The organism is Streptomyces sp. bgisy130 (genome assembly GCF_057708345.1).
The window spans coordinates 56,238-113,015 of sequence record NZ_JBYISA010000005.1; the positions used below are offsets into that span (position 1 = coordinate 56,238).

General features: G+C 73.3%; 49 protein-coding genes and 3 pseudogenes (1 of these 52 cut by a window edge). 32 read left to right on the forward strand and 20 right to left on the reverse strand.

Going from position 1 to position 56,778, the window contains the following annotated elements; genetic code table 11:
* Positions 1-28: 28 nt before the first annotated feature.
* From AC3EUV_RS09170 to AC3EUV_RS09195, 6 genes are all read left to right on the forward strand, one after another.
* Positions 29-682, forward strand: coding sequence for a TetR/AcrR family transcriptional regulator (locus tag AC3EUV_RS09170; protein WP_432141733.1), 654 nt, complete (start codon positions 29-31; stop codon positions 680-682).
* A gap of 278 nt (positions 683-960) precedes the next feature.
* Positions 961-2,175: an alpha/beta hydrolase gene (locus AC3EUV_RS09175; RefSeq protein WP_432141732.1), complete on the forward strand. Its 1,215-nt coding sequence runs from the start codon at positions 961-963 to the stop codon at positions 2,173-2,175.
* Positions 2,176-2,382: 207 nt separating this feature from the next.
* Positions 2,383-3,264 (forward strand): DUF4429 domain-containing protein, encoded by an 882-nt coding sequence (locus AC3EUV_RS09180; RefSeq protein ID WP_432141731.1) that lies wholly within the window; start codon positions 2,383-2,385, stop codon positions 3,262-3,264.
* Between the two features lie 134 nt (positions 3,265-3,398).
* Complete coding sequence (locus tag AC3EUV_RS09185; RefSeq protein ID WP_435602613.1) at positions 3,399-4,793, forward strand: sensor histidine kinase; 1,395 nt, start codon at positions 3,399-3,401, stop codon at positions 4,791-4,793.
* A complete protein-coding gene (locus tag AC3EUV_RS09190) occupies positions 4,790-5,470 on the forward strand; it encodes a response regulator (protein WP_042154348.1) in 681 nt (226 codons plus the stop codon). Before AC3EUV_RS09185 ends, AC3EUV_RS09190 begins: the two co-directional genes overlap by 4 nt.
* Before the next feature lie 159 nt (positions 5,471-5,629).
* The gene (locus tag AC3EUV_RS09195) at positions 5,630-6,880 is read left to right on the forward strand and encodes an acyltransferase family protein (protein ID WP_435602614.1); all 1,251 of its coding nucleotides are present in this window, start codon (positions 5,630-5,632) and stop codon (positions 6,878-6,880) included.
* Positions 6,881-6,989: 109 nt separating this feature from the next.
* Here AC3EUV_RS09195 and AC3EUV_RS09200 read toward each other — a convergent pair whose 3' ends face one another.
* Both AC3EUV_RS09200 and AC3EUV_RS09205 read right to left on the reverse strand, forming a co-directional pair.
* Positions 6,990-8,006, reverse strand: coding sequence for an aldo/keto reductase (locus AC3EUV_RS09200; protein ID WP_435602615.1), 1,017 nt, complete (start codon positions 8,004-8,006; stop codon positions 6,990-6,992).
* A gap of 6 nt (positions 8,007-8,012) precedes the next feature.
* A complete protein-coding gene (locus AC3EUV_RS09205) occupies positions 8,013-8,501 on the reverse strand; it encodes a MerR family transcriptional regulator (protein WP_432141727.1) in 489 nt (162 codons plus the stop codon).
* 147 nt (positions 8,502-8,648) lie between these two features.
* On the opposite strand from AC3EUV_RS09205, the gene AC3EUV_RS09210 reads away from it, so the two are divergent.
* The gene (locus AC3EUV_RS09210) at positions 8,649-9,470 is read left to right on the forward strand and encodes a serine hydrolase domain-containing protein (protein WP_432141726.1); all 822 of its coding nucleotides are present in this window, start codon (positions 8,649-8,651) and stop codon (positions 9,468-9,470) included.
* Between the two features lie 48 nt (positions 9,471-9,518).
* Here the strand turns inward: AC3EUV_RS09210 and AC3EUV_RS09215 are convergent, their stop codons facing one another.
* Positions 9,519-10,190: a pirin family protein gene (locus tag AC3EUV_RS09215; RefSeq protein ID WP_435602616.1), complete on the reverse strand. Its 672-nt coding sequence runs from the start codon at positions 10,188-10,190 to the stop codon at positions 9,519-9,521.
* A gap of 57 nt (positions 10,191-10,247) precedes the next feature.
* Between AC3EUV_RS09215 and AC3EUV_RS09220 the strand changes: the two genes are divergently transcribed.
* The 5 genes from AC3EUV_RS09220 to fabF all read left to right on the forward strand — a co-directional run bounded on the left by AC3EUV_RS09220 (position 10,248) and on the right by fabF (position 15,219).
* Positions 10,248-11,432, forward strand: a complete 1,185-nt coding sequence (locus AC3EUV_RS09220; protein ID WP_018088053.1) for a PucR family transcriptional regulator — start codon at positions 10,248-10,250, stop codon at positions 11,430-11,432.
* 89 nt (positions 11,433-11,521) lie between these two features.
* A complete protein-coding gene (locus AC3EUV_RS09225) occupies positions 11,522-12,463 on the forward strand; it encodes an ACP S-malonyltransferase (RefSeq protein ID WP_435602617.1) in 942 nt (313 codons plus the stop codon).
* A 13-nt stretch (positions 12,464-12,476) separates the two neighbouring features.
* Positions 12,477-13,523 (forward strand): ketoacyl-ACP synthase III, encoded by a 1,047-nt coding sequence (locus AC3EUV_RS09230; RefSeq protein ID WP_432141723.1) that lies wholly within the window; start codon positions 12,477-12,479, stop codon positions 13,521-13,523.
* Positions 13,524-13,628: 105 nt separating this feature from the next.
* Positions 13,629-13,877 carry an acyl carrier protein gene (locus AC3EUV_RS09235; protein WP_018088056.1) on the forward strand — a complete coding sequence of 83 codons (249 nt, stop codon included), beginning with the start codon at positions 13,629-13,631 and terminating at the stop codon, positions 13,875-13,877.
* A gap of 76 nt (positions 13,878-13,953) precedes the next feature.
* Positions 13,954-15,219, forward strand: a complete 1,266-nt coding sequence (fabF, locus tag AC3EUV_RS09240; RefSeq protein ID WP_432141722.1) for a beta-ketoacyl-ACP synthase II — start codon at positions 13,954-13,956, stop codon at positions 15,217-15,219.
* Positions 15,220-15,284: 65 nt separating this feature from the next.
* On the opposite strand, the pseudogene AC3EUV_RS09245 reads toward fabF, so the two are convergent.
* Together AC3EUV_RS09245 and AC3EUV_RS09250 are read right to left on the reverse strand one after the other, a co-directional pair.
* Positions 15,285-15,650, reverse strand: a pseudogene (locus AC3EUV_RS09245) (NAD-binding protein); the annotation flags it as partial.
* 63 nt (positions 15,651-15,713) lie between these two features.
* Positions 15,714-16,208, reverse strand: coding sequence for a DUF3145 domain-containing protein (locus AC3EUV_RS09250; protein ID WP_435602618.1), 495 nt, complete (start codon positions 16,206-16,208; stop codon positions 15,714-15,716).
* A gap of 323 nt (positions 16,209-16,531) precedes the next feature.
* On the opposite strand from AC3EUV_RS09250, the gene AC3EUV_RS09255 reads away from it, so the two are divergent.
* The 3 genes from AC3EUV_RS09255 to AC3EUV_RS09265 all read left to right on the forward strand — a co-directional run bounded on the left by AC3EUV_RS09255 (position 16,532) and on the right by AC3EUV_RS09265 (position 19,373).
* Positions 16,532-17,446 (forward strand): SGNH/GDSL hydrolase family protein, encoded by a 915-nt coding sequence (locus AC3EUV_RS09255; protein WP_432141720.1) that lies wholly within the window; start codon positions 16,532-16,534, stop codon positions 17,444-17,446.
* A gap of 50 nt (positions 17,447-17,496) precedes the next feature.
* The gene (locus AC3EUV_RS09260; RefSeq protein WP_432141719.1) at positions 17,497-18,543 is read left to right on the forward strand and encodes an aldose epimerase family protein; all 1,047 of its coding nucleotides are present in this window, start codon (positions 17,497-17,499) and stop codon (positions 18,541-18,543) included.
* Positions 18,544-18,671: 128 nt separating this feature from the next.
* Positions 18,672-19,373: a DUF4097 family beta strand repeat-containing protein gene (locus AC3EUV_RS09265; RefSeq protein WP_435602620.1), complete on the forward strand. Its 702-nt coding sequence runs from the start codon at positions 18,672-18,674 to the stop codon at positions 19,371-19,373.
* Between the two features lie 130 nt (positions 19,374-19,503).
* Here AC3EUV_RS09265 and AC3EUV_RS09270 read toward each other — a convergent pair whose 3' ends face one another.
* Positions 19,504-22,032, reverse strand: a complete 2,529-nt coding sequence (locus tag AC3EUV_RS09270; protein ID WP_435602622.1) for a glycoside hydrolase family 3 protein — start codon at positions 22,030-22,032, stop codon at positions 19,504-19,506.
* A gap of 140 nt (positions 22,033-22,172) precedes the next feature.
* Between AC3EUV_RS09270 and AC3EUV_RS09275 the strand changes: the two are divergent.
* Positions 22,173-22,793, forward strand: a pseudogene (locus AC3EUV_RS09275) (TetR/AcrR family transcriptional regulator); the annotation flags it as partial.
* A 261-nt stretch (positions 22,794-23,054) separates the two neighbouring features.
* On the opposite strand, the gene AC3EUV_RS09280 reads toward AC3EUV_RS09275, so the two are convergent.
* Positions 23,055-23,270, reverse strand: coding sequence for an LppU/SCO3897 family protein (locus AC3EUV_RS09280; protein ID WP_435602623.1), 216 nt, complete (start codon positions 23,268-23,270; stop codon positions 23,055-23,057).
* 529 nt (positions 23,271-23,799) lie between these two features.
* Here AC3EUV_RS09280 and AC3EUV_RS09285 point away from each other — a divergent pair.
* Both AC3EUV_RS09285 and AC3EUV_RS09290 read left to right on the forward strand, forming a co-directional pair.
* Positions 23,800-25,092, forward strand: a complete 1,293-nt coding sequence (locus AC3EUV_RS09285) for a pyroglutamyl peptidase (protein WP_435602624.1) — start codon at positions 23,800-23,802, stop codon at positions 25,090-25,092.
* Between the two features lie 153 nt (positions 25,093-25,245).
* Complete coding sequence (locus tag AC3EUV_RS09290) at positions 25,246-26,640, forward strand: nitrilase-related carbon-nitrogen hydrolase (protein WP_435602625.1); 1,395 nt, start codon at positions 25,246-25,248, stop codon at positions 26,638-26,640.
* 61 nt (positions 26,641-26,701) lie between these two features.
* Here the strand turns inward: AC3EUV_RS09290 and AC3EUV_RS09295 are convergent, their stop codons facing one another.
* From AC3EUV_RS09295 to AC3EUV_RS09325, 7 genes and pseudogenes are all read right to left on the reverse strand, one after another.
* Positions 26,702-27,625 carry a ribokinase gene (locus AC3EUV_RS09295; protein WP_435602626.1) on the reverse strand — a complete coding sequence of 308 codons (924 nt, stop codon included), beginning with the start codon at positions 27,623-27,625 and terminating at the stop codon, positions 26,702-26,704.
* Positions 27,626-27,692: 67 nt separating this feature from the next.
* Positions 27,693-29,704, reverse strand: a pseudogene (locus tag AC3EUV_RS09300) (ABC transporter permease/substrate-binding protein).
* Positions 29,694-31,307, reverse strand: coding sequence for a sugar ABC transporter ATP-binding protein (locus tag AC3EUV_RS09305; protein WP_435602627.1), 1,614 nt, complete (start codon positions 31,305-31,307; stop codon positions 29,694-29,696). The pseudogene AC3EUV_RS09300 and the gene AC3EUV_RS09305 overlap by 11 nt, the downstream one beginning before the upstream one ends.
* Positions 31,308-31,495: 188 nt before the next feature.
* Positions 31,496-32,497, reverse strand: coding sequence for a LacI family DNA-binding transcriptional regulator (locus tag AC3EUV_RS09310; protein ID WP_432141711.1), 1,002 nt, complete (start codon positions 32,495-32,497; stop codon positions 31,496-31,498).
* A 350-nt stretch (positions 32,498-32,847) separates the two neighbouring features.
* A complete protein-coding gene (locus AC3EUV_RS09315; protein WP_018088072.1) occupies positions 32,848-32,973 on the reverse strand; it encodes a hypothetical protein in 126 nt (41 codons plus the stop codon).
* A gap of 436 nt (positions 32,974-33,409) precedes the next feature.
* Positions 33,410-33,838 (reverse strand): organic hydroperoxide resistance protein, encoded by a 429-nt coding sequence (locus AC3EUV_RS09320; protein ID WP_168478972.1) that lies wholly within the window; start codon positions 33,836-33,838, stop codon positions 33,410-33,412.
* A 155-nt stretch (positions 33,839-33,993) separates the two neighbouring features.
* Positions 33,994-35,013, reverse strand: coding sequence for an NADP-dependent oxidoreductase (locus tag AC3EUV_RS09325; RefSeq protein WP_432141709.1), 1,020 nt, complete (start codon positions 35,011-35,013; stop codon positions 33,994-33,996).
* An 88-nt stretch (positions 35,014-35,101) separates the two neighbouring features.
* Between AC3EUV_RS09325 and AC3EUV_RS09330 the strand changes: the two genes are divergently transcribed.
* Positions 35,102-35,533, forward strand: a complete 432-nt coding sequence (locus tag AC3EUV_RS09330; RefSeq protein ID WP_432141708.1) for a MarR family winged helix-turn-helix transcriptional regulator — start codon at positions 35,102-35,104, stop codon at positions 35,531-35,533.
* A gap of 16 nt (positions 35,534-35,549) precedes the next feature.
* Here the strand turns inward: AC3EUV_RS09330 and AC3EUV_RS09335 are convergent, their stop codons facing one another.
* On the reverse strand, positions 35,550-37,199 hold the full coding sequence (locus AC3EUV_RS09335; protein ID WP_435602628.1) for an MFS transporter: 1,650 nt from the start codon (positions 37,197-37,199) through the stop codon (positions 35,550-35,552).
* 169 nt (positions 37,200-37,368) lie between these two features.
* Between AC3EUV_RS09335 and AC3EUV_RS09340 the strand changes: the two genes are divergently transcribed.
* Entirely contained in the window at positions 37,369-38,325 is a 957-nt protein-coding gene (locus tag AC3EUV_RS09340; protein ID WP_435602629.1) for a TetR/AcrR family transcriptional regulator C-terminal domain-containing protein, read from the forward strand.
* Here AC3EUV_RS09340 and AC3EUV_RS09345 read toward each other — a convergent pair.
* Together AC3EUV_RS09345 and AC3EUV_RS09350 are read right to left on the reverse strand one after the other, a co-directional pair.
* Positions 38,318-39,550, reverse strand: a complete 1,233-nt coding sequence (locus AC3EUV_RS09345) for a PucR family transcriptional regulator (RefSeq protein WP_435602630.1) — start codon at positions 39,548-39,550, stop codon at positions 38,318-38,320. The two genes, AC3EUV_RS09340 and AC3EUV_RS09345, sit on opposite strands and share 8 nt — an antisense overlap.
* Positions 39,551-39,593: 43 nt before the next feature.
* Positions 39,594-39,740, reverse strand: a complete 147-nt coding sequence (locus AC3EUV_RS09350) for a hypothetical protein (protein WP_168478977.1) — start codon at positions 39,738-39,740, stop codon at positions 39,594-39,596.
* A gap of 247 nt (positions 39,741-39,987) precedes the next feature.
* Here AC3EUV_RS09350 and pgfA point away from each other — a divergent pair, with 247 nt between their 5' ends.
* The 11 genes from pgfA (at position 39,988) to AC3EUV_RS09405 (ending at position 53,925) form a co-directional block, all read left to right on the forward strand.
* Positions 39,988-40,977, forward strand: coding sequence for a cell envelope lipid trafficking protein PgfA (gene pgfA, locus AC3EUV_RS09355; RefSeq protein WP_435602631.1), 990 nt, complete (start codon positions 39,988-39,990; stop codon positions 40,975-40,977).
* Positions 40,978-41,294: 317 nt separating this feature from the next.
* Positions 41,295-42,458, forward strand: a complete 1,164-nt coding sequence (locus tag AC3EUV_RS09360; protein WP_432141703.1) for a glycosyltransferase family 4 protein — start codon at positions 41,295-41,297, stop codon at positions 42,456-42,458.
* Between the two features lie 7 nt (positions 42,459-42,465).
* On the forward strand, positions 42,466-43,191 hold the full coding sequence (locus tag AC3EUV_RS09365; protein ID WP_432141702.1) for a class I SAM-dependent methyltransferase: 726 nt from the start codon (positions 42,466-42,468) through the stop codon (positions 43,189-43,191).
* Positions 43,188-47,822 carry an alpha-(1->3)-arabinofuranosyltransferase domain-containing protein gene (locus tag AC3EUV_RS09370; RefSeq protein ID WP_435602632.1) on the forward strand — a complete coding sequence of 1,545 codons (4,635 nt, stop codon included), beginning with the start codon at positions 43,188-43,190 and terminating at the stop codon, positions 47,820-47,822. The genes AC3EUV_RS09365 and AC3EUV_RS09370 overlap by 4 nt, the downstream gene beginning before the upstream one ends.
* Complete coding sequence (locus AC3EUV_RS09375; protein ID WP_435602633.1) at positions 47,819-49,423, forward strand: condensation protein; 1,605 nt, start codon at positions 47,819-47,821, stop codon at positions 49,421-49,423. Before AC3EUV_RS09370 ends, AC3EUV_RS09375 begins: the two co-directional genes overlap by 4 nt.
* Positions 49,420-50,157: a class I SAM-dependent methyltransferase gene (locus AC3EUV_RS09380; RefSeq protein ID WP_432141699.1), complete on the forward strand. Its 738-nt coding sequence runs from the start codon at positions 49,420-49,422 to the stop codon at positions 50,155-50,157. Before AC3EUV_RS09375 ends, AC3EUV_RS09380 begins: the two co-directional genes overlap by 4 nt.
* A gap of 4 nt (positions 50,158-50,161) precedes the next feature.
* Positions 50,162-51,094 (forward strand): DMT family transporter, encoded by a 933-nt coding sequence (locus tag AC3EUV_RS09385; RefSeq protein WP_432141698.1) that lies wholly within the window; start codon positions 50,162-50,164, stop codon positions 51,092-51,094.
* Entirely contained in the window at positions 51,081-51,305 is a 225-nt protein-coding gene (locus tag AC3EUV_RS09390; protein ID WP_432141697.1) for a Trm112 family protein, read from the forward strand. The genes AC3EUV_RS09385 and AC3EUV_RS09390 overlap by 14 nt, the downstream gene beginning before the upstream one ends.
* On the forward strand, positions 51,302-52,117 hold the full coding sequence (locus AC3EUV_RS09395) for an FkbM family methyltransferase (protein ID WP_432141696.1): 816 nt from the start codon (positions 51,302-51,304) through the stop codon (positions 52,115-52,117). Before AC3EUV_RS09390 ends, AC3EUV_RS09395 begins: the two co-directional genes overlap by 4 nt.
* Positions 52,095-52,706, forward strand: a complete 612-nt coding sequence (locus tag AC3EUV_RS09400; protein ID WP_432141695.1) for a hypothetical protein — start codon at positions 52,095-52,097, stop codon at positions 52,704-52,706. The genes AC3EUV_RS09395 and AC3EUV_RS09400 overlap by 23 nt, the downstream gene beginning before the upstream one ends.
* Positions 52,707-52,893: 187 nt before the next feature.
* Positions 52,894-53,925, forward strand: a complete 1,032-nt coding sequence (locus AC3EUV_RS09405) for a rod shape-determining protein (protein WP_432141694.1) — start codon at positions 52,894-52,896, stop codon at positions 53,923-53,925.
* A gap of 78 nt (positions 53,926-54,003) precedes the next feature.
* On the opposite strand, the gene AC3EUV_RS09410 is transcribed toward AC3EUV_RS09405, so the two are convergent.
* The 3 genes from AC3EUV_RS09410 to AC3EUV_RS09420 form a co-directional block, all read right to left on the reverse strand.
* Entirely contained in the window at positions 54,004-54,600 is a 597-nt protein-coding gene (locus tag AC3EUV_RS09410; protein WP_435602634.1) for a histidine phosphatase family protein, read from the reverse strand.
* A complete protein-coding gene (gene trxA, locus AC3EUV_RS09415; RefSeq protein WP_432141692.1) occupies positions 54,597-55,004 on the reverse strand; it encodes a thioredoxin in 408 nt (135 codons plus the stop codon). The genes AC3EUV_RS09410 and trxA overlap by 4 nt, the downstream gene beginning before the upstream one ends.
* A gap of 334 nt (positions 55,005-55,338) precedes the next feature.
* On the reverse strand, positions 55,339-55,695 hold the full coding sequence (locus AC3EUV_RS09420; RefSeq protein ID WP_387246453.1) for a cupin domain-containing protein: 357 nt from the start codon (positions 55,693-55,695) through the stop codon (positions 55,339-55,341).
* A gap of 219 nt (positions 55,696-55,914) precedes the next feature.
* Here AC3EUV_RS09420 and AC3EUV_RS09425 point away from each other — a divergent pair, with 219 nt between their 5' ends.
* On the forward strand, positions 55,915-56,778 hold the 5' portion of the coding sequence (locus tag AC3EUV_RS09425; RefSeq protein WP_432141691.1) for a glycosyltransferase family 2 protein. 12 nt of this gene lie beyond the right edge of the window; 864 of the gene's 876 nt are visible here — the first part of the coding sequence; its start codon is at positions 55,915-55,917; its stop codon lies beyond the right edge, outside the window.

Genomic DNA, 56,778 nt, shown 5'->3' on the forward strand with positions numbered 1-56,778 from the left:
CGAGAACTCCACGGAAGGGCGGCTCAGGATGGCGACCCCGACGCCGCATTCGGCACCCGCGGGCCTGCGGGCACGCAAAAAGCAGCGCACCCGCGACGCCCTGATCCGCGCGGCGCTCGAACTGTTCACGGAGCAGGGGTACGAGACGACGACGATCGACGAGATCGCGGAGGCGGTGGACGTCTCCCAGCGGACCTACTTCCGCTACTTCGCAAACAAGGAGGAGGTCGCCTTCGCCGTCCAGGAGATGGTCGAGGCGCGCTTCCTCGAAGAGCTGGCCGCGCGGCCCGCGACGGAGGCACCGCTGGCCGCCCTGCGCAGCGCCGTGATGGTGGCCTGGGACGACATCGGCGGCGCCATCGAGTCGGTGATCCCGGTGGAGCTGCACATGCGCGCGTTCCGGATGATCGAGTCGACGCCCGCCCTGGTTGCCGTGCATCTGCGGCGCTCCTCCGAAATGGAGGAGCAGATAGCACGGTTGATCGCCCGGCGCGAGGGACTGGATGTGGACACCGATCCGCGGCCGCGGGTGCTGGTCGCCGCGTTCGGCGGGGTGATGCGGGTGGCGGGCCAGGTGTGGGGCGAGGGTCAGGAGTGCAGCGTGGCATCGATCCGCGAGCTGACCAAGTCGTATCTGGACCACATCGGGCCGGCGATGGAGGACGACTGGCGGGCGCGCTGAGCGCACCGGCGATCGGGCCGGCGTCCGCCGGGCCGGGCGGGGAAGGCACGCTGGGCCGGGCGGAACCCATGGCTCCACCGATGGCGATTTCCGCCACTCTCCGTGACGAATACCCTTCGCTAAGCGATCATGACGGGCAACCCTTGAGACCACCTCTGCACGGCTGAGCACCGGAAATCGGTGGATCGTGTCCGTTTTGGTCGAAATACCCACCGTGAAACGTGATATCACTCACGGTCACAGCGAGCGCCCTCTCGCGTCTCCTAGGGTGGCTCGCGGTGAATTCCTTCTCGGGCCTCGGCCCCTCCTCCGGTTTCCTTCAGTCCACGGCCTGGCGTGCCGCCCTCGCTCTGGCGGTGGTCTTCGTCATGCTCGCCATAACGGGCTGGACGGCAGTCAGAGGCACCACGGAGGACGCCAACCCGCTGGCCACCGCGAGAACCTCCTGGCAGCACGCCACCTTCCTCGGACGCCCGCTGCCCGACCCCCAGGGTCCGCCGGCCGCGCTCCGGGCCTTCTTCGCCACCCTCAGCCGGGCCGAGAAGCAGCAGCTCTCCGACCGTTATCCGCTGGTCGTGGGCAATATGGGCGGCGCACCCGTGAAGCTGCGCTACCGCGCCAACCGGACGGCGATCGACGACGCCCGGCGCGTCGAGAAGCGCCGGATGAACGACCAGCGGCTCACCCCCGTCGGCCGCCAGGAGGCGGGCCGGCTGATGCACCGTCTCGCCTCGATGATGAGTCCCGGCCGGCAGATCCTGGCCTTCGATCCGGCCGGCGGGGGCCGGGCCGCCGAGGTCTTCGGCAATCTCCCGGCGGCGGACCGGGTGTCCGTAGTGGTGCCCGGCGTGGACACCAATCTGTCGACCTTCGAGCGCACCGCGCGGGCGACCACCGCCCCGGTCGGTATGGGGCGCGCCCTCTACGGCGCCGAGCGGGAGGCCCGGCCGAGCGCCCGTACGGCCGTGATCGCCTGGGCCGACTTCACCTCGCCGTCCGGTGTGGGCGTCGAGGCCGCCACCGGGAAGCTCGCCGCGGACGGTGCGATCCGGCTGCGCGCCCTGGTGAACTCGCTGCCCTCGTCCGACGCCGTCTCGCTCTTCTGCCACAGCTACGGCTCCGTGGTGTGCGGGGTCGCGGCCCGGGACCTGCCGTCCAACGTCGGGGACATCGCGGTGGCCGGCAGCCCCGGTATGCGGGCCGAGAACCGCGCCAGGCTGGGCACCCAGGCCCGGGTCTGGGCAATGCGGGACGCCGACGACTGGATCCAGGACATCCCGAACCTGGAGGTCGGCGGGCTCGGCCACGGCGCCGACCCGGTCGACCCGTCCTTCGGCTCCCGGATCCTGTCGGCCGACGGCGCCGTCGGACACGCCGGGTACTTCGCGCCGGGCACCCGCAGCCTGCGTAACTTCGCGCTGGTCGGGGTCGGCGCGACGAACACCGTCGATTGTGCGTCCGACGACCCGCAGTGCCGCACCAAGCTGGTCTGAGGACCGCGCAGACACCGTACGGGGACCGCGGGCACGGCCCGGCGCCCGGGGACGGGCCGTGCCCGCGGGAACCGCGCCGGGCGGCCGCGGCGTCCACGGGGCGGGAGACGGCGCGGGTGACCGGAGTGATACGCGCCGCTTCGCCGGCGCCCCCCGACGCGTCAGGAAGGGGGACGAGTGGGCAATCGCCCGCATACGATGAGCCGCATGGGTGATGTGCTGGCCGGTTTTCATGCCGTCTGGGAGTTCGACACGGACTCCGTACTCATCCGCTTCGAACGGGGGATCCGCAGGCCGAAGCTGTTCCAGGCGCTCGGTGAGCGACGCATTCCGTACGAGGCGCTGAGTTCCGTGGAGGTGACCGAGGGCAGACGTGGCACGGTGGTGCTGCACGCCCTGCCCCGGCACGGCGCCGACCCCCTGATGGAAGCGGCGAACGGGCAGCTCAAGGAGGACGCCGATCCCTATCGGCTGGTGCTGCCGGCCGACCGCGAGACGCTGGCCGAGTACTACGCCGACGAGCTGCGCACGGTGCTCGGCCCCGATGCGAAGGAGCCCGCCGACCGCCATCTGGTGGCCGCGCCGGAGCCCCCCCTGCACTTCAAGGCGTATGACGGCAAGGCGTCCTTCGACGGGCACGCGGTCGCCTTCCGATGGTTCTGGACGGGTGCGTCCTCGGCCAAGTGGAAGTGCGGCGACCAGACCTTCCCCGTCGGCGAGTTGGCCGGGGTCGAATGGCGGTCGCCGGAGATCCTCAACGGCTATCTGCGGCTGCTGGAGCGCGGGACCCGCGAGCCGGAGACGGGCGAGGCGGACCAGGATCCGGCCGCCGTGGTGTTCGGGCTGGGGTACGGCCCGGTGCACGAGTCGCTGCCGTTCGCCGCCTCGGTGCTCCAGGCCGTACGCGCCGCCGAACCGGTGCAGGAGACCCCCGACGGCGCGCCGGTACGCCACCGGACCGGGGAGACGCGCCGCGATCCCGCGGACATCGCGGACCGGATACGGCACCTCGGCGAGCTGCACGGCGCCGGTCTGCTGACCGACGACGAGTTCAGCACGAAGAAGGCCGAACTGCTGGCGGAGCTCTAGAGCCGCGCTTCGTCTCGACCAGTGTGCGAGCGCGGGCCGTTGACCAGGCAGGGACTCATACCGTGGTACGGGGCGGAAGTCCGGCCCCTGGTATGACGCCCTTGCCGTCGCGCACCGCTTAGATAGAGGACGCGATGAGTGTGCGAGCTTCCCTTCCCGGCCATGGGCCGGCTCCGCGAACCGGGCGTGAGCCGGCCCGGCAACGGGCGCTGCGCGCCGCACGGCAGGCGCTGCGTGTCCTGGCCGTGGAGCTCGGCACCCCGACCGAGCCCGGCACCCCGCTGCTGGGCAGCGTCCGGAGTCGCTGGCTGCGCAGCCTGCCCTATGTGGTCGCGTTCGGGTTCGCGGTGTCCCTGCTGCCGACCAGCATCAACGTCCTCGGCCACGACTACGGTCTGGACGGCGGGCTGGTCGGTGCGCTCGCCACCGCGCAGACCGTGCCGCTGCTGCTCGCGGTGACCCGGCCGCTCCAGGCCTGGTGGGTGATCTTCGCGGCGGATGTCGCCGGTGCCCTGGCGCTCATCGGCGCCGACGGTGTCGCGGGCCGCGCCTGGCCCTGGCCACCCATGGAGATCGTCGGCTATCTCGCCCTGATGCTGGCGCTGTCCCTGCGCGAGCGCCGGCGCACCCTGACCGCCGTCTGGCTGACGACCGGTGTGGCGGGCCTGCTCTCCCAGGTGTTCACCCCCGACGGCAGCAACAACACCTGGGTGCTGATGTTCGTCCTCACCGGTGTGGTGCTGATGATGGGCGCCACCCTGCGCGAACGCGGCGACGCCCAGCGCAAGTTGATCGAGCAGGAGACCATCAGCGAGGCCGAGCGGGCCCGTCGGACGCTGCTGGAGGAGCGCGCCCGGATCGCCCGTGAACTGCACGATGTCGTCGCCCACCACATGTCGGTGATCACCGTCCAGGCGGCCAGCGCGCCGTACCGGATCAGCGGGATGCCCGGGGAGGCCGAGGAGGAGTTCGGGGCGATCGCGGCGACCGCCCGGGAGTCGCTGGCGGAGATGCGCCGGCTGCTCGGCGTGCTGCGCAGCGAGGAGGCGGAGCAGCAGGGCGGCCCGGAGAAGACCCCGCAGCCCGGGATCGGCATGCTGCCGAAGCTGGTCGAGGGGACCGTACGGGCGGGCGTGCCGGTCGAGTTGACGCTGCCGGAGGAGCCGGTGGCGCTCGAACCGGCGGTGGATCTGTCGGCGTACCGCATCGTGCAGGAGGCGCTGGCCAATGTGGTGCGGCATGCCCCGGGGGCGCCGACCCGGGTGTCGGTGACCGTGGCCGCGGACGGCGCACAGCTGACCGTGCTGATCGTCAACTCCGCGCCGTCCGCCCCCTCCGCGCCCCTGGAGACCACCGGCACCGGCCATGGCCTCATCGGTATGCGTGAGCGGGTCCGGCTGGTGGACGGTTCGCTCGACACCGGGCCGCTGCCCGACGGCGGCTTCCGGGTCGCCGCGCGGCTCCCCCTCGCCCCACCGCCTTCCCAGGCGGCTCCCCTCTCCACAACAAAGGATGCCCACTCCGTATGACCACGCGCGTGATCATCGTCGACGACCAGGCCATGGTGCGCGCGGGTTTCGCCGCGCTGCTCGCCGCGCAGAGCGACATCGATGTGGTGGGTGACGCCCCGGACGGGGTGCAGGGCGTGGCCCTGAGCCGCCGGACGCACCCCGATGTGGTGCTGATGGATGTGCGGATGCCGGAGATGGACGGGCTGGAGGCGGCCCGTCAGCTGCTCGCGCCGCCCGCCGGTGTCACCCACCGTCCGAAGGTGCTGATGCTGACCACGTTCGACGTCGACGACTATGTCTACGAGGCGCTGCGCGCGGGGGCTTCCGGCTTTCTCCTCAAGGACGCGCCGCCGGCCGATCTGATCTCCGCGGTCCGGGTGGTGGCGGCCGGGGAGGCGCTGCTCGCGCCGTCCGTGACCCGGCGGCTGATCGCCGATTTCGCCCGCTCGGGGCCGGTGGCCCGGAAGGGCCGGCCCGCGCTGCGGCTGAACGGGCTGACGCCGCGCGAGACAGAGGTCCTGGAGCTGATCGCCCGCGGGCTGTCGAACCTGGAGATCGCCGATGCGCTGATCGTCGCCGAGCAGACCGTGAAGACCCATGTCAGCCGGGTGCTCGCCAAGTTGGACCTCCGGGACCGCGCACAGGCCGTGATCTTCGCGTATGAGTCGGGGCTGGTCTCGCCCGGGGAGCGGTAGCGCCCGCCCTCCCGTGCGTCTCTCCTCCGTGAGGACGAGCGCGGCCGGGACCCCCTACCTGCGTAGCCCACGGGAGTCGGCTCCACGGTGTGACGCCACGTCAACTCCCCTCTTCCTACGTTTCCCTCCGTCCCACCCACGGGAGAGGGAGACCCCACCATGTCCTGGCTGCGCACCACTGCCCGGCGCTGCAGACGCCCGCTCTTCGGGGGCGCGTCCGCGGTGGCCGTGGCGGACCGTACGCCCGCGGACCGCGACCGTGCGCTCGACGGTCTGCGGGCGCTGGCACTGCTCGCCGTCCCCGTCGGCCACTGGCTGATCGGCGGCTTCACCCTGGACGGCGGGGGCGCGCTGCACAACGCCAGCCTGCTGACCGCCGTCGGCGGGCTCGCACCGGCCAGTTGGGTCCTCCAGATGCTGGGCATCTTCTTCCTGGTCGGCGGGCATGCCTCGGTGCTGTCCCTGCGGCGCGCCACCGGGCGGGGCGAGTCCACCCGACGCTGGCTGGGCGGCCGGCTGGTGCGGCTGGGCCGTCCGGTCCTCGGGGTGACGGCCGTATGGGCGATGCTGCTGCCCCTCCTGTACGGACTGGGCGTACCGGAGGCGACCCTGCGCACCGGGGCGACGCTGGTGATCCAGCCGCTGTGGTTCGTCGGCGTGTACGCGGTGATCACCGCGCTGACGCCGTGCTGTGTGCGCGCCGCCCGGTGGATGGGTGCCTGGGCCGCGGCCCCCTTGGCGGCGTCCGTGGCCGTCGTGGACTTCCTGCGCTACGGGCCGTACGCCGAGGCCGTGCCGCCGTGGCTGAGCCTGCTCAACCTCCTGCCCGGCTGGATGTTCGCCTATCAGCTCGGCGTCTCCTGGGGCGAGCGGCGGCTCGGCCGCCGCGCCGCCTGGTCGCTGCTGCTCGGCGGCGCCGCGGTGTTCGCCGCGCTGCTGCTGTTCTTCCACTACCCGACGAGCATGGTCGGCGTCCCCGGGCAGCACCGGACGAACTCCCACCCACCGTCGCTGCTGGTCCTGGCGCTGGCCGCGACACAGTCCGGCGCGGCGGTGCTGCTCCGGGACCGGCTCGCCCGGCTGCTGCGCCGGCCCGCCCTGTGGGCCCCGGTGGCGCTCGTCAACCTCTCCGCGCTGACGATCCTGTGCTGGCACCAGACGGCGATGCTCTCGCTGGCCGTACCGGCGTCCTTCCTGGGGCAGCTCCCCGGACTGACGGCGGCACCCGACGGCCTCGGCTGGCTGCTGGCACGGCTGGCCTGGCTGCCGGTGTTCGCCGCCGCGCTGCTGCTCATCGGCCGCAGCACCCGCCGCTTCGAGGCGCCCTGGACCGGTGTCACCCGGGCCCGCCGGGCCGCCGCCGCCCTCCTGGCCGCCGGATTCGGGGCGTTCGCGCTGGGGCTGGCGTAGCGCCCGACCGCGGCGGGGCGAGCGCCGAACGGCGAAGGGCGGGGCGCGCGCCGCGCGGAGAAGGGCGGGGCGCCCCGGCCCCGCCCCGTACCGCCTACTCCCGTCCCGTCTACTCCCGTCCCGCCGAGGTGAGCGTCATGTCCGCGTACCGCGCCCCCGCGACCTGCCCGGCGATCGGCTCCAGTTGCGCCAGCTCCTGCTCGGTCAGCCGGATCCGGGTGGCCGCGGTGTTCTCCTCGACCCGGCTGCGCTTACGGGTGCCGGGGATCGGGACGACGGCCAGGCCGCGGGCCGCGGCCTGCTGCTGAAGCCAGGCCAGCGCGATCTGGCCGGGCGTGGCGCCATGGGCCTCGGCGAGGGCGCGGACCGGCTCCAGCAGAGCGGCGTTGGCGGCCGCGTTGTCACCGGTGAAGCGGGGCTGCTGACGCCGGAAGTCATCCGCGGTCAGCTCCTTGTCGGCGTGCACGAACGCACCGGTCAGAAAGCCCCGCCCGAGCGGTGAGTACGGCACGAGACCCACGCCGAGCTCGATCGCCGCCGGCACGACACCGTCCTCGATGTCCCGGCTGAACAGCGACCACTCGGACTGGAGCGCCGTGATCGGGTGCACGGCCTGCGCCGCCCGCAGTTCGCTGCCGGTCACCTCGCTCAGCCCCAGGTACTTCACCTTGCCCTCGGCGACGAGCTCGGCCATGGCCCCGACCGACTCCTCCAACGGGACGTTCACGTCCCGCCGGTGCATGTAATACAGGTCGATCTCGTCCACGCCCAGGCGCCGGAGGCTGCCCTCGACGGCCTGGCGGATGTAGGCCGGGTCGTTGCGGATGACGCGCTTGGCCGGGTCGTCCGGGTCGGTGGTTATCGCGAACTTGGTGGCCAGCACGACCTCGTCGCGGTGGGCCCGGATGAACGGGGCGATGAACTTCTCGTTCTCCCCCATGCCGTACATGTCGGCGGTGTCGAAGAGCGTCACGCCCAGTTCCCGTGCGCGCTCCAGCGTGGCCCGCGCCTCGTCGGCGTCCGTGGGCCCGTAGGCGAAGCTCATGCCCATACAGCCGAGGCCCTGCACCCCGACCCGCGGTCCGCCCGTGCCCAGCTCGACCGTCTCGATCTTCTCGTTCCCCATGGAGCCTCAGAACCTCTCGGACGCCCGCTGGGCGTCGGCATAGATTTCGATCTTGTAGTCGAGTACGCCCAGCGTGCTCTGGAGCTCGGCGATGCGCTGCCGTACGTCGTCGCGGTGCGCGGTCAGCAGCTGATGCCGCTCGGGGAACGTGCGATCACCGGCCCGCACCAGTTCGGCGAAGCGGACCATGGCCGCGACCGGCATACCGGTCAGCCGGAGCTTGGCCACCAGGTCCAGCCAGTCCAGATCGCGGTTGGTGAAGCGCCGCTGCCCGGTGTGCGTGCGGTCCACGTGCGGCATCAGGCCGATGCGCTCGTACCAGCGCAGGGTGTGGGCGCTGAGGCCGGTGTGCTCCGCCACCTCGCTGATCGTGTACTGGTCACGGCCGGTGGGCCGTGGGTGTGAGTGCGCGGTGGCGCAGTCGCGTATCGCCGTCGACAGCCCCCCGGTCGCCGTCGCGCCGCTCACTGCCGGTTCGCTCTGCGTTACCGTCATGCCCCGTCTCCCCTACGTCGGACGTCGTCCGGCGATTTCGCCGGATGCCTCTCGACGGCCTCAACGCTAGAGACTTCGAGTGCACTCCAGGCAAGCGCCGATCACAGGCAGACTTGACCGGATTTTGGGAACGTTAGGCTCGTGGGCATGCAGAGCCTGCGGATGATCGAGAACTGGCCGGTGCCCACCGCTGCGGCCGCCGTCGTACGAGCCGATGGGTCGGTGGCCGGATCGTACGGCCCCCTGGAGCATCGTTTCCCGCTGGCGTCCGTGACCAAGCCGCTGGCCGCCTACGCCGCGCTGCTGGCCGTCGAGGAGGGCGCCGTCGAGCTGGACGAACCGGCCGGGCCCGAGGGGTCCACGGTGCGTCATCTGCTCGCCCACACCTCGGGGCTGGCCTTCGACGAACAGCGCGCGATGGCCGCGCCCGGCACCCGCCGGGTCTACTCCAACGCCGGTTTCGAGGCGCTGGGCGACCACATAGCCAAGGCGACCGACATCCCCTTCGCGCAGTATCTGCACGAGGCGGTGCTCGCTCCGCTCGGGATGACCGCGACCGAGCTGCCCGGCTCGCCCGCCAAGGACGGTGTCTCCACGGTCGCCGACCTGATCCGGTTCGCGGCCGAGCTCCAGGCGCCCCGGCTGCTCGCCCCGCAGACGCTGGTGGCCGCGACGCAGGTGGTCTTCCCCGGTCTGTCGGGTGTGCTGCCGGGCTACGGGCACCAGAAGCCCAACGACTGGGGGCTGGGCTTCGAGATCCGTGACGGCAAGTCACCGCACTGGACGGGCGCGTCGTCCTCGCCGCGTACGTTCGGGCACTTCGGACAGTCCGGGACGTTCCTGTGGGTGGACCCGGACGCCGGCGCGGCCTGTGTGGCGCTGGCCGACCGGGCCTTCGGCCCGTGGGCGATCGAGTCCTGGCCGCCGCTGACGGACGCGGTGCTCGCCGAGCTGGCCGAGACCGCCTGACCCGGCCGGACGTGCCGCGCGGTACCGGTCACCCGGTCCCGCGCGAGCTCACCCGTACACCGGCTCCGGCCCCATCTCCCAGACCAGGCACTCCGCCGCCGACAGCCCCCGCAGCTCCAGCCCCTCCCCGTCGGTGATCCGCGCCGCGTCGCCGGGCTCCAGACACGCGTCGCCCAGCTGTACGGCGCCGCGGACCACATGCACATAGGCGCGGGGGGCATCCGGCACCGCGGTGCGCTCCCCGTCGGCGAGCCGGCGCACATGCAGCAGGGCGCCGGCCCGCGGCACCGCGTACGGGGTGCCGTCGGCGATCCCGCGCACCACCTCGTACGACGGCTCGCCGCCGGCCTCCTGCGGGGTCAGCCACATCTGCACGAAGCACAGCGGCCCGGCGCCGTCGTTGCGCTCCACATGCCGGACGCCGCCCGCCGAGCTGAGCCGCTGGAGATCGCCGGGGCGTACGGTGGTCTCGTGGCCCGCCGAGTCGCGGTGGGTCAGCTCTCCTTCGACCACCCAGGTCACGATCTCCGTGTCGCGGTGCGGGTGCTCGTCGAATCCGGCGCCCGCCGCCAGCCGCTCCTCGTTGCAGGCGACCAGCGCCCCGAAGCGCAGATTCTCCGGGTCGAAATGGGGCCCGAAGGAGAACGCGTGCCGCGACGCGATCCCGGCCTCCGCGTCCCCGCCCGGATACCGTTCATGGCCTCTCCGCACCTGAATCATGGGCCCACGGTAGCCCCGCCCCCTCACCTCCCCGCCCCGATAGTGCAGGCTTGTCCCGTGTCTGAACCCGCATCGCGCGACGCGCACCCGCACTCCGCGACCCTCCGGCGCCTGGAGAATTCGTCCGGCAAGCTGGCGGCCGCCGCCATCGCCCGCATGGACGCCACACTGCCGTGGTACCGCGCGATGCCCCCGGAGAATCGTTCCTGGATCGGCCTGGTGGCGCAGGCCGGTATCGCCGCCTTCACCGAGTGGTTCCGGCATCCGGAGACCCCTCAGGCGATCAGCACCGATGTCTTCGGTACCGCGCCGCGCGAGCTGACCCGGGCGATCACGCTGCGGCAGACCGTGGAGATGGTCCGGACGACCATCGAGGTCATGGAGTCCGCGATCGACGAGGTCGCGGCCCCGGGCGATGAGTCCGTGCTGCGCGAGGCGCTGCTGGTCTACGCCCGGGAGATCGCCTTCGCCACCGCCCAGGTCTACGCCCAGGCGGCCGAGGCCCGCGGCGCCTGGGACGCCCGGCTGGAGTCCCTCGTGGTCAACGCGGTGCTCTCGGGCGAGGCCGACGAGGGCGCGGTCTCCCGTGCGGCGGCGCTGGGCTGGAACTCCCCCGAGCATGTGTGTGTGGTGCTGGGCACCGCGCCGGACGGGGACAGCGAGCTGACCGTGGAGGCGATCCGGCGGGCCGCCCGGCACGCCAAGCTCCAGGTCCTGACCGGTGTGCTGGGCTCCCGTCTGGTGGTGATCGCGGGCGGTTCGGACAATCCGCTGAAGGCCGCGAAGGCACTGATCGGCCCGTATGCCGCCGGGCCCGTGGTGGCCGGCCCGGTCGTCTCCGACCTGCTGGCCGCGACCCGCTCGGCGCAGGCCGCCGCCGCCGGACTGCGGGCCTGTGCCGCCTGGCCGGACGCCCCGCGGCCGGTGCTCGCGGACGATCTGCTGCCGGAGCGCGCGATGGCCTCGGACCCGGTCGCGCGCGAGCAGCTGGTGGAGGAGATCTACAGACCGCTGGAGGAAGCCGGGTCGGCGCTGTTGGAGACGCTGAGCGTCTATCTGGAGCAGGCGAGCAGTCTGGAGGGGGCCGCGAGGATGCTCTTCGTGCACCCCAACACCGTGCGCTATCGGCTGCGACGTGTGACCGACGTCACCGGCTGGTCACCCTCCGATGTCCGCTCGGCGTTCACCCTCCGTATCGCATTGATTCTGGGGCGTCTGGCTGACGGTGAGGCCCAACCCTAGACTTTTGTCGGACACCAACAATTCCCCCGATGGTTCTTCGTCCTTGTCCCCACGGGCGGGCGGAACCACCCACAAGAGAGAGTGTGAGGGTGCTCGTACTCGTCGCTCCCGGCCAAGGCGCTCAGACGCCCGGCTTCCTGACTCCCTGGCTCGACCTCCCCGGTGTCGAGGACCGGCTCCGCGCCTGGTCGGCCGCCATCGACCTGGACCTGGTCCACTACGGCACGAAGGCGGACGAGGAGGAGATCCGCGACACCGCGGTGGCGCAGCCGCTGCTGGTGGCCTCCGCCCTGCTCTCCGCCCGTCAGCTGTTCGCCACGGCCGACGACGTCGCCACGCGGACCGGCGCGGTGGCCGGCCACAGCGTCGGTGAGCTGGCCGCCGCCGCGCTGGCCGGCACGCTGTCCGACGAGGACGCGATGCAGCTGGTGCGCCGGCGCGGCCAGGCCATGGCCGAGGCCGCCGCCGTCACCGAGACCGGTATGGCCGCGCTGCTGGGCGGCGACGAGGCCGTGGTCATCCCGCATCTGGAGCAGCTGGGCCTGACGCCGGCGAATGTGAACGGCGCCGGGCAGATCGTCGCCGCGGGCACCGCCGAGCAGATCGCCGCGCTGGTCGAGAACAAGCCGGAAGGCACTCGCCGGGTCGTACCGCTGAAGGTGGCCGGCGCGTTCCATACTCACCACATGGCACCCGCCGTCTCGGCCCTGGAATCCGCGACCACCCAGCTGTCGGTCGCCGATCCGCGCACCCGTTATGTCTCCAACAGGGACGGCGCGCTGGTCTCCTCCGGCCAGGAGCTGGTGCAGCGGCTGGTGGGCCAGGTGGCCAACCCCGTGCGCTGGGACCTGTGCATGGAGACCTTCAAGGAGCTCGGGGTCACCACGCTCATCGAGGCGGCTCCCGGCGGCACGCTCACCGGCCTGGCCAAGCGCGCACTCCCCGGCGTGCGGACCCTCGCCCTCAAGACGCCCGACGACCTCGACGCGGCCCGCACGCTGATCGCCGAGCAATCCGCCCCGGCCGAATAGGAGTCCGCAGCGCATGACCTCGAAGATCAAGCCCTCGAAGGGCGCACCGTACGCGCGGATCATGGGCGTCGGCGGCTACCGCCCGACGCGTGTCGTGCCGAACGAGGAGATCCTCAAGCACATCGACTCGTCCGACGAGTGGATCCGCTCGCGGTCCGGCATCGCGACCCGCCACTGGGCGGGCCCCGAGGAGACCGTCGCGACCATGTCGGTCGAGGCGTCCGGCAAGGCCATCGCCGACGCCGGGATCACGCCCGAGCAGATCGGCGCAGTGATCGTCTCCACCGTGTCGCACTTCAAGCAGACCCCGGCGATCGCGACCGAGATCGCGCACCGTATCGGTGCCGGCAAGCCGGCCGCGTTCGACATCTCGGCGGGCTGTGCGGGCTTCGGCTACGGACTGACCCTGGCCAAGGGCCTGGTGACCGAGGGCTCGGCGGAGTATGTGCTGGTCCTCGGCGTGGAGCGGCTCTCGGACCTGACCGACCTGGAGGACCGCGCGACGGCCTTCCTCTTCGGTGACGGGGCCGGTGCGGTGATCGTCGGCCCGGCCAACGAGCCCGAGATCGGCCCCACGGTCTGGGGTTCGGAGGGCGACAAGTCCGAGACCATCAAGCAGACCCTCGGCTGGGACATCTACCGCCCCACCCCGGTCCCCGGAGGAGACGCGCCCGAGGGCCGCCCCGCTCCGGAGGAGATCCGCTACCCCGCCATCACCCAGGAGGGCCAGGCGGTCTTCCGGTGGGCGGTGTTCGAGATGGCGAAGGTCGCCCAGCAGGCGCTGGACGCGGCCGGAGTCAGCCCGGACGACCTGGACGTCTTCATTCCGCACCAGGCCAACATGCGGATCATCGACTCGATGGTGAAGACTCTGAAGCTGCCGGAGAGCGTCACGGTCGCCCGCGACGTGGAGACCACCGGCAACACCTCGGCCGCCTCCATTCCGCTCGCCATGGAGCGGCTGTTGGCGACCGGACAGGCCAAGAGCGGCGACACCGCGCTGGTCATCGGCTTCGGGGCGGGTCTCGTCTACGCCGCTACGGTCGTTACCCTCCCCTAGGCAAGATCTGCGCAGCACCGTACGTCTTCGGATGTGTCGGACGCCGAACGGATCTTCACCGCAAGTAACGCAGTTTCCCCTTAAAATGACCGAAGGAGCGCCATCATGGCCGCCACTCAGGAAGAGATCGTCGCCGGTCTCGCCGAGATCGTGAACGAGATCGCCGGGATCCCCACCGAGGACGTCCAGGTGGACAAGTCCTTCACCGACGACCTGGACGTTGACTCGCTGTCCATGGTCGAGGTCGTCGTCGCCGCCGAAGAGCGCTTCGACGTGAAGATCCCGGACGACGACGTCAAGAACCTCAAGACGGTCGGCGACGCGACCGAGTACATCCTCAAGCACCAGGGCTGATCCAGCTCTGCGCATGTCGCCACCCCGCGGTGGCGCCGTCGATTCCAACCCCTCTACCCGTGGAGTAAGAATTCCCGTGAATGCGACCAATCGCACCGTGGTCGTCACCGGTATCGGCGCAACCACACCGCTGGGTGGCGACACCGCTTCGACCTGGGAGGGCCTGCTCGCCGGACGCTCCGGCATCAGCACCCTCGAACAGGACTGGGCCGCCGACCTGCCGGTCCGTATCGCCGGCCAGATCGCCGTCGAGCCGACCGAGATCATCCCCCGCCCGCAGGCCCGCAAGCTGGACCGCTCGGCGCAGTTCGCGCTCGTCGCGGCCCAGGAGGCCTGGAGGGACGCGGGCTTCACCGCCAAGGCGGGCGAGGACACCGCGGTCAACCCCGACCGTCTGGGCGCCGTCATCGCCTCCGGTATCGGCGGTGTGACGACCCTGCTCGACCAGTACGACGTGCTCAAGGAGAAGGGCGTACGCCGCGTCTCCCCGCACACCGTGCCGATGCTGATGCCGAACTCGCCGTCCGCGAACGTCGGCATCGAGTTCAACGCCCGCGCCGGGGTGCACACGCCGGTCTCGGCGTGCGCGTCGGGCGCCGAGGCCATCGGCTACGCGATCGAGATGATCCGCTCCGGCCGCGCCGACGTTGTCGTCGCGGGTGGCACGGAGGCCGCCATCCACCCGCTGCCGATCGTCGCGTTCGGCAACATGATGGCGATGTCCAAGAACAACGACGACCCGCAGGGCGCCTCCCGCCCCTGGGACGTCGACCGCAACGGCTTCGTGCTCGGCGAGGGCGCGGGCGTGATCGTCCTGGAGTCCGAGGAGCACGCCAAGGCCCGCGGCGCCTCGATCTACGCGGAGGCCGTCGGCCAGGGCATCTCGGCCGACGCGCACCACATCACGCAGCCCGAGCCGTCCGGCAACGGCATCGCGGCGGCGCTTCAGAACCTCCTGGACAACACCGACCTCCAGCCCGCCGAGATCGTGCATGTGAACGCGCACGCGACCTCGACGCCGGCCGGTGACGTCGGTGAGCTCCGGGCGCTGCGCAAGGCGTTCGGTGACGACGTCGACCACATGGCCATCACCAGCACGAAGTCGATGACCGGTCACCTCCTGGGCGGCGCGGGCGGTATCGAGACCGTGGCCACGGTCCTCGCGCTCAAGAACCGCGTGGCCCCGCCGACGATCAACATCGACCAGCTCGACCCGGAGGCCGACGCCGACATCGTCCGCGGCGAGCCACGCCAGCTGCCGGCCGAGGGCCGGATCGCGGCACTGAACGATTCGTTCGGATTCGGCGGCCACAACGTAGTGCTGGCCTTCCGTTCGGTCTGAGGCACGCTCAGCGCACCCTGAGGGCCCGCCCGGTGGACATCCACCGGGCGGGCCCTCAGGCCATTTCAGCCGTCGAAGCCGGCGAAGTACGCCGCCGCGGCGTCCTTGTGGCCATGGCCCTGTTCCTCCGCCCGGCGGAGGCATTCCGCGTCCGCCGCCACCAGATCCATCCGTACGCCGGCCTCTCCGGCGGCCTCCGTGATGAGCCGGGCGTCCTTGCGGGCCGCGGACACCGTGAAGCTCGCAGGGTAGTTATCGGCCAGGATCAGCTCGGATTTCAGCCGCAGATAGGGCAGGTCGAGCGCGCCCCCGGCGACCGCGGCGAGGAAGTCGCGCGGGTCCACACCGAGCCCCTCGGCGAGCGCCAGCGCCTCGCCGGTGCCGTTGGCGACCGTCAGCACCCAGCTGTTGATGACCAGCTTGAGGCGCGCACGCTAGGACGTGGAGCGCGCTCGAAGGCAACCGCCGCCGCGTGTCGCAGGGGTACCGGTGCGTCAGACGACCTGATGGAGCCAGCGGACCGGGGCGCCCTCGCCCGCGTACCGGAAGGGCTCCAGTTCGTCGTCCCAGGGTTTGCCGAGGAGCTTGGCGACCTCGGCGGCCAGCTCGCTCTCGCCGCCCGCCGAGCGGGCGACCGCGGCGCGCAGCCGGTCCTCGGGGATGAGGATGTCGCCGTGGATGCCCGTGACGGCGTGAAAGATCCCCAGATCGGGGGTGGAGCTGTAGCGCTCGCCCTCCGCGGTGGAGCAGGGTTCCGCGGTCACCTCGAAGCGCAGCAGATGCCAGCCGCGCAGCGCGGAGGCCAGCTTGGAGGCCGTACCGGCCTCGCCCTGCCACGAGAACTCGGCTCTCCACGTGCCCGGGGACGCCGGCTGGCGGATCCAGTCGAGGTTGACGCGCACACCGAGGACGCCCGCGACGGCCCATTCGACATGCGGGCACAGCGCGCGCGGAGCGGAGTGGACGTACAGAACTCCACGTGTCGTCACCGGGACCTCCAGTGCGGTTCGAGGTTCGCCTTCCCCAGCGGCCTCGTGCCCGTTCCGGTTGCGGCCGGGACAGTTGCCATTCTGCCCCAGCGGTCACTTCGGCACCAGCATGCTGGTGACCTACAGTAAACACCATTAGGCGGAATTTGCCGCAAAAGGGACAGGAAATGACGTGATGTAATTTGTCTGTGCCGACTGCACTTGCCACTTTGGGTCACCGCCCGGCAAGCACGGGGCAAAGCTATCGCGCGGTGCCGGTCGAGGGGGTGACGTACCGTCGGTACCCGAAGAGATATCACTCGCACGCCGGAGGGGGACAGGGGATGACGCGGATCGATCGGCCCTTTCGCAGCCGGCGCCGCCGCTTCGCCCTCCGCTCCTCACGCACCGTCGCCATCGGTTCCGCCCTGGTGATCGCCCTCACCGCCTGTAGTGGTGACGGCTCCGCTCCGCAATCCGGCGCCGGGGGCAAGCGGAAGGCCGCCAAGGCGCCCGTGTGGCGCACCAACCCCCGCTCGATCGCGGCCCTCGGCGACTCCATCACCGTCGGCTTCGACGCCTGCACCGTCCTCTCCGACTGCCCGCAGGTCTCCTGGGCCACCGGCACCGACCCCAAGGTCGACAGCCTCGCCCGACGCCTGGTCAAACGCCCCGCCACACACAGCTGGAACCTCGCCCGGACCGGTGCGCTGATGCGCGATCTGCCGGACCAGATCACCGCGGCCGCCGACCGGAAGCCCGAGTTGGTCACGGTCCTGATCGGCGCCAACGACGCCTGCCGGCGCGACGTACGCTCGATGACCCCGGCGGGCGCCTTCCGCGCCGACTTCGCGCGGTCCATGAAGTATCTGCGGCGCGCCCTGCCGCACACCCAGGTGTATGTCGCGGCGGTGCCGGATCTGCTGCGGCTGTGGTCGGAGGGGCGCAAGAACCCGCTCGGCAAACAGGTGTGGAAGCTCGGCATCTGCGGGTCCATGCTGCGCGATCCGGACGATCTGACCAAGGCGGCGCACGACCGGCGGGCGGAGGTCCGCGGCCGGGTGATGGCGTACAACACGGCGCTGGCGGAGGTGTGCGGCACCGACCCGCTGTGCCGGTTCGACAAGTCGGTCTTCGACTACCGCTTCACGGGGCGGCAGTTGAGCACCTGGGACTGGTTCCACCCCGGCACCGGCGGCCAGAAGGAGCTGGCGGAGCTGGCGTTCCGCGCGATCACCCGGCCCGGCCGCAGCGGCTGAACGCGCTCCCCCGGCGCCGCCCGGTGGCCGACGGGCATAGGGTCGCTGCCATGAAGACGCAGGTCAGCAGGGAAGCCTTCGGCGCGCTGGAGGACGGTACGCCCGTCGACCGCTGGACCCTGGAGTCGGGGCCCGGCGGGGTGCGGGTCCGGGTCCTGACCTACGGCGGAATCATCCAGACGGTGGAGGCCCCGGACCGGGACGGGGCGCGGGGGCAGCTGGCGCTGGGCTTCGCCGACCTCGGCTCGTACGCCGCGCACGGCGGCTCGCACTTCGGCGCGCTGGTCGGGCGGTATGCGAACCGGATAGCCGGGGCGTCGTTCCGACTCGACGGCCGGGACTGGGAACTGACGCCCAATAGCGGGTTGCACAGCCTGCACGGTGGGCCGCGGAACTTCTCCCGGGTGGTGTGGGAGGCCCGGCCGGTCGACGGCGGTGTGCGGCTGCACCGGGTCTCCCCGGACGGCGAGGAGGGCTTCCCGGGCGCCCTGGACGTCAGCGTCACCTACACCCTCTCCCCCGGCGGCGCGCTGCGCATCGCCTACCAGGCGCGGACCGACGCGCCGACCATCGTCAACCTCACCAACCACACGTACCTCAATCTGGGCGGGGACGGCAGCGGCAGCGCCACCGGGCACCGGCTGCGGCTGGCGGCGTCCCGGTACACACCGTGCGACGCGGGCGGCATTCCGGTGCCCGGCGCACCCGCCGAAGTCGTCGGCACCCGCTTCGACTTCCGGACGGCGCGCGCGGTCGGCGGCGCCTTCGACCAGAACTTCGCACTGGACGGCGGGGTGTGCCACGCGCCGCGCACCGTCGCGGAGTTGTACGACCCGGGCTCCGGCCGCGCCCTGACGCTGGCCACCACCGAGCCCGGTCTCCAGCTCTACACCGCCGGTCATCTCGACGGAACCCTGACCGGCACCTCGGGCGTCCCCTACGGCCCGGCGGCCGGACTGGCCCTGGAAACCCAGCACTTCCCTGATTCCCCGAACCGCCCGGACTACCCCAGCACGGTGCTGCGGCCCGGCGAGACCTATCGCTCGGAGACCGTCTACGGCTTCTCGGTGCGGCCGCGGAGTCCGGGCACCCCCTAAGGGCACAGCCACGCGAAGGTCATCCTGTGCGGCGACGCCAGGGGCGGGGTCGGAGCGGAACGATGGCACTGATCGGTTGTCCGGTCCGTTCCGTTTCCGTTCACTGCTGCTCCGGGAGACCTCTCACCATGGCCCGCCTGCGTACCTCCGCTCTCGTGCTGTCCTGTGCCGCCGCGTCGGCCGTGCTGATGACCGGCTGCTCCCTGGCGGGGTTCGGCCCGGCGAAGGAGGCGGAGCGTACGTACACCGTGCCCGGCAAGGTCACCGCGCTGTCGGCGACGACGCACGGCGGGAACATCGAGATCGTCCCGGTGGACGCCGGCGGCCGGGTGAAGGTGACGGAGAAGTATGTCTACAACGAGCAGAAGCCGAGCCCCGCGCACGAGGTCAAGGACGGCCGGCTGACGCTGGAGGCCGAGGACTGCGGCATGGGGCGCCGGTGCGAGGTGGCGTACCGGGTGCTGCTGCCGCGCAACGCCTCGGTCGATCTGCGGACCAGCGGCGGGAACATCACCGTCCGCGGCGCCACCGGCGGCATAGCGGCGGAGACCAGCGGCGGCGACATCACCGTCAAGGACTCCACGGCCCGCACGGCCAAGGCGCGGACCAGCGGCGGCAACGTGGATCTCGCGCTGTCCGCGGCGCCCGACGAGGTGTCGGGCCGCACCAGCGGAGGCAATGTCACCATCCGGCTGCCGAAGGGCTCCTACGCCGTGGACGCCACGACCAGCGGCGGCAACAGCAAGGTCTCCGTCCCGACGGACAAGGGCTCCGCGCACAAGGTCACGGCACGGACGAGCGGCGGTGACGTGTCGGTGGTGCCGTCATGAGGGGAGGGTCACGATGAGGGGCCGGACGGGCGTGGGCCGGGACCGGACGGGCGTGGGCCGGGGCCGGACGGGCGTGGGCCGGGACCGGCGGGGGCGTCCCCGGGGAGGAGCGCCCCCGCTTCCGGAGCCGTCAGCCGACGGTGACCTCCGCCGTCAGCCTGCGGTCGTCGACGCTCCGTGCCGCCTCGACCCGATAGACGCCCTTGACCCGCTGCCAGTCGCCGCCCTCCGCATCCCAGACCGCGAACGCCCGGTCCGGCAGCGGGATTTCGGCCTCGGTGCTCTCGCCGGGGCCGGCCTCGACGACGGCGAAGCCGGCCAGCCAGCGCGCCGGGCGCTCCGGAGCGTCGGGGGCGGCGTCCTCGGTGGGCGCCAGATAGATCTGGACGACCTCACGGCCGGGCCGGTCGCCCGCGTTGCGGACGCGCACCCGTACCGAGTCCGGGGTGGTGTCCAGCGACTCGTACTCCCAGTCGGTGTAGCCGAGGCCGTGACCGAAGGGGTAGGCGGGCGCGACGGCGGACCGCTGCCAGGCGCGGTAGCCGACGAACACGCCCTCGGCGTAGTCGAGTTGGCCGCCGGTCGGGGTGACGGTGGTGACCGGGGCGTCGTCGAGGCGGGCCGGCCAGGTGGTGGGCAGCCGGCCGCCCGGCTCATGGGCGCCGAGCAGCACATCCGCCAGCGCCGCCCCGGCCTCCTGCCCGGGGAACCAGCTCAGCAGCACGGCGGGGACCTGCTCGCGCCACGGAAGTTCCACCGGCGAACCGGAGTTGACGACCACCACGGTGTGCGGGTTGGCGGCGGCGACCCGGCGTACCAGCTCGTCCTGGCGGCCCGGCAGCCGCAGATCGCCGCGGTCGAAGCCCTCGGACTCGGTCTCCTCGGTGGTGGCGACGACGACGATCGCTACCTCGGCATCGGCCGCGGCGCGGACCGCCTCGGTGATCTCCGCGTCCGCATCGGCCTGCGGCGCCCGGTGACCGAGCAGGAAGTGCAGCGCGGCCGGCCCCTCCCCGGAGCCGCCCGGGTGGTCCGGCACGTACCGCAGCGTGACCTCGACGCGCTCGTCCGCCGTCAGCTGCGCCGTCACCCGCCGCTCGGCGGGGTTGAGGAACGACTCGAAGGGGCCGCCGCCCTCCGGTGCGCAGGGGCCGTCGAAGAGCAGGGCGCCACCGACGGTCAGCCGCAGCTCACCGGCGCCGGAGACGGCGAAGGTGTGGCGGCCGGTGTGCCGCGGGGTGAAGCTGCCGGCCAGTTCGACGGCGCTCAGGTTCTGCCGGGTGACGCCCTCGGGGAAGCGGCCCATCACCTGCACCTTGCCGTCGCGCTGCGCGGTCTCGGCGAGCAGCCGGCCGTCCGCGGCCAGGTAGCGGGCGCGCAGCGTGAAGCCCTCACGGGCGCGCGGGACGCGGGAGTGCGGATCGGCGCCGGCCGCGAAGGTGAGCTCGACGTCGTCGGGCAGCGCCGCGCGCAGCCCCTGCAGCGGGGAGACGACCGCGTCGGGAAAGACGGTCGCGGACCCGCCGCCGAGCACCCGGGCCTCGCACGCGGCCGCCCCGATGACGGCGACCCTGCGGAGGGCGGCGGCATCGAGCGGCAGCGCCCGCCGCGCACCGGCCACCGGCTCGTTGCGCAGCAGCACACACCCCCGCCGGGCGATCTCGCGGGCCAGCGTCCGGCCGTCGATCCCCCGCGGGACCTCGGCCGGGTCGACCGCGGCCGGCACCCCGTCCAGACACCCCGTGCGGGCGGCGAGCAGCAGCACCCGGCGCACCGCGTCGTCCACCTCCGACTCGGCCACCGCGCCGCCGCGGACGGCCTCGGCGAGCCGCGCGCCGTAGACCGTCCGGGGCCCCGGCATCGCCACGTCCAGGCCGCCGCGCAGGGCGCGCACGGTGTCGCGGGCGGCCGTCCAGTCGGAGACATTGCAGCCGTCGAAACCCCATGCGCCGCGGAGCACGTCCTGGACCAGCGCGCGGTGTTCGGTCATCGTCGAGCCGTTGACCTGGTTGTAGGCGGTCATCACGCCCCAGGGGCGGGCGTTTTCGACGATGTGCTCGAAGGGCGCGAGATAGAGCTCGCGCAGCGGGCGGGGGGCGATGCGGTTGTCGACGGTGAGCCGGTCGGTCTCGGCGTCGTTGCCCACGAAGTGCTTGACGGTCGTACCGACGCCGCCCTCCTGTACCCCACGGACATATCCGGCCCCGATCTCGCCGGTGAGCAGCGGGTCTTCCGCATAGCACTCGAAGTGCCGGCCGCCCAGCGGTGAGCGGTGCAGATTGACGGTCGGCGCCAGCAGGACGTGCACGCCCTTGCGGCGGGCTTCCTGGGCGAGGAGGTGACCGGTCCGGCGGGCCAGCCCGGGGTCCCAGGTGGCGGCCAGCGCCGTGGGGCTGGGCAGCACCACCGAGGGGTCCTCGGGGCTCCACTCCTGGCCCCGCACCCCGACCGGCCCGTCCGACATCACCAGCGACCGGAGCCCGATCGCGGGCACGGCGGGCAGCGTCCACATGTCCTGGCCGGACAGCAGCCGGGCCTTGGTGTCGAGGTCGAGCGCGGCGAGGGCCCGCTCGACGGCCGCGGCGTGCTCGTGCGCGCGGTCCGGGGCATGATGGTGGGCGGCGTCAGCGGCGGGGCCGTGAGGATGGTGGTCGGTCATGCGGCTCTCCGGTGCTCCCTGAATGGACGTGCGGACCCCCTGTCCGGATTCTTACCGGCCCACCTGTCAACCGGTAGGCACCGTTACTTTTCCGTTACATCAGTCGTACGGGATCTCCACGGGAGAGTTACGCTCGGCCGGTGACTGCACGAGACCAGGACGGACCCCGCGGCGGCGGGCCGGGCGCGCGGCGCGCCGGCGGCGGGCGCGAGACCCAGCGCGCGGAGCGGCGCGCGGCCATCCTGGAGGCCGCCATGGAGCTGATCTCCGAGCGCGGCTACCGCCGTACCTCGCTCGCCGCCGTCGCCGAACGCGCCGGACTGACCCAGCAGGGCCTGCTGCACCACTTCCCCACCAAGGAACTGCTGCTGGTGGGGGTGCTGGAGACGCGCGACCGCTGGGATCTGGCCTCGGCCGCCGCGGCGGCCGGCACCCGGCACACCGACACCCTCGCCCAGCTCGTCGACTACAACGCCACCCGCCCCGGCCTCGTCCGGACCTACACGGTGCTGGCCGCCGACAGCGTCACCGAGGACCACCCCGCACGCGCATTCTTCGAAGGCCGCTTCCGCGCCGTCCGCGCCGCGATGGCCGAGGTGCTGCGGACCGAATGCGGCGACACCCTGCCCGGCGGTCTGACCCCGGAGCGGGCGGCGCCGCTGCTGGCCGCCGTGATGGACGGGCTCCAGTTGCAGTGGCTGCTGGACCCGGAGGACGTGGAGATGCCGACGGCCTTCCGGGACTTCCTGGCGCTGCTCGGGTGCGGGCAGGGGCGGACCGATGGGACGGAAGGCCAGACCGATGGGGCCGCGGAGGGGCGGACCGGCGGGACGATGGAGAAGCGGACCGACGGGGCGGTGGAGGCACCGGGTGCAGAACCCGGGGAGGGGCCGGGCGAGGGTTCGGGCGACGGGCCGGGCGAGGGCTGAAGCCGGAGCCCCGTAGACCTCTTAGACCCTGTAAAGACCCCGTAGACCCCGCCGAGCCCGCAGACCCCGCAAGCCCCTTGGGCCCCGGTGCGGCTACCGGGCCTGAGCGAGGCAGGAGATCGTCATCCGGTCGGGGCTGTAGGTGAGGTCGGCGAGCAGCTCGCCGTCGGCGCACACGTCCTTGGAGGTGTTGAGCCGGCGGGTCACCTTGTACTCCGCGTCGGCCGCACCGCAGTCCACGATCTCCAGATCCTGGTCCTCCCAGTCGCCCTCCTTGCGGACACAGTCACCGACCGCGAGGGTGGGCACCTGCCCGATGCCCGCGGACGGTGGCCTGCACGGCGGGCCGGGCCCCGCAGAACCGGCAGCCCGGGTCGGCGGCGTACGGCTGCGGGTGGGAGTGGGGGTGCGGCTGCGCGTGCGGGTGCAGGGGCGGCTGGCGGTCGTACGGATACGGGGCCGGCTGCCCCGGCTGCGGGTCGTACGGGCCGACGGGCGGCTGCGGGTGGGCGCCCGCGGGCCGTTGCGGGTGGGGCGCTGTGGACTGTTGCGGGTGCTGGGGCCCCGTTGGCGGTGGTCCGTACGGCTGGGCATACGGGTGCGGGCCGTGCGGCGGTGGCGGAGTGGCCACAGAGATCCCCCTGAGTCTCGTGGAGTGCGCCGGACGCGGCGGCGGACCGGACCGTACCGGACGGGATCGGACGGGACCAGGAACCCTATCCGCGGGCACCCGGTACGGACCGGGCCGGGTCGCAGGCCCAAGTCGGGGGCAGGAACAGGACAGCGGGGCGGCCGGCGCCTCTACCGCCCCCACGCCCACACCGCTTTACTCGCCCCCATGAGACGCATACGTACCAGGATGGGCACGCTCGGTGTCGCGCTGATGGCCGCCGTCCCGCTGGCCCTGACGGCTCCGGCCGCCGCGGCGCCCGCGACGGACAGCACGGTGGAGGAGGGGCGGCTGACACAGGAGGCACCGCAGGAGATCCTGCGGCGCAGTGGTTTCGACGTGTGGGAGCGGGAGTTCGCCCGCGGGCTGGCCCGGGTGACGAGCTACCCGGAGGCCCGCCGCTATGTCGCGGACGAGGGGCGGGCGCTGTGGCGGCGGGCCGTGGACCGGGCGCAGGGCCGCGGGCCCGACGGCGGCGATCTGAGCCGGGACGACGACCGTCCGCTGTATTGGGCGCGGCTCGGGATGACGAAGGAACTACGGCAGTGGCAGCCGGAGTTCGGGCTGCCCCAGGACCGGCGCGACGCCCTGCTCGGGTCGCTGGAGCGGGGTTCGCGCGGGCAGGACTCGATCGCGCTGCCCGCCGGGAAGGAGGTGCTGCGGGTGGTGGTGACCGGCTTCGACCCGTTCCAGCTGGACGCCGACGCCCGGCGGAGCAATCCGTCGGGGGCGGCGGCGCTCGCGCTGGACGGGACGACCGTGCGGACCGCCTCCGGGAAGCCCGCCCGGATCGAGACCGCCGTCTTCCCCGTACGGTGGGCCGACTTCGCGGCGGGCACGGTGGAGCGCACCCTGCTGCCGCACTTCCGGAGTGGCCCGCGGCAGGCCGATCTGTTCACGACGGTCAGTCAGGGGCGGCCCGGCCGGTTCGATGTCGAGCGGACCAACGGGGCCTGGCGGGGCGGCTATCCGGACAATGCGCGGGATTCCCGAACGGAGCTGGTGCCGATTCCGGCAGGGGTGCCGACCGTGCGGCCGCAGCCGCAGTGGACGACGACCAGCCTGCCGTACGCCCGGATCGTGGCGGCCGGCACCGGACCGTACCCGGTGGTCGACCACACCGCTGTCACCGAGATCCCGGCGGGCGGCGGCGCGCCCGTCGACCGCCCGGACGGCCCGACCCCGGGCTCCACGGCGCGTGCCGGGGGCGGCGGGGACTATCTGTCCAATGAGATCGCCTACCGGGCGACGCTGCTGAGGGACGCGGTGCGGCCGGCGATCCCGGGCGGGCATCTGCACACGCCGGTGCTGGAGTTCGGCCCGGACAACACCGACCCCACGAACGGCCAGGTCACCGACCCCGTCTTCGTACGCAACCGGACCGCGATCACCGGGCAGGTGCGGGCGGTCGTAACGGTGGCGGCGTCGGAGGCGGCGGCGCGGGCGGCGGACCGGAAGTAGCCGGACCGGCGTTGCCTTGGGGCGGGCGGTCCGGCGGCGGGAAAAAGCCACCGGACCGACCGCCCCGACCGCCCCGATCGGCCCGGATCTCCCATGCCGCCTGGTGCCGCCCGATCCCGCCCGGCCCCCCGACCCGCCCGGCATCATGGGCGAATGATCATTGCTGCCGCACAATTCCTCCCGGTACCGGGCGATATCGAGGCCAACGCCGTCCGGATGGCCGGGCTCCTCACAAAGGCCGCCGGGCGCGGCGCGGGGCTGGTGGTCTTCCCCGAACTCGCCCTGACGCACTACGACCTGGCCCTGATAGCCGCCGACCCCGTGGGCATGCCGGTCACGGCGGACGACGCCCGGCTGGCACCCGTACGGGAAGCCTGCCGGGCGACCGGGACCGCGGCGGTCGTGAACGCGGCGGGCCGCGCCACCGGCGGCGGGTCCCGTCCGGCTATCTCCTCGTTCGTTTTCGGCCCGGACGGCGCCCTGGTCACCCGCTACGACAAGGTCCATCTGTACGGGGACGAGAACACGGTGTTCGCGCCGGGCACCGCCGAGGGCCGCTGCACCCTGGGCGGCATCCGGTTCGCGCTCGCCACCTGCTTCGACAACAGCGTCCCCGAGGTGGCGGCGCGGGCCTCGGCGGACGGCTGCCGGGTGTCGCTCGCCAGCTCCTTCCACGGTTCGGCGGAGCGTGTGGCGCGGTATGCGCAGCAGGCGCGGGACCACGGTCTGCAGGTGCTGCTCGCCAACGGCATGGGGACCGGCGGCTCGGCTTCGGGGTGCGGCCTCAGCGGCGCCTGGCTGCCGTCGGGCGAGCGGGTGGCGGCGGCCGCCGAGTGGACCGGGCCGGTGCCGGGGGACGGCGCGGAGCTGGTGTTCACCGATGTCCGCGACCGGATCACGCTGATGGCGGACCCGGCGGTGGCCGCGGTCCCCGTCGAGGAGTGCGGTGAGCCGCTGGTGGACGTACGGACCGCGGCGCCCGGGCTGCTCGTGGCCGAGGACCGGACCGACCCGCTCGGCTCCTTCGCCTTTCTGCGGGAAGGCGTGCTCCAACGGCTGCTGGCGGCGCAGGAGTCACTGCCGGACGGGCTGCGGTTGCAGTTCGTCGAGGGCTACCGGCCGCCGGGGCTCCAGCGCCGCTACTTCGAGGAGTACGCGGACGAACTGCGCGCCGCCCACCCCGACTGGGACACCGCCCGGCTCCACCAGGCCGCCAGCCGCTATGTGTCGCCGCCCGGGATCGCACCGCACAGCGCCGGTGGTGCGGTGGACCTCACCCTCGTCACCGCCGAGGGGGAGCCCGTCGACATGGGGACCCCGATCAACGCCTCCCCCGAGGAGAGCGGCGGCGCCTGCTACACGGCCGCGCCGGAGCTGACGACCGTCGCCCGCGCCCACCGCCGGGTGCTGAACGCCGCGCTGACCGCCGCCGGTCTGGTCAACTACCCCACCGAGTGGTGGCACTGGTCCTACGGCGACCGCTACTGGGCGCTGACCACCGGCGCGGACCACGCGCTGTACGGGCCGAAGGAGCTGGACGGGCGGTGAGGTGGGGTGAGAGCGGTTGCCGGGCGGCGCCGGGCGATGCCGGCCGGTGCCGCCCCCGGCCTCAGCCCTGCGGCTGTTCCGGCGCCAGTACCTCCAGCTCCGCCCGGGTCGGGTAGGAGGGCTGGGCGCCCGGCTTGGTGACGGCGGCGGCGCCGACCCGTACGGCGAAGCGCGCCGCGCCGGCCAGCGTGTCGCCGCGGGCCAGGCGGGTGGCGAGGGCGCCGGTGAAGGCGTCGCCGGCGCCGGTGGTGTCCACGGCCCTGACGCGTACGCCCGGGACGTTCTCGGCTCCGGAGTCGTCCAGGACCAGCGCGCCGTCGCCGCCGAGGGTGACCACGACGGAGCGGGCGCCCCGGTCGCGCAGGGCCTGCGCCCATTGGGCGGGGGTGCCGTCGGTCAGCCCGGAGAGCTGCCGCGCCTCGTGCTCGTTGACCACCAACGGGTCGGCCACCGACAGGAGTTCGGGGGCCAGCGCCGCGGTGGGGGCCGGGGAGGGGTTGAGCACGACGCGGGTGCCGGCCTGCTCGGCGGCCGCGGCGGCGGCCCGTACGGACTCCATGGGGATCTCCAGCTGGAGGGAGACCACGGCGGAGGCGGCGATGGTGTCCTTCGCGGCGGCCACGTCCTGTGGGGTGAGCGCGGCGTTGGCGCCCGGCGAGACCACGATGCTGTTGTCGCCGTCCGGGTCGACGATGATCATCGCGGTGCCGGTGCGGGCCGTCCCGTCCACGATGACCGGGGTGACATCGGTGCCCGCGGCGCGCTGGGCGCCGAGCAGCAGCTCCCCGTACGCATCGCCGCCGACCCGCGCCAGCAGCGCGGTGCGCCCGCCGATCCGGGCGGCGGCGGCCGCCTGGTTGGCGCCCTTGCCGCCGGCCGATTCGACCAGGTCCGTGCCGAGCACGGTCTCGCCCGCGCCGGGCCGCCGGTCGACCCGTACCGTCAGATCCGCGTTGGCCGAGCCGACCACCAGGACGTCATACATGCACCGCTCTCCCACTTCTTCTCAGCTGTCCTTCCCGGCCGCCCCCTTGGACGTGCCGGCCTCGCTCTCAGTCGTCGAACTTCGCGGCGTTCTCGGCGGTCACCAGCACCACCGGCACCCGGACCGACCGCGGCAGCTTCTCACTACGGGACGCCTTCATCGCCCAGTCCACGGCCTGTTTGCCGAGGAGTTTCGGCTGCTGGGCGACGGTGGCGGTCAGGGTGCCGCCGCGGACCGCCCGGACCCCGTCGGGGGTGCCGTCGAACGCCACCACCTTGACGTCCTTGCCGGAGCGGCCGCCCAGCGCCTTGGACGCGCCCAGCGCCATCTCGTCGTTGGCGGCGAACACCCCGCCGAGGTCGCGGTGCGCCTGGAGCATGTTGGTCATCACGTCCATGCCCTTGGTGCGGTCGAAGTCCGCGGGCTGGCGGGCGACGACCTGGATGCCGGGGTACTTCTTGATGCCCTCCTCGAAGCCTTTGCCGCGCTCGCGGGCGGCGGAGGTACCGGCCTGCCCCTCCAGGAAGGCCACCTTGCCCTTGCCGCCGAGCGATTCGGCCAGGGTCTTCGCGGCGAGCCGGCCGCCCGCGACATTGTCGGAGGCGATGGTCGAGCCGACCGTGCCGCCGTTGACGCCCCGGTCGATGGAGATGACCGGCACCTTCGCCCGGTTGGCGACGCCGACGGCCGGGACCGCGGCATCGGAGTCGACCGGGTTGATGATGGCCGCCCTGACGTTCTGGCTGGTGAACGTCTCCATCTGGTTGATCTGCTGGGTGGGGTCGTTCTGGGCGTCGGTGATGTTGAGGTGCAGCCCGCGGGCATCCGCCTCGGCCTGGGCGCCGTCCTTGATGCCGACGAAGAACGGGTTGTTCATCGTGGACAGCGCCAGCCCCAGATCGGTGTTGCCGCCGCGGTCGCAGCCGGCCAGGCCCAGGGCGACGGTCGCGGCCAGCCCGGCCGCCAGCGACGCCTTGATCCGGGTGTGCTGCCGGGTGCTCCGCCAGGCGTTCCGCCAGACGTTCCGCCGGGTGTTCTGCCGACCGTTCCGCCGGGTGTTCCGCGGGGCGTTCATCGCGCGCTCCGGCGGCGCAGGGTGTCCAGGAGCACCGCCACCGCGATGACCAGTCCGGTGGCGACCTGCTGCCAGAACGCCGAGACGCTCAGCAGGTTGAGGCCGTTGCGCAGGACGGCGAGGATCAGCGCACCGATGAGGGTGCCGGAAGCCTTGCCGGAGCCGCCGGAGAGGCTGGCCCCGCCGATGACGACGGCGGCGATGGCGTCCAGCTCGTAGCCGGTGGCGGCCTGCGGCTGGGCGGAGGTGAGCCGGGCGGCGAGCACGATGCCGGCGACCGCGGCGAACACCCCGGACAGCGCGTAGATCGCGAGCTTGCGGCGCTTGACGTGAATACCGGAGAGCCGGGCCGCCTCCTCGTTGCCGCCGATCGCGAACATCGCCCGGCCGGCGTACGTACGGGCCAGCACCAGCGCGGCGATCAGCCCCATCGCGATCATGACGAGCACGGGCACCGGCAGCCAGCCGCCGAGGGTGTCACCGAGCGCGCTGACCGAGCCGGGGAAGGGGATCGGCGAGCCGCCGGAGATGACCAGGGCCAGGCCGCGGCCGACCGAGAGCATCGCCAACGTGGCGATGAAGGCGGGCAGTTTGCCGTACGCGACCAGCGCGCCGGAGACCAGACCGGCCGCCGCGCCGACCGCCAGGCCGAGCAGTACGGCCATCCAGACGGGCAGGCCCTCGCCGGTGGCCGCCCAGGCCACGACGGTGGCGGAGAGCGCGGCGACCGAGCCGACCGAGAGATCGATACCGGCCGAGACGATCACGAAGGTGACGCCGAAGGCGAGGATCGCGGTGACCGACGCCTGGACGCCGACGTTGAGGAGGTTCTGCCCGTTGAGGAAGTCCCCGGACAGCGCCGCCATCACGACAACCAGGGCGATCAGCCCGCCGAGCGGGCCGTTCCTGAGGACCGCCCGGGAGAACCACGGCCCGAAGCCGCCCCGGTCCGGTGCCCGTCCCACCGCCTCGGCGGCGGCTCCTGTCTTCACCTCAGTGGACATCGGAGCCCTCCATCGCGCTCTCGTCGTGCTTTGTGCTCGTGGCGGTGCCGTCCGTGCTCCCGGAAGCGGCAGCGGGGGCCTGGAGCGCCAGTTCCATCACGGCGTCCTGGGTGGCCTCTTCGGCCGACAGCTCACCGGCCAGCCGGCCCTGCGACATCACCAGCACCCGGTCGCTCATCCCGAGGACCTCGGGCAGATCGCTGGAGATCATCAGGACCGCGCGGCCGGCCGCCGTCAGCTCGTTGATCAGCTGGTAGATCTCGACCTTGGCGCCGACGTCGATCCCGCGCGTCGGCTCGTCGAGGATCAGCAGCCGGGTGTCCGTCAGCAGCCACTTGCCGATGACGATCTTCTGCTGGTTGCCGCCGGAGAGGGTGCGGGCGCTCTGGCCCAGGCCGCTCATCCGGACCTTCAACCGCTCGGCGGCGGTGGCCGCTTCGCGCCGCTGCGCACCCCGGTCCACCAGCCCGCCGCGGGTGTCCCGGTCGAGCCGGGCGAGGGTGAGATTGTCCTGGAGGGAGGCGTCCAGCACCAGGCCCTGGCCCTTGCGGTCCTCCGGTACGAGGCCGAGCCCGGCGCGCATCGCGGCCCGGACATCGCCGCGGGCCAGCTCCTTGCCGTCGATCTCGACCGTGCCGGCGTCATAGCGGTCCACGCCGAAGACCGCCCGGACCACCTCCGTACGGCCCGCGCCGACCAGCCCGGCGAGGCCCACGACCTCACCGGCCCGCACCTCGAAGTCGATGCCCTCGAAGACCGGTCCGGCCGCGGTGCCGTTACGGGTCAGGCCGCGGACGCGCAGCAGGGGCGCGCCCGGCTCGTCGGGGCGCCGGCGCGGGTACTGCTCGGCGATGTCCCGGCCCACCATCAGGCGGATCAGCTCGTCCTCGTCCGTCGAGGCCGGCACCTCCGCGACGGAGCGGCCGTCCCGCAGCACCGTCACCCGGTCGCCGAGCGCGCCGATCTCCTCCAGGTGGTGGGTGATGAAGATGATGCCGACGCCGGCATCGCGCAGCTCCCGGACGATCTCGAAGAGGGTCTCGACCTCCTCGGAGGTCAGCACCGCGGTCGGCTCGTCCATGATCAGGACGCGGGCGTCCAGGCTGAGCGCCTTGGCGATCTCGACCATCTGGAGGCGGGCGATGCCCAGTTCGGCGACCGGGGTGTTCGGGGACACGTCGAGCCGTACGCGCCGCAGCAGTTCGGCGGCCCGGGTCCGCATCGCCTTCTTGTCGACCAGTCCGAGCCGGGTGCGCGGCTGCCGGCCCAGGAAGATGTTCTCGGCGACGGTCAGCCCGGGGACGAGGTTGAACTCCTGGTAGATGGTGGCGATGCCGAGCCGCTCGGCGTCCTGCGCCGAACGGATGGTGGCCTCGGCGCCGTCCACGAGGAGCCGGCCCCCGTCGGGGCGGTGGGCGCCGGAGAGCATCTTGATGAGGGTGCTCTTGCCCGCACCGTTCTCGCCGAGCAGGACATGCACCTCACCGGTGCGCAGGGTCAGGTCCACGCCATCGAGCGCGCGGACACCCGGGAACGACTTCGTCACCCCCTCCACGCGCAGCAGTTCGCGGCCGCCCGGTACGTCGTCGTTGACGCCGGTCATGCGCTGCTCCTCTCTTTGTCGGGTGGGGTGGGGGGTTGGGTGGCTGGGGTGGCTTCGGTGGTGGGTGGCTTGGGCGGTGGCCGGCTGGGGTGGTCGTTGGTTTGCGTAGGGCGTGGTCGCTGGTTTGGGTGGCCCGCCCGGACGGGGTGCCGGGGCCGGAGTGCCGGGCCCGGCCCGGGCGGGCCTGCTCAGGGGGCGGGCACTTCGCCGCAGGAGCGGCGGGTGACCAGCCGGGCCGGCAACAGCACCGAGTCGGCGGGCCGGCCCTCGATCCGCGCCAGCAGGGTATGGACGGCGGCCCGGCCCAACTCCCGGGTGGGCTGGGCAATGGCGGTCAGCGGCGGATCGGTATGGGCGAACCACGGCACGTCGTCGTACACCACCAGCGCCACATCGTCGGGGACCCGCAGCCCGCGGGCGCGGAGTTCGTCCATCGCGCCCAGCGCCATCAGGTTGTCGGTGGCCAGCACCGCGTCCGGCGGCTCGGCGAGGTCGAGGAACGCGCTCATCACCTGACGGCCGCCGGCGGGCTGGAGGTCGAGGGTGGCACCGACCCGCTCGTCGGGCAGGGTGAGGCCGTACCCGCCCAGCGCCGTACGGAAGAACCCGAGGCGCTCGTCGCCGGTGGGGGTGCCGGCCGGGGCGACGATGATCGCGGGGCGGCGGCGGCCGTGTGCGGCGAGATGGGCGGCGAGCTCGGTGAGCGCGGTACGGCCGTCGGCGCGGACGCAGGGGGCGTCGACACCGGGCACGGTGCGGTCCAGCAGCACCAGCGGGGTGCCGGAGGCGACCACCTCGCTGAGCATCGCCGAACCGGTACCGGCCGAGCTGACCAGCAGGCCGTCGATCCGGCGGTCGAGCAGCGTGCGGATGTAGTCGTCCTGCTGCTCGGGGCGCTCACCGGCGTTGCCGATGACCAGGCTGTAGCCGAGGCTGCGGGCCTCGTCCTCGACGGCGTCGGCCAGCTCGGTGAAGAAGGGGTTGGTGAGATCACTGATGATCAGGCCGAGCGCACCGGTCCGCGCGGTGCGCAGCGCACGGGCGACGTTGTTGGGCCGGTAACCCAGCTCCCGTACGGCGGCGAGCACCCGCTCCCGGGTCTCGGCAACCGGACTGTGGCCATTGAGCACCCGCGAAACCGTGGCCACGGAAACCCCTGCCCGCTCCGCCACATCCTTGATGTTCGCCATGGCACCGTTGCCGTTCCGTTGGGTCGCTGGCGGGTGGTCGCTGGTCGCCCCTTCAGTGCGGGGGCGGGTTCGCCTTGATCGCCTTGATCGCCGTGTAATCGTTTCCGCGAGGATTTCGTGGGGGCTACGAAATCGATTACATGGGGGGTGCGTCAAGGTGGGGGGAATGTTGCTTGCGTCACAGGGGGTGGGGGGCGTGGAAGGCCCGAGCCCACAGGGAGTGCGCGGTACGGAAAGTGTGCGGGCGCGAGTCGCGCGGGTGGTGTCGAGCCCGGGCACTCCCCCGTTGACCGTCCCGCCTCGACGGCGGGTACCGGCCGTGTCCGGACCCCGTGGGGCCGGCCCCGGCGTTACCGGGCGAACTGCCCCACACAAGCGACGATCGCCACCAGCAGGCCCAGCACCCCGATGACCACCTGCCATCTGTCAGACGGCGCCCACCGGTCGCTCTCCTGCTCCGTGTCCTGATCGTCCATCGCTCCTCCTCGCTCCTCCGGACAGGCCCCGGAAGCCAGGGCCCCCGCCGGCCGACCGCCGACGGAGCTGTGGGGAGGAACGTGGTGAAGCGCCGCCAGAATAGCGCGAGTTGAGCCGACACAGGCCCGAAAACCGGACCGAAGACCGGGAGTGAAGCGCGGACCAAAGACCGGGACCGGAGACCGGGAGTGAAGCACGGACCCAAGACCGGGACCGAAGGCCGGGAGTGAAGCGCAGGCCCAAAGCCCCGGACCGAAGACCGGCGGCGAACAACGAGACCGAAGAGTGGGAGCGAAGAGCGGCCTCGCGGCGGCACCCAGGGGGACCCCACCCCCTGTCACGAACGTGGGGACCGCACCACACCCGCAGACACCAGAGGGCCGCACCCCGTCGCGGGATACGGCCCTTGCGCAGATGCGCGGGTGACGCCGTGGGTCAGGCGACGGTCAGCTTGACCTCGATGTTGCCGCGGGTGGCGTGGGAGTACGGGCACACCTGGTGCGCCTTCTCCACGAGGTCCTGGGCGGTGGCCGCGTCGACCTGCGGGATCGAGACGGCGATCTCGACCGTGAGGCCGAAGCCCCCGTCCGGGGTCTTGCCGATACCGACCTTGGCGGTCACCCGGGAGCCGGAGACATCGGCGTTCTCCCGGCGGGCGACGACGCTGAGCGCGCCCTGGAAGCAGGCGCTGTAACCGGCGGCGAACAGCTGCTCGGGGTTGGTGCCGGCGCCGCTGCCGCCCTGCTCCTTGGGCGGGTTGACGACCACGTCGAGCTTGCCGTCGTCGCTGGCGACGCGGCCGTCACGGCCGTTCTCAGCGGTGGCGACGGCGGTGTAGACGACATCGACGGTCTGGATGGACATACCGAATCCTCCTGTGGTTCGCCGCGACTCGCGCCCACGGATCGCGACGGCGTGCCGCCGAGCCTAACGGGCGGGCGCAAGAGGCGAGGGGGACGGGGGAGGTGAGGCAGGGGGCGGGGGCGTCGTCGGCAGCCGCCCCGCCCCCGCCGTGAGGCTCAGGACTCCAGGCTGACGATCATCTTGCCCGTGTTGTCGCCGCGCAGCAGGCCCAGGAAAGCTTCGACGCCGTTCTCTATACCAGGCACCTTGGTCTCGCTGTACTTCAGTTCGCCGGAGCGGATCCAGGCGGAGACCTCCTCGACGAACTTCGGCTGGAGGGCGGCGTGGTCGCTGACCAGCAGGCCCTGGAGGCGCAGGCGCTTGCCGATCACCATGGCGAGGTTGCGGGGGGCCGGGCTCGGCTCCGTGGCGTTGTACATCGAGATCATGCCGCAAATGGCGGCACGGCCATGGACGTTGAGGGAGCTGATGGCGGCTTCGAGGTGGTCGCCGCCGACGTTGTCGAAGTAGACGTCGATACCGTCCGGGGCGGCCTCCTTCAGCTGCTTGCCGACGTCGCCGTTCTTGTAGTTGAAGGCGGCGTCGAAGCCGTACTCCTCCACCAGGAGCTTGACCTTCTCGTCGGAGCCGGCCGAGCCGATGACCCGGGAGGCGCCCTTGAGCTTGGCTATCTGGCCGACCTCGCTGCCCACCGCACCGGCCGCGCCGGATACGAAGACGGCGTCGCCCTCCTTGAAGGACGCCACCTCCAGCAGACCCGCGTACGCGGTCAGGCCGGGCATGCCCAGCACGCCGAGGTAGGCAGTGAGCGGGGCCAGCGACGGGTCCACCTTGGCGGCGCGCTTGGCGTCCAGGACCGCGTACTCGCGCCAGCCGAGGCCGTGCAGGACATGGTCACCGACGGCGATGGAGTCATCGCGCGAGGCGATGACCTCGCCGACCGCGCCGCCCTCCATCGGCTGGTCGAGCTGGAAGGGCGGGACGTAGGACTTCACATCGTTCATCCGGCCGCGCATGTACGGGTCGACGGAGAAGTGCTGGGTGCGGACCAGGATCTGGCCCTCGCCGACCTCGGGCACCGCGGCCTCGCGCAGCGCGAAGTCCTCCGGGGTGGGCCAGCCGTGGGGGCGGGCGACGAGGTGCCATTCGCGGCTGGTCGTGGGCAGTGCGGACATAAGCGCGATCCTCCTAATGCTTCAGGTGATGAAACAACCATGCTCCTCGATATTTCAGGTTGTCAAGTAAATGGGTATCCTCTTGTGCATGACCCCCCGCGCAGACTCCCTGACCGTCGAGGTCGTCGACCTCATCGGCACCGTCGTGGCCCGTTACTACGAGGAGTACGAGCACGCCGCGACCGAGCATTCCCTCACCGGCGCGCAGGCCCGGGTGCTCAGCCTGCTCTCCATCGAGCCGCTGCCCATGCGCAAGGTCGCCCAGCGCCTGAAGTGCGAGCCGTCGAACATCACCGGCATCGTGGACCGGCTGGAGTCCCGCGGCCTGGTCGAGCGCCGCCCCGATCCGGCCGACCGCCGCGTCAAGCTCGCCGCCCCGACCGAGGAGGGCGCGCGTCTGGCCCGGGCCCTGCGGACGTCCCTGGACTTCGCGCGCGAACCCCTCGGCCGGCTGACGGTCGCCGAGCGGACGCTGCTGAAGGAGCTGCTTCAGCGGATGCTGGGCGTGGCCCCCGAGTGAGCCGGGTGAGCGGCCGTCAGCGGCCCTGCCCTGCCACCGGCACACCAGCCTCCCCCGCGCCGACCTCCGGCACCCCGGCCACCCCACCGGCCTCCCCCTCCCCCTCCGCTCCCGGACCTCCCAGCCCCCGCAGCAGCATCATGGCCAGCACCGCGGCGCAGGCCATCACCCCCGCGGCGCACAGGACGGCCGACTGAAGGCTGTCGGTGAAGGCGGACCGGGCCGCCGCCAGGAGTGTCTCGCCCGCCCGGGCCGGGAGTTCGGTGGCCACCGCGGCGGCGCCGGCCAGGGTTTCGCGGGCCGTGTCGGCCGCGGACGACGGGAGGCCGGCGGGCAGGGCGTCGGCCATGTCCGCGCGGTAGACCGCGCTGCCGATGCTGCCCAGGACAGCCATGCCCAGGGCGCCGCCCAGTTCGGTGCCGGACTCCAGCAGGGCCGAGGCGGAGCCGGCGCGCTCGGGCGGGGCGAGGCCGATGGCCAGTTCGTTGCCGAGGGACATCACCAGCACCAGGCCCGAGGCGTAGACCGACGAGGCGACCAGGACGAACCACAGGGCCGAACCCGGCTCCAGCCAGGACAGCCAGACGAAGCCGCCGGCCGCGATGGCGAATCCCAGGGCGATGACATACGCCCGGTCCATGCGCTGGGCGAGCACGGCCGCCGTGGGTGCCATGCCGCCCACCGCGAGGGTCGGCAGCAGGTTCCACAGCGCCGCCTCCATGGGGCTCATGCCCCGTACGGTCTGGAGGTACTGGGTGAAGAAGACCGCGCAGCCGACGACCGCGAACGTCGCCAGCAGGTTCATCAGGACCGAGACGCTGAAGCCGCGGTGGCGGAACAGTTCCAGGTCGAGCATCGGATGGCGGGCGGTGCGCTGGCGGTACACGAAGGCCGCGGCGGCCAGCAGCCCGGCCGCGAGGACGAGGACCGGCCGCAGTGCCAGGCCGTCGCGGGCGATCTCCTTGACGCCGTAGACCGTCGGCAGCATCGCGAGCAGGGACAGCAGCGAGCCGGGCAGATCGAAGCGCCCGGCCGCCGGGTTCCTGAACTCCGGCAGCAGCAACGGGCCGCAGACCAGCAGCAGCACCATCGCCGGGGTGTTGATCAGGAAGACCGAGCCCCACCAGAAGTGTTCCAGCAGCGCCCCGCTGAGCACCGGGCCGACCGCGATCCCGCCCATCACCGCCGAGGACCAGATCGCGACGGCCCGGCCGCGCTGTTTGGCGTCATGGAAGAGGTTGCGGATCAGCGCGAGGGTGGACGGCATCAGGGTCGCGCCGCCGATGCCGAGCAACGCCCGTGCGGCGATGAGCATTTCGGCGCTCTGCGCGTAGGCGGCGACCCCGGAGGCGAGGCCGAAGAGGAGGGCGCCGGACAGGAGCAGCTTGCGGCGGCCGATGCGGTCGCCCAGCGCGCCCATGGTGATCAGCAGGCCGGCCAGGACGAAGCCGTAGACGTCCAGGATCCACAGTTGCTGGACGCTGCTGGGCTCCAGTTCCGCGGTCAGGAACGGGACCGCGAAGTAGAGCACCGAGACGTCCATCGAGACGAGCAGGCAGGGCAGCAGGAGGACAGCCAGGGCGGTCCACTCCCGGCGGCCGGCCGACGGCGGGGAAGGCTGCGATGGCTGCGACGGCGGCGGGGATGTGTACGAGGTAAACGACATGGATGACACCGTAAACATGACAGGCTTACGGTGCAAACAGCAGGCCAGGTAAGGGGATTGAAGGTGCGTCACACTAGTGCACTTGCCTAGTGCAATGCCCTGGTGGGGTCGGCATTGATACCCTCACGGCCAGCAAACACCCCTGGTGCACTAGTACGGAGGTCACCCCGTGGAGCAGCCGGCGCCGCCCTATCGCCGGATCGTCGACGCGATCCGCTGCCGTATCGACTCCGGCGAGCTCGCGCCGGGCGACCGGGTGCCCTCGACCCGGCGGATCACCCAGGAGTGGGGCGTGGCGATGGCGACCGCCACCAAGGTGCTCACCACGCTGCGCCAGGAAGGCGTGGTCCGCGCCGTGCCGGGCGTGGGCACGGTGGTGGCCGAGCCGCCGCCGCAGCGGGCCGCGCGCCCCGAACTCCCGCGGGAGCGGCGGCCGCGCGAGACGGACCGCGGGCTGAGCCGCGAGAGCGTCGTACGGGCCGGTCTCAAGATCGCCGACGCCGAGGGGCTGCGGGCGCTGTCGATGCGCCGGGTGGCCGCCGAGTTCGGGGTGTCCTCGATGGCGCTCTACCGCCATGTGGCCAACAAGGACGAGCTGGTGGTGCTGATGGCGGACGCGGCGTTCCGCGATGTCGCGCTCCCGGACCCGGCGCCGGAGGACTGGCGGGCGCGGATGGCGGCGGGCGCACGGCTGCAATGGGAGCTCTACCAGCGGCATCCGTGGCTGGCGCACTATCTGTCGATCACCCGGCCGCAGCCGATGCCGCGGGCGATGGCGCTCATCGAGTGGACCATGGCGCGGGTGACGGGCATGGACCCGGTGACGCTGATCCATATGGCCGTCACGCTGCTCAACTACGTGCGCGCCACCGCCGCCGGCTTCGAGGACGATCTGGAGGCCGAGCAGGAGACCGGGATGGACCGGAGCCAGTGGATGGCGTCCATGGAGCCGGTTTTCGAGGGCATCCTCACCTCGGGCTCGTACCCCATGTACGGGGGGATCTCGGGGCACGACGACGGTGTGGTGACGCTGACGTCGCTGTTCGAGTTCGGGCTGGCCCGGCTGCTGGACGGGATGGCGGCGCTGGTGGAGGGCCGGGCGGCGGACTCCGGCGGGGTCAGTTGAGGTCCCCGCGCAGCCGCCGGGCCCGTAACACCAGCTCCAGTTCGAAGCGGCGGTCCGGGTCGTCGATCTCCGCGCCCCATAACTCCCGTATCTGGCGCAGCCGGTAGCGCACGGTCTGCGGATGGACGCCGAGCCGGGCGGCGACCTCGGGGGCGCCGCCGCGGGTCTCCAGCCAGGCCAGCAGGGTCTCCGCGAGCCGCCGGCCATGGGCCGGGCCGCAGCTGTCCAGGGGGGCGAGGCGGCGGCGGGTGAGCTCCTCGATCAGCTCCTCCGGCGGCAGCAGGACCAGCGCCTCGGTGTGCTCGGTGCACTGGAGCAGCTCGCCCGCGGGCAGCAGCCCGCGCTCCGTCAGATCGACCGCGGCGCCGGCCCAGCGCAGCGATTTGGCGGCGTCCAGCAGCGGTACGGCGGGGCCGATCGCGCCGGACCAGCCGGCCGCCGCGCGGGCCAGCAGCTCCCGCCGCCCGGGGGCGTCCGGTTCGGGCACCACCATCCGCGGCCGCTCGCTCTCCATGTCCAGCAGGACGTCCGGGGCGACGGCGGGCGCGACCGACTCCCGGGCCGGGCGCAGCAGGACCGCGACCGCGACCCGCCCGGGCAGCGTCCAGCCGATCGCGGCGGCGCGCTCGGCGAGGGCCGACGGCACCCCGTCCGCCGTCCCCGCGCCGCGCCGCCGTCTTGCCGGTCCCGTGAACAGCTGCTCCATCAGGCGCCGTTGCAGCCGCAGCCGTTCACCGGCCTGCCGGGCGGCGGCCTCGGCGTAGCCGCGTACGGACTCGGCGACCAGCCCGTCCAGATACTCGTAGCCGGACTCGGCGAGCTCGTACATCGCGGGTGCCGGGATCGCGAGCTGCTGGCCGATCTCGGCGAGCCGCCGCCAGGCCAGCCGGACGCCCAGCCGGTAGACGGCCTGGAGGACGTCCAGGCTGCGGCCCTGGATGCCCTCGCCGCGGCCGTACTCCTGGAAGACCCGCGGGTGGACATGCGGCCGGTCCGGGCCGGCCGTCAGATGCGCGACGAAGTGCTCCAGCGACTGGCGGATGCCCACCAGCGCCCGGGGCTCGCCGAACTCGTCCGGAACCAGCGGGAGTTGGGGGTAGGTGCGGCGGATCTCCCGCAGGATGTCCTGGGCGAGGGTGGGCACCTCCTCCAGTGCCCGGGCGGCGAACTGCCGTACCTGGTAGGGCGGGACCTCCCGCCAGGCCGAGCGGACGGCCGTCACCATGACCCGGACCTCCTCAGCACGCCCGCCTCCCCGGGCCCGCCCGCTACTCGCCGCTCCGGTCGAAGGTCACCAGCGGCACATTCGGCTGCTCAGGGGTGGCGTCCAGGGCGGCGACGATACCGAGCGCAACGCCGGCGGCGAGGGCGGCGGCGGTCAGCGCGGTCAGTGCGGCGGCGAGCGTACGGTGCATGGCGCGGCGAGCCCTTCGTCGATGCCGGAGCCCGTCGGCGGTCTCCGTCGAGGTTGGCGCGGCACCCGGCACGGCGGCCCGGGGTCGCGTCCCACAGCGCGGCACCACGGGAGTCGTGGTGCCTGCCGAGTGTGGAAGGGCATTGACGCCCTGTCAAGAGTTCCCATACGTTCCCGGCCCATGGCGCCCCGCGGCGCCCGCACGTGCACCAGAGCGTGATTCCCCCACCGCTTCCAGGAGTGCCCGTATGCCCGTATCCGGCAAGCCCGCCGCCTCCCCCACCACGGCCACCGCCGCCCCTCCCCTGTCGCTCGCCGTCCTCGGTCTCGGCGTCTTTCTGCTGGTCCTGGCGCCCCTGCTGGCCTGGTACGTCACGCCACGGGCCAAGGTCACGCCGGTCGACGTGGATGTCACCACCGTCTTCACCGGCGACGGCAGTTACTTCGACACCGACGCGCTGAAGACCCGGGACCACCGGCGGATCACCATCACCCGGCACGTACTGGGCGATGTCGCGGCGAGCGAGAAGAGCGGGCGGGCCGTCTGGGACGTCTCCACGACGGTCGACACCCCGCAGACGCTCGCCCTGAAGGACCCGCGCCGGGCGTTCCAGTGGACCACCGAGCGCTGGGTCACCGACCGGCGCAGCAATGCGCCGGTGCACTGCTGCGCGGAGGCCCCGACCCGCTTCGACGGCGATGCCTACCTCAAGTTCCCCTTCGATGTGCGCAAGACGGGCCATCGCTGGTGGGACAACACCCTGGGCGCCGCCGTCCCGCTCCGCTTCGCCGGTACGCGGGCGGTCGAGGGCCTCCAGGGCTACCGCTTCACCGGGACCGTGCCGCCCGCCCGGACCGGCAGCCGGCAGGTCCCCGGGCGGCTCGTCGGACGGCCGGAGCAGGGCCAGATCCAGGCCGAGGAGTGGTACGCCAACTCCGGTATCGAGCTGGTCGTCGAGCCGCGCACCGGCCGGATCATGGATGCCGTGATCTCGCCGGTGAAGACGCTGCGCGCACCCGGCGCCCGGCGTACCGCGGTGACGCTGCTGCGCGGCGAGCGGTTGCGGTTCACGCCCGCGACGCGACGGGCGCAGGTGCGGCTGGCGGGGGCGGACCGCGACAAGCTGGTGCTGGTCGGCCGGACGCTGCCGGTCACGGCCGCGGCGGCGGGGGCGGTGCTGGTGCCGGCCGGGGTGGTGTGGGTGGTGCGCGGGCGGCGGACGACCGCCCGGTCCTGAGCGAAGTGATGAACCGTCAGACCAAATCGGGGCCGTTTTTGTCATCCCGGTGAGTAGCCGCGGGTCACGGGGCGGGCGAAAACTGTCCACCCCACACGCGGACCACCGGCCTTCCGGTCGGCGCACCTCCGCTTCACCGCCGTGCACGTCCACCGCACCGCAGCACCGCGCCACCACACCGCAGCGCACCTCCGCTCCACCACAGCACAGCGCCACTTCGCGGCCTGGCACCGCATGAGGCAGCACGGCCCGCACGACTCAGTACGCAGTACGTCCCCCACCGCCGGTACCGCACCCTGAGACGAGTTGGATCGCAGATGCCCCCGTACGCACACCCGTCCCCGCCCCCCGCAGCGCCCGCCCCCTCGGCGTCCGGGCCACCCGGCTCGGGGCCGCCGCTGCCGCGCCGGATCGTCTTCCTCGCCCGCCGCGATCTGGGCAACCCCGCCGCCGGCGGCTCCGAGCTGCTGGTGGACCGGATCGCCGAGGGGCTCGCCGCCCACGGGCACCAGGTCACCCTGCTGTGCGGCGGGCCGCAGGGAGGTGACCCCACCCGCGGCTACCGGGTGGTGTCCGCGGGCGGCGACGCCGGTCATTTCCTGCGGGTGCCCCGCCAGTTGGCGCGCCGGGTCGGCCCCTGCGATCTGCTCGTCGAGGTCTGCAACGGCATGCCGTACCTCGCGCCGTTGTGGCACCGCGGTCCCACGCTGTGCCTGGTCAACCACGTCCATACGGACCTGTGGCGGCTGCGCTGCCCGGGGCCCGCCGCCCGGCTCGGCCGCCGCCTGGAGCACTGGGCGCTGGCCGGTGCGCACCGCCGCGATCTGATGGTGGCGGTCTCCGGCTCGACCGCGTCCGCGCTGCGCGGCCTCGGTGTCGACGCGGGGCGGATCCGCCTGGTGTACAACGGCGTGGCGGAGCCCGGCCCGCTGGCCGCCAAGGCGCCGGAGCCGCTGTTCCTGGCGATGGGGCGGCTGGTCGAGTACAAGCGCATCGATCTGCTGCTGCGGCTGTGGGAGCGGGTCCGGCCGGTGACCGGCGGCCGGCTGGTGATCGTCGGCGACGGCCCGGAGCGCGCCCGGCTGGCCGCGATGGCCGGGCCCGGCGTCACCTTCACCGGCCATGTCTCCGAGGAGCGCAAGCACCAACTGCTGAGCTCCGCCTGGCTGTTGCTGCATCCCTCGCTCGTCGAGGGCTGGGGGCTGGTGGTGATGGAGGCCGCCGCCCGCCGCACCCCGGCCGTCGGCTTCGACATCCCGGGCCTGCGGGACTCCGTCGAGGACGGCACGACGGGGCTGCTGGCCCGCGGTGAGAGCGCGTTCGCCGCGCACTGGTGCACCCTCGCGCTCAGCGCCCGGCGCCGCGACGCCCTGGGCCGCGCCGCCGAACGGCGCGCCGCCCGCTTCCGGTGGAGCCATACGGTGCAGAGCTTCCGGGCGGTCGCCGCGGAAGCCGCCCTCGACCCGCTCCCCAGGCGGTGACGGCCCGGTGCGCGACCCCTCGCTGCGCAGGTCCGCCGCCCTGTTCCGGGCGTTTCTGCGGGAGCGGACCGACCCCGGGCACTGCTACCGGCTGCTCGCCCGGGACGCCGCCGACCAGATCGAACGGTATGCACCGCTGCGGGACGCGGTGGTCGCCGATGTCGGCGGCGGCAGCGGCTACTTCACCGCGGAGTTCCGCCGCCGCGGCGCCCGGAGCTGGCTCTTCGAACCGGATACGGCGGAGCTGACCGCGCACGGCCCGCCGCCCGAGGGCGCGGTGCTCGCCGACGGCTATCTGCTGCCGCTCGCCGACGGCGCCGCCGACATCTGCTTCTCCTCCAACGTCCTGGAGCATGTCGCCGACCCGCAGACCTTCCTGAGCGAGCTGATCCGGGTCACCCGCCCCGGCGGGCTGATCTACGTCGCCTTCACCAACTGGTTCTCCCCCTGGGGCGGCCATGAGACCGCGCCCTGGCACTACCTGGGCGCCGAGCGGGCCCGCGCCCGCTACCGGCGGCGCACCGGACGAGCGGCCAAGCACACCCTGGGCGTCAATCTGTTCGCGGTGCACATCGGCCGCACCCTGCGCCAGGTCCGGGCCCGTGACGACATCGCCGTGGTCACCGCCCGCTCCCGCTATGCGCCGTTCCTCGCCGAGGCCATCCCCCGCCTCCCGGGCGTCCGGGAGGTCGCCACCTGGAACCTCCTCCTCATCCTCCGGCGGTTGCCATGACCCAGACCCTGAGGCCCCTCCCGTCCCCCGGCTCGCCCGAGGACGGGGGCCGGCCGACACCCGCCCCCGCGCCGCCGCCCGACCGGCCCCGGCGCAGACGCTGGCTGTTCGCGTTCTGGGCGCTCGCGCTGGCCGGCTTCCTCGCGCCCTCGCCAGGGAAGATGACGTTCGAGACCAAACTGGGTGTGACGACCGACCCGTGGCGGTTCCTCGCCGACCTCGGGCAGTTATGGCACGACCGGGCGGGCCTCGGCGGCATCGCCGACCAGTACGTCGGCTATGCCTTCCCCACCCTCCCCTACTACGGCCTGGCCGACCTCGCCCATGTCCCGGTGTGGCTGGCCGAGCGGCTGTGGATGTCGCTGATCGTCACGGCGGCGTTCTGGGGTGCGCTGCGGCTGGCCGAACGGCTCCGCGTCGGCACCCCGCCGGCCCGGCTCCTGGCCGCCGCCTGCTACGCCCTGTGGCCGACCTTCACCCTCGTCATCGGCTCCACCTCCGCCGCCGCGCTGCCCGGCGCCCTGCTCCCGTGGGTGCTGCTGCCGCTGACCGACACGCAGGCCCGCGCCCGTATCGCGGCCACCCGCTCGGCGCTGCTGATCCCCTTCATGGGCGGGGTCAACGCGGCCTCGACGCTGGCCGCGCTGCTGCCCGCCGGCCTGTATCTGCTCTCCCGTACGGGGCCGCGCCGGGCGAAGCTGCTCGCCTGGTGGCTGCCCGGTGTCGTCCTGGCCACCGCCTGGTGGGTGGTGCCGCTGCTGCTGCTCGGCCTGCACGGCGAGAACTTCATGCCGTACATCGAGCAGGCCGACACCACCACCGCCACCATGTCCGCCACCGAACTGCTGCGCGGCGCCGGCAACTGGGTCGGCTACCTCCACTTCGGCGAGCCCTGGCTGCCGGCCGGCTGGACCCTGACGGCCCGGCCCCTCGCGGTGCTCGGCTCGGCGCTGGCCGCGGCGCTCGGCCTGGCCGGGCTGGCCCGCCGGGATCTGCCCGAGCGCCGCTGGCTGCTGCTGACCGTGCTGGCCGTGGCGGTGATCGCGCTGGCCGGGTACGGCGGGGCGCTCGGCGGGCCGCTGCACGGGCTGTGGCAGGACTGGCTCAACGGCTGGCTGCGCCCGTTCCGCAACATCTACAAATTCACCCCGGGCCTGGCCCTGGCGCTCACCCTGGGCCTGGCGCATCTGCTCGCGGTCGCCACCGAACACCGCGGCACCCGCCGGATCCCCGCCCGCCGGCGCCTCCCGCTGGTGACGGCGCTCCTCGTGCTGCCCGCCCTCGCGCTGCCCTTCCTCACCGGCACCGTGCTCCAGCCCGGCGCCTTCACCCAGCTGCCCGCCTCCTGGCAACGGGCCGCGGCCTGGCTCCACAAGAACTCCCCGCACAGCCGCGCGCTGGTCGTCCCGGCGACCGCGCACGGCATCTACACCTGGGGCTCCCCCATCGACGAGCCGCTCGATGTCCTCGCCACCTCACCCTGGGCCCAGCGCGACTTCGTCCCGTTCGGCACCCCCGGCGCCCGCCGCACCCTGGACGCCGTCGAACAGGCCCTGCTGACCGGCTCCCAAGTCCCCGGCCTGCGCGACTACTTGGGCCGGGCCGGACTGCACGACGTGGTCGTCCGCAACGACCTCGACCCGGACCAGATCGGCTACGTCCCGCCGCAGACCGTCAAACGCACCCTCCAGGCGTCCGGCTACCGCAAGGTGGCCGCCTTCGGCCCGCTGACCACCGGCGGCCGGATCCCCTCCGGGGCACCCCTCCAGGTCCAGGGCCTCTATCCGCGGCAGCGCGCCGTCGAGATCTACCGGCCGCAGGACACCCCCGCGCCCGGCCCGGTCACCACCCGGGCGGTCGCGGACACCGCGCAGCTCAGCGGCGGCCCCGAAGCCCTCCTCCAGCTGTCCGCCGACCCCGCGCTGCGCCGCCGCGCCACGGTGCTGACCGGCGACCGCCACCCCGGCCTCGGCACCCCGCCGCTCCAGCTGACCGCCGACGGCCTGCGCCGCGCCGACACCCGCTTCGGGCTGGTCAACAGCAACACCTCGTACACCTACACGGCCGGCGAGCGGAACCATCCCGACAGCGTCCAGGACCCCGGCCGCCCGCCCCGGCAGATCCTGCCGACCACCGGCCCCGGCCACCAGACCACCGCCGTGCTCCGCGGCGCGTCCTCGGTCACCGCCTCCAGCAGCGGCAACTGGCTCTTCCAGCTGCCGCAGTACGACCCGGTCCACGCGTTCGACGGCGACCCGGACACCGCCTGGGCGGAAGGCAGCGCCGCGAACCCCATAGGCCAGTGGGTACGGATCGCCTTCCCCCGGCCCGTCACCCTCCCGTCCGCCCTGTCCCTGACCCCGCTGCCCGGGGACGGGCTGCGGGCCGCCCCGACCTCCGTACGGATACAGACCGACCGCGGCACCACGGAGGACACCCTGCGCCCCGACGGGACGCCACAGCGGGTCAAGGCCCCGGCCGGCCGGGCGACCTGGCTGAAGGTGACCATCCTCGGCTCGCAGACACCGCGCGCCGGGCTCTCCGGTGCCGGCTTCCGGGAGATCTCCGTCCCCGGCGTCCAGGTCACCCGGCTGCTGCAACTCCCCACCGACGCCGAGCGTTCCGGCGCGCCCGCCGAGGTCGTCTCGCTGCACCGCGGCAGCGACCCGGGCGGCCTCTCCCCGGTCTCCGCCGAGGCCGGGCTGCACCGCCAGTTCCGCACCGGCCCCGCCGCCGCGTACCGCATCTCCGGCCAGGCGCTGGCCGTTCCCGGCCCCGAACTCGACCGGCTCCTGGACCGCATCGCACCGGAACAGCGGGACCGGATCACCGCCACCGCCGACTCCACCGCCTTCGGCTTCGGCCCGTCGCTCAGCCCCCGCAACCTCGTCGACGGCGATCTGACCACCGCCTGGATCGCCGGTGACCGGCCCACCGTGCATCTGCGCTGGCCCGGCAAGAAGAAGATCGACCAGATCGTGCTGGCCGCGGCCGGCGGCCTCGCCACCCGGCCCGAGCAGATCCTGATCAACTCGCCGGACGGGGCGGCCACCGCGGGCGTCGACGAGAACGGCCAGGCCCGCTTCGACCCGATCACCACCGACCGCCTCGACCTCACCATCAGCAAGGTCAAGCCGCTGACCCTGCACAACCCGGTCGCCGGCCAGGCGCTCCAACTCCCGGTCGGCCTCAGCGAGATCCACCTCCCCGCACTCGACGCCTACCGCACCCCGCGGCCCGCCGCCGACGCCCGCTTCTCGCTCGGCTGCGGCCAGGGCCCGATGCTCGCCGTCGACGGCGTCCTGCACGCCACCGAGGCCACCGGCTACGTCCGCGACCTCACCGAACGCCGCCCCGTCGAGGTGCGGTTGTGCGCCGGCCCGGCCCGGGACGGCCGCCTGGACCTGCCGCCCGGGCGCCACCGGGTGGAGGCGGGCGACCAGGGGCCGCTGGCGCTGACGGATGTGACGCTGCGACGGGGGGCGACGGGGGATGCGGGCGCCGTGGGCGGCGGAGCGGGGCGGGAATCTGTCGCCGCGGGCGACGGGGCGGCGCGGGAATCTGCCGCCGCGGGTGGCGGGGCGGCGCTGCGGTCCGCCGGCCCGGTGCGGAAGGTCACCGCCGGGGACTGGTCGGGGGACCGCCGCAGCGTCGCGGTCGGCGCCGGCCGGGCCGTCTACCTCCAGATGCACGAGAACGCCAACGACGGGTGGCAGGCCACACTCCACGGCCGACGGCTGACCCCGCTCCGCGTCGACGGCTGGCAACAGGCCTTCCTCGTCCCGGCCGGCGCCGGCGGCACCATCGAGCTCTCCTACACCCCGGCGGTCGCCTACGACCTGGGCCTGGCGGGCGGCGCCCTGGGGGTGGCGCTCCTGCTCCTCTCCGCCCTCGTCCGCCGCACCCCCCGCACCCCGCCACTCCCGGCACCGCCGCCACCCGCCCCGTCCTGGGTGCTGGGAGTGGTGACACTGACCGCGGTACTGGCCCTGGCCTCCGGCCCCTACGCCCTGATCGTGCCGGCCCTGGCACTCCTGGCGTACTTCCGGCCACACCTCCTCGTCCCGCTGGCCCTGACGGCGATGGTCACCGCCGGAGCCGTCGCGGCCCTCGGCGCGGGGGAACCCCACGCCGCCGGCAAGGGCGCGTTCAGCGCCACCGCGCAGGCCCTGGCACTACTGGCGTTGGCCGCGGCGGTGGTCACCGTACGGGGGCGGGCGTCGCGGGGGTCGGTGCCTGTGGTGGGGGCGGATGCGGATGCGGGTGGGACGGGGGCGGAGGGGCCGGGGGAGGTTTCGGCTGGGCCGTCCGGACCGTCCGGGTCGCCCGGGCCGTCCGGGCCGTCCGAACCCTCCGGACCTTCCGGACCTTCCGGCGCAGTTGACCCGCCCGGACTGTCCGCGCCGCCGCCACTTCCGCACCGCGTGCGGGACGGGGACGGCGGCCCGGCCGCTGTGGGGCGTCCGATCGTGGCCCGGGGACGGACACCGGGCGCCGGCCCGAACTGGGCCGAGCGGCACCGGCCTCGGCCGGGCGGTCCCGTACGACCGGCCGACAGCGAGCCCGTACCACCCGCCGACCGCGGCCCCGCACCGCCGACCGACCACAGCGGGGAGGACACCACCCGATGACCGCACTGCAACCGGCCCGGCACGAACCACCTGACGAACGTGGGGCATCGCCCGACGGACGTGGCACCTCGCCCGACAGCCCGGTCGAGCTCTCCCCCGCCCCCTCCCCCTCTCCCCCTTCGGGGGAGGGGGCGGGGGGTGGGTTCGGGGGTGGGGGGGAGCAGAGCCGCGGCAGCGCCGTAGCCCGCCTCCCCTTCCCCGTCGTCGATGAGATCTCCCGGCACTGTCTGGACGACGGCGAGCCGGAGACCGTACACATCGAGGTGCATCTCCCCGGCCGGGTCGACCCCGTACGGCTGCGCGCCGCGTTCCACCGGGCGCTCGCCCGCCATCCGCGCATCCTGATGCGGCAGGCGCCGGTCCGCTGGTGGCACCGCCGCTACCGCTGGCAGCTCACCGCCGCCCCGGACGTGGACCCGGTCGACTTCCCGCCGCCCGGCCCCGGTGCGCTGGCCCGCGCCCGGCAGCGCGCGCTCGACCACTGTCCGCCGCTGGACGCCTCGCCTCCCGTACGGCTGGAGGTGATCGAGGGGGCGACGGCAGGCGGCACCGTGCTGCTGCTCACCCTCCACCACACCGCGCTGGACGGGCCGGCCTGTCTACGGGTGCTGGCCACCGCCGCCGAGCTCTACGGCGGCGCCGACAACTCCCCCGCCCCCGCCCCCGTACGCGCCCCCGGGCCCCGTCCGGAACCACCACCCGCCGACCAGGCACCGGCCCCCGGCCCCCGCCTCGCCCGCCCGGCACGAATCGCCCCCGCCCCCAACCCAGCCCCGGCCCCGGCCCCGAACCCAGCTCCCGGCAACGCTCCCCAGCCCGGCAAGCCCACCCACCCCGGCAACGGCATGCTCCTAACCGAGCTCCCAATCCCAGCCCGCCCCCCACGCACTCCCGCCCAGCCGGCGCCCTACACCGTCAACGACCAACTCCTGGTCGCCACCTGGCTGATGGTCGCCCGCTGGAACCGACTGCACGCCCCGGCCCACCCCCACGCCACAGCCGCCGCCCCCATCGTCGTCACCATGCCCGTCGACGACCGGCCGCGCGATGCCGGGATGCCCATTGGCAACGGCACCCGGCTGGTGTCGGTCGGCTTCGGTCCCGAGGAGCGCCGGGACGCCGGGCCGCTCACCGCCGATCCGCCCGATCCGGACGCGGTGGCGCGGCTGCTGCGCCGCACCGCCGCCCGTACCCGCGCCCTCAAGGCCGCCGCCCCGGGGCCTCAACTCGGGCTCTACGCCACGATGCTGACCGCGCCTGTCCTCCCGGTCGGGCTGCGCGGCGCGGTCACCCGTACGCTGCGCCGCGCCGCCGCGCCCTGGACCTCCACCACGCTGCTGTCCAACATCGGCCGGATCCCCTACCCGCTGGACTTCGGGGACGCAGGCCGGCCGACCGCGGTGTGGTTCTCCGCCCCGGCCCGGATGCCGCGCGGGCTCACCGTCACCACCGTCTCCGTGGCCGGCCGGATCCAGCTGGCACTGCGCTGGTCCCCGGCCCTCCTGGACGACGCGGCCGGCGCCCGGCTCGGCGACCTGTTCCGCTCCTCCCTCGCCGCCACCGCCTGGGCCCCGCCCCCGGCCGGCGGAGCGGCCCGGTGACCCGGCCCCCCGCCGCGCTGCGGGACTTCTACGAGAACCCCGCCGTGCCGGTCGCGTCCGGCGCCGCCCGCAGCCGGCGGCAGGCGGTGCTGCTGGCGCGTGCCCTGGGGCCCGTACGCACCGGGACTCCGGCCGCCACCATCCTGGACGTCGGCTGCGGCGACGGTTCGGCGGCGGCCGTCGCGGCGGAGCTGCTCACCGGTCACCGTCTGGTCGGCGTCGACTGGTCGCAGGACGCCCTGCGCCGCGCCCGGACCCGGATCCCCTGGGCGGTGCGCGGCGAACTCGCCGACGGGGGGCTGCCGTTCGCGACCGGTTCCGCCGACGCGGTCCTCTTCAGCGAGGTCATCGAGCATCTCGTCGATCCCGATGCCGCCCTGGACGAGCTGCGCCGGGTGCTGCGCCCCGGCGGCCATCTGATGCTCTCCACCCCCAACCTCGCCGCCTGGTACAACCGCGGGCTGCTGCTCGCCGGGGTCCAGCCCGTCTTCTCGGAGGTGAGCATGCGCGGGATCCACGGCCGGCCCGGTACCCAGGTCGTCGGCCATCTGCGGCTGTACACGGCCCGTGCCCTGCGCGGCTTCCTCGCGGCATCCGGCTTCGAGGCCGTACGGATCGCCGGTGCGCCGTATCACGATGTGCCGCGGCCGCTGCGCCCCCTCGACCGCGCCGCGTGCCGGGTCCCGTCGCTGGCCTCGATCCTGCTCGCCCATGCCCGCCGGGCGGGGGAGTAGCGCGGTGCCGTGGTGGGGCGTGGCGTCCGCGCTGCTCGCCAACGTCCTGTACAGCACCGGTTTCGTGCTGGAGAAGCGCGCCCTGGCCGGGCTGCCCGCGCTGAGCACCCGGCAGCCCCTACGGGTCGTCGGCCGGCTGCTGTCCAGTCCGCTGTGGCTGGCCGGCTCGCTCGCCCTGGCCGCCGGTTTCGCCGCCCAGCTCGCCGTCTACCGCACCCTGCCGCTGGCCGCCGCCCAGGGCCTCTTCGTCTCGGGCCTGGTCCTCTTGCTGCTGCTGTCCTCGGTGGTGCTGGGCGAGCGGACCAGCGGCCGGGAGCGGCAGGGCATCGTGGCGATCCTGGTGGCGCTGGTGCTGGTCATCGCCTCCCTCCAGGGCGAGGACGCCGGGGCCGTCGCCCGTACCGCGCCGCCGGCCACCCTGCTGCTGATCGCGGTGCCGTCACTGGCCGTCGGCCTGCTGCTGTACCGCTCGGCGGAACGCCGTGCCCGGCGCCGCCACCGGCTGCCCACGGCAGGTGTCCCCTACGGGGTGGCCGTCGGTCTGCTCTACGGGGTCAGCTCGCTGGCCATCAAGGGCGTCTCCGGTCTGCTGGCTCCCCACGACCTCCCGGCCGTCGCCGGCCGGCTGCTCCGCTCGCCCTACCCGTACCTGCTGCTCGTCACCGGAGCCGCCGGTCTGGTGCTGTCCCAGACCGCGCTGCAACGCTGCCGGGCGTCCGTGATCGTCCCCGTCTGCACCACCGTCACCTGTGTGTTCACCGTCGTCTGCGGCACCGTCGCGTTCGGTGAGCCGCTGCCCGCCGATCCGCTGCGGCGCGCGCTGCGGCTGGGCGGCACCGCCGTCGCCGTGGCGGTCCTGCTCGCCCTGCCCCGCCATGACCCGCCCGTCCCCGAACCGCCCACCGGAACCCCGGAGTCGCTCGATGAAGCCCGATGACCCGCTGCTGAAGATCCTCGTCTGCCCGCTCGACAAGGGCCCGCTGACGCTGCTCGCCCCCGGTGACGCCCTCTACAACCCCCGGCTGCGCCGCCGCTATCCGATCCTCGACGGCATCCCCCAGCTGCTGCCCGCGTCCGGCGAGCAGCTCAGCGACGCCGAGCACACCCGCGCGCCGGTCCGGCCCGCGGACCGGGAACCGGGGTCGTGACGCTCGCCGCGCGGCTGGGGCCCCGGCTGCCGGGCCGGCTGGTGTCGGCGCTGGTGGCCGGGCTCTATCCGCGGTTCGAACCGGAGCTGCGGCGGCTCGCCGACTTCTGCCCGCCCGGCGGCACGGCCGTGGACGTCGGCGGGTGGTACGGCCCGTGGACCCGGCGGCTGGCCCGGCGCGCCGACCGGGTGGTCACCCTCGAACCGGTCCCCCACCTGGCCCGTCTGCTCTCCTCGGTCACTCCCCCGCATGTCGAGGTGGTGTCCGCCGCGGCCACCGACCACACGGGCTGCGCCACCCTCTGGCTGCCCCCGGGCGGCCGCGGCGACCGCGGGGTGTCCTCGCTGGTACGCCGGGAGCTGCACACCGCCGCCCTCGACGTGCCCTGCCTCCCGCTGGACGCGCTGGGGCTGGCGTCCGTCACCCTCATCAAGATCGACGCGGAGGGCGCGGAGCTGGCGGTGCTGCGCGGCGCCGCGCACACCGTCGAACGCCAACTCCCTGCGCTCTTCGTCGAGTTGGAGACCCGTATCCAGCCGCTCGGCCCCGTACTGGACTGGACGGCCGCGCACGGCTACCGCGGGTGGGTGCTGCCGCACGACCGCTGGCTGCCGCTGGCCGATTTCGATCTGCCCGCCCATCAGTCCCGCACCTGCCAGGTCGCCGAGCACGGGCTGCTGCGCCGCTCCCTCGCCCCGCACCGCCGCTACGTCAACTCCGTGCTCTTCCTCCCCGACGGCGAGCGCCCCGGCCGCCCCGTATCCCGCGCCGTCCACCACCATGTCCCTCATGGACCACACCACGGACAATGACCCACGCGGCGGCTCCGGCGCCCCCTCCGGTCTGCCCGGACCGGTCGCCTTCCAGGTCGTCCTGCTGCGCCGGATGGCCGACCACCACCCCGGCCTGGTCGAGGAGGCACTGCGCACCCTGGGCGTCTCCCGCGCCGAGATGCGCGAAGCCAACCGCCGCTGGCAGGCACGGATGCACGCCCCGCGCGCGCCCGGCGGCAGCCGGCCGTATCGTGCGCTGCTCGGCACCCCCGAGACCGTCACTCCCCGCCGCATCGGCGATCTGCGCTGCGAGGCCCTGACCTGGCCGATGCCGCTCTGGCCCGATCTGCGGTTCGAGGTCCTCACCGGCGGCCGGGACGTCGTCTGGAACGCCTGGCTCGTCCGGGCACCCGGCGCCACCGCCCCTGACCTGCGCAGCACCACGGATCTCCGGCCCTGGTCCTGCACCGTCGACGAGGTCGCCCGGGCCTTTGCCCCGGCCCGCCCCATGGAGGGCAGCGCCCCCACCCGCTGGCGGCTGGCGTGCACCGCGCCCGGCCCCGACGGCACCCCGCAGAACATCGTCCCCGAATTCACCTGGGGGCTGTACCAACGACTGGCCGGCTGAGGCCCCGCCACACCGGCCTTCCGGGCCTCGTCACCCCTTCGCCGCAACCACCCCGCCCCCGTCCCCCGAGCGGACCTTTCCAGCAGGCGGCGGCCTCTCCACGACCGGAGGATGGCGCACGAGCGGTCCTTGCGAACCGGCCGCGCGACCGCTCCGCCCATACCGGCCCATCGGGGAGGAATCACCCATGACCATCAGCCTCGCCCAATTGCGGCGCTGTTCGGCCGCCATCGACATCGGCGCGGCCCGGACCAGGGTGTATGTGAAGAACCAGGGGCTGGTCGTCGACGAACCGACCGTCGCCGCCATCAACACCCGCAGCGGGGCGCTGCTGGCCGTCGGCGCCCAGGCCGAGGTGATGGACGGCCGCACCCCCGACTACATCCGGGTGGTGCGCCCGGTCTCCAACGGCACCATCGTCGATATCGACATGGCCCAGCGGCTGCTGCGGACCCTGGTCGGCGACAAGCTGCGCAAGTCCTGGCGGCGCCGGCCGGCGATGCGGGCCGCGGTCTGTCTCCCGTACGGCAGCGAGCCGCTCGCCCAGCGGGCCGCCGTGGAGACGCTCACCGGGCTGGGGGCGCGGCGGGTGGAGCTGGTCGACACCCTGGTCGCCGCCGCGGTGGGTTCCGGGCTCCCGGTGGAGCAGCCCGAGGCCACCATGATCGTGGTGTGCGGCGCCGGAACCACGCAGGTCGCGGTGCTCTCCCTCGGCTCGATCGTGGCCGCGGAGACCGTGCCGGTGGGCGGCAACGCCATCGACCACGCGGTCGTCCAGCATCTGCGGCTGCACCACGAGCTGATGCTGGCGGGCCAGGCCCTACGCCCGCTCCAGTGGATCCTCTCCGGTGGCGACGGGGTCACCCCGGGCTCCACCGAGGTGCACGGCCGGGACGTGATCAGCGGGATGGCGCGCTCCGTGCATGTCGACACCGAGCGGGTACGGGACGCCATCACCACCCCGCTGACCTCGATCCTCGACGGCATCGGTGCCGTGCTGCGCCGCTGCCCGCCGGATCTGGTGGCCGACCTCGGGGAACGCGGCATCGTGCTCGCGGGCGGCAGCGCCCTGATCCCCGGCCTGGAGCCGATGATCCACCAGGCCACGAACATGCCGGTACACACCGCGGACCACCCCGACACCTGTGCCGTCATGGGGCTCGGCGCCATGATCGAGGGCAAGGTGCAGCCGTTGCATCTCGATCCGATGGATCCGTAGCGCGCCGGCGGCGGCACCCACACGGGAGCCGGGCTCACAGGGGCCGGGCTCGCAGCAGCCGGCTCACAGGAGCGGGGCTCACCGACTCCGGGCGTTCCAGGCGACCACCGCGGGCCGGTCGTGTTCGGTCCCCAGGACGCCGACCGCCCCGGTCTCGAAGGTGAAGAGGCCCCCGGCGGCGGGCGGCAGCCCGAGCCTGCGGGCGGCCAGCACCCGCAGGAAGTGCGCATGCGCGACCAGCGCCACATCGCCGTCATCGGCGGCGAGCTGTGGCGCGATCCGGGCCAGCAGCAGGTCGGCGCGCGCCCCGACCTGCTCCGGCGACTCGCCCGGATGCTCCGGCGGGCCCTCGGCGACACCGTCGGAGAACAGATACCAGCCGGGCCGGTCGCGGTGGATCTCGGCGGTGGCGATGCCCTCATAGCCGCCGTAGTCCCATTCCCGCAGGTCGGCGTCGATCTGCGGACGGGCGAGGCCCGCCAGCTCGGCGGTGCGCAGCGCCCGCTGCATCGGGCTGGCGTACACCGGCCCGATCTTCCGGTCCGACAGCAGCGGCCGCAGTGCGCGGGCCTGCTCCTCACCGGTGGCGGTCAGCGGCAGATCGGTCCAGCTGGTGTGCCGGCCGTCCCTGCTCCACTCGGTCTCGCCGTGCCGGACCAGAAGGAGGTCGCTCACGAGCCCTGCGCCTGCTGTCCCTGCTCGGCCTGGGCCTGCTCGCTCTGCTGGGCCTCGGCGACCGAAGCGCGGACCTCGTCCATGTCCAGCGCACGGGCCTGGCCGATGACGTCCTCCAGGGCCTCCGCGGGCAGCGCGCCGGGCTGGGCGAAGACGGCGATGTTCTCCCGGACGATCATCACGGTCGGGATGGACTGGATCTGGAGGGCCTGCGCCAGCTCGGGCTGCGCCTCCGTGTCGACCTTGGCGAAGACCAGGTCGTCATGCGTCTCGGAGGACTTCTCGAAGACCGGGCCGAACTGCTTGCAGGGCCCGCACCACTCGGCCCAGAAGTCGATCAGGACGAAATCGTTGCCGGAGACGATTTCGTCGAAGTTTTCCTTGGTGAGCTCAATGGTGCTCATGCCTGTTTCCCTGCTTCCGGTCTGTCGACGCTTGTCACACGGTCTCCGGCTGCGGCAACGGGATCAACCCGTGACGTATTCCGCACGCCGGACCGTCCCGCACCCCTGCCCACCGAGCGCGTTCCTAGACATCCGGATCCACGTGGCGAAGCACACGCCACCCGGCCGGCCGACGCGGCGGCGCACACCACGCCCCGGCCTCGCTCCATACGGGCCGGACAGCTCCACGGGTCGGACAGCGTCCCCGCCCCCCGCGCGGTCACTCCCGGCCTCTGCCTGCTCTGCCCGCCCGACTCGTCCAGCCCTTCTCCTAACCCCTCCCCCAGCGCTTCTCCTAGCCCTTCGCGTAGTCCTTCGCCATCTGGCCCGCGAAGTCGTACACGATGCACTGTTCGTCCCCGACGACCCAGGCGTCATGTCCGGGCGGGCAGACGAAGACATCGCCGGGTCCCACTTCGGACTCCGCGCCGTCGTTCATCCTGATGCGCATCCGGCCCTGGACCACGAAGCAGTTGTGGTGCACCTCGCAGCTGTCGGTCCCGGCTATCGGGCCTACCGACTCCGTCCAGTGCCAGCCGGGCTCGAAGGTGGCCACGGCGAAGTCCAGTCCGGTGAGGTGCAGGGCCTCCAGGTGACCCCGGGGAAAGTCGCGCCGTTCATCCGGCTTGTCGACCGTCTTGACTTCCATCATGAGGGCTTCCTCCGTCCACCCCCTGGGCATCCGTGCAACCCCCCGGTCCTTCCATGGTGCGCCGGTCCGGCACACCCGGCATCCGCGAGCTCCCGGCCCCGGCGAGGGCGTTCCCCAGCGTTCAACGGCCGGATGTCGCCGCGGAAGCGCCGTGGCACACAGTCGCCGCCCCCGGCGGCTAGCATCCCGACAAGACCGCCAAGAACGGAGCAAACTTCTGTGCGTCATCTGCGCGTAGGCGTCGCCATCTTGACCATGGGAAACCGTCCCGCCGAACTGCGGGCGCTGCTGGATTCGGTCGCCAAGCAGGACCTCCGGCCGGCCCACATCGTGGTCATCGGAAACGGCTCCCCGCTCCCCCCGCTGCCGCACGGCGCCGTCGGTGTCGAGCTGAGCGAGAACCTGGGAGTCTCCGGTGGCCGCAATGTCGCCCTGGACGAGCTGCGCAAGCTCGGGGACGTCGACGTGGTGGTCGACCTGGACGACGACGGCCTGCTGATCAGCCCGGACGTCTTCAGCCGGCTGGCGGAACTGCACGCCCGCGAGCCGGAGTTGGGGATCGTCAGCTTCCGCATCGCCGACGAGCGGGGCCGCACACAGCGCCGCCATGTCCCCCGCCTGCGGGCCGGCGACCCGGCACGCGGCGGTCCGGTCACCACCTTCCTGGGCGGCGGGCACTCCCTGTCCGTACCGATGCTGGACCGGATCGGCAGCTGGCCCGACGACTTCTTCTACGCCCACGAGGAAACCGACCTGGCCTGGCGGGCCTTGGACGACGGCTGGCACATCCGCTACGCCCCGGAGCTCGTGCTTCAGCACCCGTACACCTCACCCACCCGGCACGCCGTCTACCACCGCATGGTCGCCAGAAACCGCGTCTGGCTCGCCAGGCGGCACCTCCCCGCGGTCCTGATCCCCCTCTACCTCGGCGTATGGGCCGCCCTGACAGCCGTCCGCAGCCCCTCGGTGGCGGGCCTGCGCGCCTGGGCCGCCGGTTTCGCGGAGGGGGTACGCACCCCGTGCGGCCGCCGCCGTCCGCTGCGCTGGCGCACGGTGTGGCGGATGACGAAACTCGGCCGCCCT

Bases quoted from the DNA above. Each gene is read 5' to 3' on its own strand.
- AC3EUV_RS09170 (WP_432141733.1), top strand. From the start codon at position 29: ATGGCGACCCCGACGCCGCATTCGGCACCCGCGGGCCTGCGGGCACGC.
- AC3EUV_RS09180 (WP_432141731.1), top strand. From the start codon at position 2,383: ATGGGTGATGTGCTGGCCGGTTTTCATGCCGTCTGGGAGTTCGACACG.
- AC3EUV_RS09185 (WP_435602613.1), top strand. From the start codon at position 3,399: ATGAGTGTGCGAGCTTCCCTTCCCGGCCATGGGCCGGCTCCGCGAACC.
- AC3EUV_RS09190 (WP_042154348.1), top strand. From the start codon at position 4,790: ATGACCACGCGCGTGATCATCGTCGACGACCAGGCCATGGTGCGCGCG.
- AC3EUV_RS09195 (WP_435602614.1), top strand. From the start codon at position 5,630: ATGTCCTGGCTGCGCACCACTGCCCGGCGCTGCAGACGCCCGCTCTTC.
- AC3EUV_RS09200 (WP_435602615.1), bottom strand. From the start codon at position 8,006: ATGGGGAACGAGAAGATCGAGACGGTCGAGCTGGGCACGGGCGGACCG.
- AC3EUV_RS09205 (WP_432141727.1), bottom strand. From the start codon at position 8,501: ATGACGGTAACGCAGAGCGAACCGGCAGTGAGCGGCGCGACGGCGACC.
- AC3EUV_RS09210 (WP_432141726.1), top strand. From the start codon at position 8,649: ATGCAGAGCCTGCGGATGATCGAGAACTGGCCGGTGCCCACCGCTGCG.
- AC3EUV_RS09215 (WP_435602616.1), bottom strand. From the start codon at position 10,190: ATGATTCAGGTGCGGAGAGGCCATGAACGGTATCCGGGCGGGGACGCG.
- AC3EUV_RS09230 (WP_432141723.1), top strand. From the start codon at position 12,477: ATGACCTCGAAGATCAAGCCCTCGAAGGGCGCACCGTACGCGCGGATC.
- AC3EUV_RS09235 (WP_018088056.1), top strand. From the start codon at position 13,629: ATGGCCGCCACTCAGGAAGAGATCGTCGCCGGTCTCGCCGAGATCGTG.
- AC3EUV_RS09255 (WP_432141720.1), top strand. From the start codon at position 16,532: ATGACGCGGATCGATCGGCCCTTTCGCAGCCGGCGCCGCCGCTTCGCC.
- AC3EUV_RS09260 (WP_432141719.1), top strand. From the start codon at position 17,497: ATGAAGACGCAGGTCAGCAGGGAAGCCTTCGGCGCGCTGGAGGACGGT.
- AC3EUV_RS09265 (WP_435602620.1), top strand. From the start codon at position 18,672: ATGGCCCGCCTGCGTACCTCCGCTCTCGTGCTGTCCTGTGCCGCCGCG.
- AC3EUV_RS09270 (WP_435602622.1), bottom strand. From the start codon at position 22,032: ATGACCGACCACCATCCTCACGGCCCCGCCGCTGACGCCGCCCACCAT.
- AC3EUV_RS09285 (WP_435602624.1), top strand. From the start codon at position 23,800: ATGAGACGCATACGTACCAGGATGGGCACGCTCGGTGTCGCGCTGATG.
- AC3EUV_RS09290 (WP_435602625.1), top strand. From the start codon at position 25,246: ATGATCATTGCTGCCGCACAATTCCTCCCGGTACCGGGCGATATCGAG.
- AC3EUV_RS09295 (WP_435602626.1), bottom strand. From the start codon at position 27,625: ATGTATGACGTCCTGGTGGTCGGCTCGGCCAACGCGGATCTGACGGTA.
- AC3EUV_RS09305 (WP_435602627.1), bottom strand. From the start codon at position 31,307: ATGACCGGCGTCAACGACGACGTACCGGGCGGCCGCGAACTGCTGCGC.
- AC3EUV_RS09310 (WP_432141711.1), bottom strand. From the start codon at position 32,497: ATGGCGAACATCAAGGATGTGGCGGAGCGGGCAGGGGTTTCCGTGGCC.
- AC3EUV_RS09315 (WP_018088072.1), bottom strand. From the start codon at position 32,973: ATGGACGATCAGGACACGGAGCAGGAGAGCGACCGGTGGGCGCCGTCT.
- AC3EUV_RS09320 (WP_168478972.1), bottom strand. From the start codon at position 33,838: ATGTCCATCCAGACCGTCGATGTCGTCTACACCGCCGTCGCCACCGCT.
- AC3EUV_RS09325 (WP_432141709.1), bottom strand. From the start codon at position 35,013: ATGTCCGCACTGCCCACGACCAGCCGCGAATGGCACCTCGTCGCCCGC.
- AC3EUV_RS09330 (WP_432141708.1), top strand. From the start codon at position 35,102: ATGACCCCCCGCGCAGACTCCCTGACCGTCGAGGTCGTCGACCTCATC.
- AC3EUV_RS09335 (WP_435602628.1), bottom strand. From the start codon at position 37,199: ATGTCGTTTACCTCGTACACATCCCCGCCGCCGTCGCAGCCATCGCAG.
- AC3EUV_RS09345 (WP_435602630.1), bottom strand. From the start codon at position 39,550: ATGGTGACGGCCGTCCGCTCGGCCTGGCGGGAGGTCCCGCCCTACCAG.
- AC3EUV_RS09350 (WP_168478977.1), bottom strand. From the start codon at position 39,740: ATGCACCGTACGCTCGCCGCCGCACTGACCGCGCTGACCGCCGCCGCC.
- pgfA (WP_435602631.1), top strand. From the start codon at position 39,988: ATGCCCGTATCCGGCAAGCCCGCCGCCTCCCCCACCACGGCCACCGCC.
- AC3EUV_RS09360 (WP_432141703.1), top strand. From the start codon at position 41,295: ATGCCCCCGTACGCACACCCGTCCCCGCCCCCCGCAGCGCCCGCCCCC.
- AC3EUV_RS09370 (WP_435602632.1), top strand. From the start codon at position 43,188: ATGACCCAGACCCTGAGGCCCCTCCCGTCCCCCGGCTCGCCCGAGGAC.
- AC3EUV_RS09375 (WP_435602633.1), top strand. From the start codon at position 47,819: ATGACCGCACTGCAACCGGCCCGGCACGAACCACCTGACGAACGTGGG.
- AC3EUV_RS09390 (WP_432141697.1), top strand. From the start codon at position 51,081: ATGAAGCCCGATGACCCGCTGCTGAAGATCCTCGTCTGCCCGCTCGAC.
- AC3EUV_RS09400 (WP_432141695.1), top strand. From the start codon at position 52,095: ATGGACCACACCACGGACAATGACCCACGCGGCGGCTCCGGCGCCCCC.
- AC3EUV_RS09405 (WP_432141694.1), top strand. From the start codon at position 52,894: ATGACCATCAGCCTCGCCCAATTGCGGCGCTGTTCGGCCGCCATCGAC.
- trxA (WP_432141692.1), bottom strand. From the start codon at position 55,004: ATGAGCACCATTGAGCTCACCAAGGAAAACTTCGACGAAATCGTCTCC.
- AC3EUV_RS09420 (WP_387246453.1), bottom strand. From the start codon at position 55,695: ATGATGGAAGTCAAGACGGTCGACAAGCCGGATGAACGGCGCGACTTT.